Here is a 56,259-nt window from a genome sequence, read left to right as displayed (position 1 = left end):
TGGCGCGTACTTCTTCCGGGCCCTCTCGACGCGGGTCGGGCTCGGCGACACCGAGCTGAACGACGCGCTGTGGTCGCTGCTGTGGTCGGGGCGCATCACCAACGACACCATCGCGCCGCTGCGTGCCCTCCTCGCCGGTGGCCGCACCGCCCACAAGCGCACGACGTCCGGACCCCGGTCGACGAGGTATGCCGGCCGGCGCGGTTCGCTCGGCCGCTTCGGCTCCCTGCGCGGTCCCCTCGCCGGCACGAGCCCGTCGCAGATCGAGGCCGCCGAGGAGGCTGCGACGGGCAAGGCGCTGGCCGCAGGTCGCGCGGTCGGGTCCGGGCCCTCGACCGGCGTCGGTCGCTGGACGTCGCTGCCGCCCGCCGAGTCCGACCCGACGGTCCGGGCCGTCACCAACGCCGAGCTGCTCCTCGACCGCTACGGCGTGCTGACCCGTGGGTCGGTCGTCACCGAGGACGTCCCTGGTGGCTTCGCGGCGGTCTACCGCGTGCTCGCCGCGGCCGAGGAGGCCGGCAAGGTCCGGCGCGGCTACTTCGTCGAGGGCCTCGGCGCTTCGCAGTTCGCCTCGACGGGGGCCGTCGACCGGCTCAGGTCGATGTCACGGCTGCCCGGTGCGGGGGCCCAGGACTCTGCGGCCGGGCGTGAGCGCACCGGGCCGCCGGCCCTCGTCCTCGCCGCGAGCGACCCCGCCAACCCCTACGGTGCCGCCATCGGCTGGCCCGAGCGCGGGCTCACCGACGCCGCTGATGAGCCAGCGGAGTCCCCGCAGGCGCCTCGCCGCAAGGGCCACCAGCCCGGCCGCAAGGCCGGGGCGCTCGTCGTCCTCGTCGACGGCGAGCTCGTCCTCTACGTCGAGCGCGGCGGCAAGACGATGCTCTGCTGGTCCGACGACCCCGAGCGACTTCAGGCTGCGGCCGACGCCCTCGCGCTCGCCGTCCGCGAGGGAGCCCTCGGCCGACTCACCGTCGAGAAGGCCGACGGCGCCTCGGTGCTCGGCTCCGACCACCCGCTCGTGCAGGCCCTGTCGCAGGCCGGCTTCCACATGACACCGCGGGGACTGCGCCTGCGCCGTTGACGCGCCGCAGCGTCTGTCGCTGATCGTGAAATGTCACGATCGTGCTGGTACGACAGGGAATCCGCCCTGAGGGGTGTCACATGGATCTCACAGCATTGTTCCTGATTCCCCGGTCCTGGGGTTGTCGCGGTGCGACTCTGGCAGGGAGGGGGCAAGGCGCCCCAGGCGGCCACCGAGCGCAGGCGGGGACACCCCACCCGCGGGAGCTGTCGCCGAGCTGGACGGTGAGAACGATGCAGGACCCAGGCGACACACGGCCCCGGCAGCTGAGCCGGCGCAGCTTCATCAGGGCAGCGGGCGTCGCGGGCGCGGGGTTCGTGCTCTACGCCTACGCACCGGACGGCACGAGACAGGCCGTCGCCGCTGTCCTCGGTGGCACGCTCGATCCCTCGACGGTGTCGAAGTTCGTGACACCGCTGCTCGTACCGCCGGTGATGCCGCGCGCGGGGTCCATCAAGCGCAAGGGCGGCAAACCTGCCGACTACTACGAGATCTCGGTGAAGCAGTTCTCCCAGCAGATCCTTCCCGCCGGCCTGCCCGCGACGACGGTGTGGGGCTACGGCGCCGTGACCTCTGACAGCAAGAAGGGACTGTTGCTGCATCACGCCCCGTCGCTGACGATCGAGTCGCGCTGGGACCGCCCGGTGCGGGTCAAGTGGATCAACGGTCTCGTGGACACCGCCGGGAAGTACCTGCCGCACCTGCTGCCGGTCGACCCGACGTTGCACTGGGCCAACCCGCCCGGTGGGGTTGTCGGGCGTGACACCCGGCCGACCTTCCGGCAGACGCCCGGGCGCTACACCGGCCCCGTGCCCATGGTGACCCACCTCCACGGAGCGGTTGGAGTCGGCGACGAGAGCGACGGCTACCCGGAGGCCTGGTTCCTGCCGGCCGCTGCCAACCTACCGACCGGATACGCGACCGAGGGCACCTGGTACGCCTTCTTCAAGGACAAGGCGGCCCGGACACTCGGCCCCCAGTGGGGCCCGGGCTACGCCGTCTTCCAGTACCCGAACGACCAACGTGCGTCGACGCTCTGGTACCACGACCACGCACTCGGCATGACCCGCCTCAACGTGTACGCCGGGCCTGCCGGGTTCTTCCTCATCAGGGGTGGACCGCAGGGTGACGAGGCCGTCCTCGACGTCCGCTCCGGTGCGACTGCCGTGCTGCCGGGACCCGCGCCGAAGAGGGGAGACGCCTCTCCTCCGAAGAAGGCCTACTACGAGATCCCGGTCGCGATCCAGGACCGGGCGTTCAACGAGGATGGCTCCCTCTTCTACCCCGACAGCCGCGAGTTCTTCGACGGCGCCACGGCGGCGAACCCGGGCTTCGTCCCGGACACGGACCTCTCACCGATCTGGAATCCCGAGTTCTTCGGCAACACGATCATGGTCAACGGCAACACCTGGCCCTTCCAGGTCGTCGAGCAGCGTCGCTACCGGTTCCGCTTCCTCAACGGTTGCCAGTCCCGCTTCCTCATCCTCGACTTCGCCCACATCCCCGGCGTGGAGGTCTGGGCCATCGGCAACGAGGGCGGCTTCCTGGCTGCGCCGGTGAACCTCACTGCCCACCACGACAACCGGCTCCTGATGGGCCTCGCCGAGCGCGCCGACATCGTCGTCGACTTCACGCACGTGCCTCTCGGGAAGCACGTCCTGGCCAACGTCGGCCCCGACGAGCCCTTCGGCGGTGGCAAGCCGGACGACGACTTCGACGCGGCAGACCCCGACACGACCGGCCAGGTCCTGCAGTTCCGGGTCGTGCCCGCCACCGGGCCCGACCCGACGACACCGCCCCGGTTCCTGCGCCTGCCGGCCCTCGTGCCGCTGCCGGCCGAGACGCGCACCCGACGACTCGGCCTGCTCGAGATGATGTCGAGCGCCTGGGACGGACCCGCCGAGGCGATGCTGGGCACCGTGGACCGCGGGGGAAATCCGGAGCACCTCATGTGGGCGGACCCGGTCACCGAGAGCCCTCGCGTCGGAGACACCGAGATCTGGGAGTTCCACAACTTCACGGCTGACGCCCACCCCATGCACGTCCACGAGACGACGTTCGAAGTGGTCGACCGACAGGCCCTGGTGACCAACGAGGCCGGTGAGACCGAACCACCGTCCCGGCCGGCAGGCGATCCCCGCCCACCCGAGGCCTGGGAGAGCGGCGTCAAGGACACCGTCATCGCCTACCCGGGCGAGGTGACGCGCATCCGGGCCAGGTTCAGCAACCCGGGCCAGTTCGTCTGGCACTGCCACATCGTCGAGCACGAGGACAACGAGATGATGCGGCCCTACCGGATCGGACCCAGGCAGCACCGCCAACCGAGCGGCTGACCTCGGGTCACGAGAAGGTGTCGCCGTCGGCCATCGTCACGGCACTCGGCGCCGTCGGCCGCCACGCGAGGGACTCCTGCGTGCCGAGGCGTGCTCGCAGAGCCGGCTGGGCGGCATACCACCCGATGAGCTCGGAGAGCTCGTCCGCCCGCAGCCACAGGTAGGCGACCGGGACGGCGACGCGACCGGCGAACGGCTGGTCGGTGACGTCGAGGGGCACGTCGACCGGGAAGGCCCGGTCACCTGTCGCGTCGGTCGCCCCGGCCAGGCCGTGCGCGAGGTCGTCGGGGGTGCCACGCACCGTCTCCCAGGGCACGCTCGCCGACCGCACGCCCCAGCGCAGCTCGACCGCGGTCGGCGTCAGGTAGACCCCGCCCGCCGAGGCGCGACCCAGGGCGAAGGGCGCCAGCCGGGCACAGGAGGCGAGCGTGGCGAGGCCGAAGACCACGGCTGCCCAGGGCACGGGCGCGGTGAGCACGACCATGAAGGCGCACCACGCCGTCACGAGGATCGCGTTGGTGAGCGGCGTCGCAAACGACGCGCGTGAGCGGAGGACGGCGGTCGAAGCGGCACCGGACGGCGCTGCCGCGAGGACGAGCCGTTCCGGGCGACGCACGCTCCACGACCAACGCGCGGCCGCCTCGACGACCCACACGACCGCGCCGCACGTGGCCATCGCGACGGTGCCGACGCCGAGTGCGCGCAGCCACAGCGGATCGTCCCGGGTCACGATGAGCAGTGCCACGAGCACGCCCGCGAAAGCGGCGACGAGGGCGAGCTCGGCGAGCACGAGCACCACGTAGGTGCCGGAACGCTCGCGGTCGAGCATCCGCCGGATGAGCACGGGACCGTAGCGGGCACCCCAGGCTCCGGCGGACGCGTACGACCCGATCACGTCGCGATGCTAGCCGCGAACGGGCCGTCGGTGCCCCGTCGCGTCCGGGTACGTCCAACTCGTCGAGCACCACGACCGAGAGGACCCGAGATGGACACCGCTGCCAAGGCCCAGGAGCTCCAGCGCCTGCACCGCGACCCCGAGCTGCTGCTCGTCGTCAACGTCTGGGACGTCATCACGGCCCGCGTCGTCGCCGACACCCCCGGCACGAAGGCGCTCGCCACGGCGAGCCACTCGATCGCAGCGTCGTACGGCTACCCCGACGGCGAGCAGATCCCGCGCGATCTAATGATCGAGGCCGTCGGCCGCATCGCCGCCGCCGTCGACCTGCCGGTCACGGCCGACCTCGAGGCCGGCTACGGCGACGCGGGCGAGACGGTGGCCCGCGCCATCGACGTCGGCATCGTCGGCGCCAACCTCGAGGACCAGATGAAGGCGCTGCCGGACGCCGTCCGGGCCGTCGAGGCTGCCGTCGCCGCCGGTGAGCGGGCCGGCATCCCCTTCGTCCTCAACGCCCGCACCGACGCCTACGTCAAGGCCGGCGACCGCGACCCGGCCGACGTGCTCACCGACGCCGTGGAGCGGGGCCGCGCCTTTCTCGACGCCGGCGCCTCGACGTTCTTCGTCCCCGGCAAGCTCGACGAACCGACCGTGAGCCGGCTCGTCGAGGAGCTGGGGCCGCAGAAGCTCACCGTCATCGCCGTCCCGGGCTCCCTCGACCTCGCGGCCCTGCAGCGCCTGGGCGTCGCCCGGGTGTCCTATGGCCCGTGGAGCCAGAACGTCGCCCTGACCGCTCTGGCCCGTCTCGCCGAGGACGTCTATGCCGGTGGCGCGCTGCCCGAGGGCACCCGCACGCTCAACTGAGCCTGCTCAGCACCTCTCCCAGTAGCCGGGGGAGGACTGCTTGAGCGTGGCTGTGTAGAAGGTGTTGTAGAGCCCGAGCTTCTGGTTCGAGCCGAGGGCGTACGCGTAACCACCCGACTGGTAGGCCCGCCCGGCCACGACGTGGTCGTAGTTGCTCGAGGTGATGCAGGTCGGCGGCAGCGTCGAGGTGGGCGAGGAGGCGTCAGAGACGCTCAGCGTGCTCGCTGGGTGTGACGACGCCGCGGGTGTCGAGGAAGCGGCGCGACGCTCGCGCGAGCGCGTCCACGTCGTAGTCCCGGTGGCGCTGCAGCAGCACGACGAGGTCGGCGTCGACGACGGCGGCCTCGAGGTGCGGCACCGAGATGGCGGCGTCCCCGAGCTCGGCCTCCAGCTCGTCCCAGTGGTCGATGAGCGGGTCGTGGAACGACAGGCGTGCGCCCTGCTCGAGGAGGCGGCGGGCGACGGGGACGGCGGGCGACTCGCGCTGGTCGGCGATGTCGGCCTTGTACGTGACGCCGAGCAGGAGCACTCGCGCCCCGCGCAGCGCCTTGCCGTCCTCGTTGAGCGCGTCCTGCACCCGGCGCGCCACGTAGGCCGGCATCGAGGCGTTGATCTCCTGGGCGAGCTCGACGAAGCGGAAGGGGTAGCCGAGCCGCGTGCGCACGTTGTGCGAGAGGTAGTTCGGGTCGATCGGGATGCAGTGGCCGCCGACGCCCGGGCCCGGGTAGAACGCCTGGAAACCGAAGGGTTTCGTCCGCGCTGCCGCGATGACCTCCCACAGGTCGATGTCGAGGTCGTGGCAGAAGCGCGCCATCTCGTTGACGAGCGCGATGTTGATGTGGCGGTAGGTGTTCTCGAGCAGCTTGGCCGTCTCGGCCTCGCGGGTGCCCCGTGTCGGCACGACGGTGTCGACGAAGCGTGAGTAGAAGGCGCAGGCCGCCTCCGTGCACGCGGGCGTGTGCCCGCCGACGACCTTCGGGGTGTTGCCGATGCCGTATGCCGTGTTGCCCGGGTCGACGCGCTCCGGCGAGAAGGCGAGGGCGAAGTCCACCCCGGCGCGCAGCCCGGTCGTCTCGAGGATCGGGCGCACCACCTCGTCGGTGGTGCCCGGGTAGGTCGTCGACTCGAGGACGACGAGGGTGTCGCGGGTCAGGTGCCGGGACAGCTCGGTCATGGCCGCCCGGACGGCGGCGAGGTCGGGGCCGCCCTCGTCGCCCAGCGGCGTCGGCACGCAGACGACGACCGCGGCGGCCTCGGCGAGGCAGGTCGGGTCGGTCGTCGGCTCGAAGCCGGCGCCCAGCATCTTCGTCACGTCCTCGTCGGTCAGGTCGTCGACGTGCGACCGGCCGTTCGCGAGGGAGGCCACGACGACGGCGCTGGCGTCGAGACCGACGACGGACAGGCCCGCGCCGACCGCGGCCTGCGCGAGCGGGAGGCCGACGTAGCCAAGCCCCACGACGACGACGTCGTGGCGTCGCCGGTCAGACACGGACCAGTCGGGAGTCGCTGGCGGACGCAGCCTCCCGCGTGGACTCGCTCGGGTCGAAGTCCGGGGCCCGGTGGCCCAGGCCGAGCAGCTCGGCGATGGCGGCGACCGACCGCTCGGCGGCCCGACCGTCGCCGTAGGGGTTCACGGCGTTCGCCATCGCGGCGTAGGCATCGGCGTCGTCGAGCAGCTCCTCGACGGCGGCGCGGATCGTGCCGCCGTCGGTGCCGACGAGGCGGACCGTCCCGGCCTCGACGGCCTCGGGGCGCTCGGTCGTGTCGCGCATGACGAGCACCGGCTTGCCGAGGCTCGGGGCCTCCTCCTGCACGCCGCCCGAGTCGGTGAGGACGACGGTGGCGCCGGCGAGGGCGTGCGCGAACTGGTGGTAGTCGAGCGGCTCGGTGAGCAGCACGTTGTCGAGCGACCCGAGCAGCGGCTCGATGACGTCGCGGACGATCGGGTTGCGGTGCATCGGCAGGAGGACCTGCAGGTCGGGCCGGTCGAGCGCGAGGTCGCGGATCGCCGTCATCGTCTCGACCATCCGGGGACCCCACGACTCACGCCGGTGGGAGGTGACGAGGAGCAGGTCGCGCCCATCCGCCGCGTGGTCGACGGCCTCGGCCACGCGCGGGTCGTCGAACTCGACGGGCTGGGCGGTCGTCCACTGGAGCGCGTCGATGACGGTGTTGCCGGTGACGGGCACGCGGCTCGGGTCGATCGACTCGCGCACGAGATTCGCCTTGGACGTCGCCGTCGGGGCGAGGTGCAGGTCGGCGAGCGGCGCGGTGAGGCGCCGGTTGGCCTCCTCGGGGAAGGGCGAGCGCACGTCACCCGTGCGCAGGCCCGCCTCGAGGTGCACGACGGGGATGTGCTCGTAGAAGGCGGCCAGCCCCGTCGCGAGCACCGTCGTCGTGTCGCCCTGGACGACGACGACGTCGGGGCGGGTCTCCCGCAGCAGGGCCGAGGTGGCGAGCACCGTGCGGGCCGTGATCTCGGCGAGCGTCGCCCCCGGGGCCATGAGGTCGAGGTCGTGGGCCGGACGGATCCCGAAGAGCGCGTTGACCTGGTCGAGCATCTCGCGGTGCTGACCGGTCACGGCCACGACCGGCTCGATGCGCTCGTCGGCCTCGAGGGCCGCCACGAGCGGGGCCATCTTGATCGCCTCGGGTCGTGTCCCGTAGACCGTCATGACGCGGTGTCGGGCCGTGGGCAGTGCAGTGCTCATGTCCGGATCTCCTTCAGCGCCAGAGGCCGCGGGTGTCGACGAGCTCGCGACCGCGGAGGTCGCCGAGGCTGATGGACCGGAAGGCGGCGTGGTCGACGAGGAGGACGACGACGTCCGCCTCGTCGATGGCCTGTCCGGTCGCGGCGAGCTCGACGTTCGGCAGGGCGGCCAGGGCCGGGGGCAACGCGCCGACGTGCGGCTCGACGGCGAGGACCCGGGTGCCGGGGAGCTCGGCGGCGAGCGTCTCGGTGATGAGCAGGGCCGGCGACTCGCGCAGGTCGTCGATGTCGGCCTTGAACGCGAGACCGAGGCAGGCCACCGTCGCGCCCTGCCCGTCCCCGCGGCCCGCGGCCACGAGGGCGTCGGACACCTTCCGGATGACGGTGCCCGGGCGGGCGTCGTTGGTCTCCCGGGCGGCCCGGATGATCCGCGCCTGCTCGGGGGCCGCCGAGACGATGAACCACGGGTCGACGGCGATGCAGTGCCCGCCGACGCCGGGGCCGGGCTGGAGGATGTTGACCCGCGGGTGGTGGTTGGCCATCGAGATGACCTCCCAGACGTCGAGGCCGATGTGCTCGCAGATCTCGGCGAGCTCGTTGGCGAAGGCGATGTTGACGTCGCGGAACGCGTTCTCGGTCAGCTTGGACATCTCGGCCGACTTCGCGTCGGTGAGGATGATCTCGCCCGTGACGAAGAGCCGGTAGACCTCCGCGGCGCGCAGCGCGCACTCGGGGGAGAGACCGCCGACGATGCGGTCGTTGGAGAAGATCTCGACCATGATCCGGCCGGGCAGCACCCGCTCCGGACAGTGTGCGACGTGAACGTCCGAGATGCCGCCCAGGTGCGGCAGCTTGAGGTCGGGGCGCAGGTCCGAGATCCACTCGGAGATCAGCTCGGTCGTCCCGGGCGGCGACGTCGACTCGAGGATGACGACCTCCCCGCCACGGAGCATCGGCGCGATCGCCTCGGTGGCCGAGCGCACGTGCCGCAGGTCGGGCTCGTGGTCGCCCATGAACGGGGTCGGCACCGCGATGAGGTAGACGGACGCGTGCGGCATCGTCGTCGTCGCTGTCAGCAGGCCGTCGGCGACGGCCGAGGCGATCGCGACGTCGAGGTTCGGCTCGACGATGGGCACGCGTCCGGCGTTGATCTCCGAGACGGTGCGTTCGTTGACGTCGACGCCCGTGACCCGCAGTCCGTGGCGGGTGAGGGCGGCGCAGGTGGGCAGGCCGATGTAGCCGAGGCCGATGACGGCGATTCCGTCCTCGAACATGGTGGATCTCCCTGTGCTGTCAGTGCTGCTGGTGGGTGGCGGGGTGGGCGTAGGTGCTGGGTCGCTCGGCGACGTCACGGGGCTCGCTCGCGCCGCGGTGGCGTTGGGCGAGGTCGGTGACGTGGCGCACGAAGTCGCGGCCGATGACGTTCCAGTCGTGGTGCTCTCGGGCGTACGCGTGTCCGGCCCGTCCCAGCGCCGCGCGTCGCTCGGGGTCGCGCGCCAGCTCGATGAGGGCGGCGGCCGTGGCCTCGGCGTCGTCGAAGGGCACGACGACGCCGCAGCCCGATCGCTCGACGAGGTCGGCCGCGAGCGGCAGCGGCGTCGTGATGACGGGCAGGCCGTGGGCCATGTACTCGATGACCTTGGTCGGCATCGAGTGGCGGTAGTTCGGGCGGTCCTCGAGCAGCGACAGGCCGGCGAGGGCACCGTCGAGCATCGGGAGGGCCCGCGCGCTCGGCACGAAGCCGTGGTGCACGACGTGGCCGCACTTGACGCCCCAGTCGAGGGTGTCGGCGGTGCGGGTGTCACGGGCGCCGCCGATGATCTCGACCTTGACCTCGCCGCGGGTGGCGACCGTGAGCAGCCGCCCGGTCTGGAGGAGGGTCGCCGCGCCGCGGGCCATCGTCAGCGAGCCGAGGTAGACGGCACGCGACGCGCCGGGCGCCGTCGCCGTGGCCGGGACGCGCACCGTGTTGGGCACGACGACGTGCTCGCGCTCGAAGCGGTCGGCGTAGGCGTACTCGGCGAGGATCAGCTCGTGCCGACGCTCCGCGTGCCGCTCGATGGCGCGGGCCGCACTGGCGAGAGGAGCGCGGGCACGTGCCGGCACCCAGGGCTTCGCCTCGATGGCGGCAGCGGTGTCCTCGTGGACGTCCCAGACGAGGTTGTCCAGGCGCAGACCCGCTGCGGCAGCGACGATCTCGGGGTCGTGGACGATCACGACGTCGTGGTCGCGGGCCTCGTGGGCCAGCAGCCGCCGGGCGGCCCGGAAGGCCTCGCCGCGCGAGCGCCCGGTGGCGTGCGGGAGGTCGACCGAGCGCAGTCCGGCCACGTCGGGGAGGTCGAGGCCATGCGCGACGAAGGGGGCGGCATACGTGACCTGCACGCCGGCGTCGAGGAGGGCGCCGATCTCGCGGTGCCGGATGCGGGCGTCCTCGGGGTGGTGCACGACGGTGACGACGAGCGCGCGCAGGGTCCCGTCGCGTCGCGGTGCGGGGTGAGGGCTCACGCGGGAGCCTTCCGGTGGGACTGCTCGTAGGCCCGGACGACCTCGTCCGTGGGGCCGTCCATGACGAGCCGTCCCTGCTCCATCCACAGCACGCGGTCGCACGACTCGCGGATCGCGGCGTTGCTGTGGCTGACGAGGAAGACGGTGCTCGCGTCGCGGCGGATCTCGGCGATGCGGTCGCGGCTGCGTGCCTGGAACTCGGCGTCACCGGTCGCGAGGGCCTCGTCGATCATGAGGATGTCGGGGGCGGCCGCCGTCGAGATCGCGAAGCGCAGCCGTGCCCCCATGCCCGACGAGTAGGCGCTCATCGGCAGGTTGACGAAGTCCCCGATGCCGCTGAAGTCGACGATGTCGTCGTAGCGCTCACGGACCTGGCGTGGCGTCAGGCCGAGCGCGAGACCGCCGATCATGACGTTCTTGGCGCCGGTCAGGCCCGTGAGCAGCACGGCGTTGACGCCGAGGAGCGACGGGCGTCCAGAGGCCCAGACGCGCCCGTTCGTCGGGGGCATGAGCCCGGCGACGGCGCGCAGCAGCGTGCTCTTGCCCGAGCCGTTGCGACCGATGATGCCGACGGCCTCACCGTGGTTGACGACGAACGAGACGTCCTTGACGGCGTGCACCTTGCGGACCGAGCTGACCGGGTTGCGCTTCGTCAGCAGGCGCTCGACGAGCGGCACTTGGCCGCCAGTGTCGGTGCCCTTCTGCTTGGCGCCGAAGACCGTGTAGACGATGTCGAGCCCCGAGCAGATGACGCTCGGCGTCGTCGTGTCAGCCACGTCAGTTGCTCCCATAGCGACCCTCCCCGCGCCAGAAGAAGACGATTCCCGTCACGCTGAGCGCGACGCCCCAGGCCGCGGCAGCGACCCAGCTGCCCCACGTCAGCGGGTACTGGTCCATCAGGGCCTCGCGCGCCGTCGTCATGCTGACGGCGAGCGGCTGGTAGAGGAGCAGGGCGCTGACCAGCCCGTAGCCGGCGTAGTGCGGGATCGAGAAGAAGACGCCCGAGACGTAGCGGGCGAGCCGCACACCGACGGGCACGAGGTTGGCCGAGTCGCGGGCCGTGTTGACGACGCGGGCGAGGTAGAACGCGAGACCGAGGTTGATGAGGCTCTGGAAGACGAGCGCGACGGGGAACAGCAGCCAATGCGGCGAGAACGGCTCTCCCGTCAGGGGGATCATGACCATGAGCACGGCGAACGCCGGGACGTTGACGAGGAACTGCGTCAGCGTCACCGAGATGGGCAGCACGGCCCGGGGGAAGCGCAATGCGCGCACGAGCCCGATCTGCCCGACGACGGCCCGCGAGCCGGCGATGATCGCGCTCGCGGAGTAGCCGAAGACGAAGATGCCGATGGTGAGGAACGCGATGTAGTTCGACGTGCCGCCGCGGGTCTTGAGCAGCAGCCCGAAGATCAGGTAGTACGACCCGACGAGGAGCAGCGGGTTGAGGACCGCCCACAGCTGGCCGAGGTAGTTGTTCTGGTTCGTCGCCCAGGCCTGCGCCGACGACAGGTGCCAGACGAGGTGGCGGTAGCTCCAGACCTCGCGGGCGTAGCCGAGCAGGCCCGGCCGGACGCCGAGCTCCTCCAGGCCGGCACGGCGCGCCAGGGCGGCCGCCTCCTCGGCGGTGAGCCGGGCCCGCTCGGTCCGTGCCTCCGGCGCCTCGACGCTCTCCACCACGCTGCCGCTCCCGATCGTCATGCCGCCACCGCCTGCACCTGCTCGTAGACCTGTCCGTATGCCGCCGCGGCCACCGACCACGTCCGCTCGCTCGCGACGTGGTCGCGTCCGCTCGCCCCGAGCCGGTGCCGCCGGTCGGGGTCGGCGACGAGCTCACCCAGCGCCTGCGCGAGCAGCTGCGGGTCCGCGCCCTCGACGACGAGTCCGCGGTCGGGGCCGACGAGCTCGCGCAGCGGCGGGAGGTCGGTGACGACGACGGGACGTCCGAGCGCCATCGCCTCGACGGGCTTGAGGGGCGGCACGAGGGTCGTGACCGGGGTGGCCCGGCGGGGGACGCAGAAGACGTCGATGGCCGCGTGGTGCTCGTGGGTGCGGCTGTGCGGCACCCGCCCGGTGAGGACGAAGCGCGTCCGCGTGCCCGACCGGCGCAGCTCGGCAGCGCGACGGGTCAGACGCTCGCGGGCCGGACCGTCCCCGACGACGAGCACGACGAGCCGGGCGTCGTCGAGCAGGCCACCCGCGTCGAGGAGCACGTCGATGCCCTCGTACGCGTTGAGCGTCGACACCGTGCCGATGACGACATCGGTGGGGCGGATGTCGAGGGCCGCGCGCACGGGTCCGCCGTCGACGACGTCGGTGAGCAGGGCGTCGGGGACGCAGTTGCCGACGACGTGGACCCGCTTCGGGTCGACGCCGCGCGCGACGACGTCCTCGCGCATGCTCTGCGACAGCGTGACGACGGCGTCGGCGAGCGAGAGGCAGCGCGTCTCGGTCCGGCGCGTCCAGCGGTAGAAGTCGCTGTCGGCGTCCCCGCCGCGCGTGCGCCACGTGTCCTCGAGGAACCCGCGGGCCTCGTAGACGACGGGCACCCCGAGGCGCCGGCCGGCGAGCAGGGCGGCCTGGGCGTTGACGTGCTTCGAGTGCGCGTGGACGACGTCGGCACCGACGGCGCGGGCGAGCGCGGCGACCGTGACGGCATACGCCTCCAGGTGGCGGTCCGGGAGGTCGAGACGGCGCCCGGCCGCGAGGTCACGGTGGTAGGGCACGCCCGCGAGCGTCGTGGACGGCGCCGCGCCGAGGTGTCCCTGGGCGACGGGGAAGCCCGGCGGGGTGCACACGTGCGCGTCGATCCCAGCGGCGCGCTGGGCGGCGACGAGGCCCTGCGTGCGCACCGTGTAGCCGGCCTGCACCTCGGGCAGCGAGTTCGTGACGACGTGGACGACGGAGGTGCGGGTCGCCGTGGACGGAGCGCGGTGCGGGCCGTCGGTCGTCGTGGGAAGTCCGTCGAGTGCCGCGCCCGTCAGGACGGAGCGCTCGCCGGCCAGCCAGCGACGGTGCACTCGGGCGGCAGGGTTGCGCAGGCCGTCGAGGGCGCGCTGCGCACCGGTGACGTCGCCGGCGGCGTGGGCGAGGTAGGCGGCGGAGGAGCCCGTCGTTGCCTGCGTGAATCCGCTTGTGGCGCCATCGATCCCGTCCAGCTGGCCGGTCGCGGCCGCGGCTGCGAGGAGGTGCTGTGCCCGCCGGGGACCCGCGCCACGCAGCTCGTCCGTGAGACGGCGGCGAGCGAGCTCGCGCTGTCCGGAGGCCGCGGCGGCGATGACCGACAGTGGTCCGCGGCTGCGCCGGCTCAGCTCGCGCTGCGCGCCGGCGGGGAGCACCCGGGCGCCGACCCACACCGCCTGCCACGGGTTGCGGGCGAGGTGGGAGCGGGCCACGCACGCGGCGACGGGGAGGTTGGCGACGATCAGTGCCGTCGTGGTCGGGACGTCACCAACTGTTCGACTCCCCGTTGCATCGCGTGGACCGGGGGCGCCGAGCGCGGATGCCACACTGGCGCCGAGTCTGGAGGTCACGCACCGAACGTTGCAGTCCCACCCCCAACGGCGGACCGGCCCGGGCGGAACGTCAGTCGAACAGAGAGAGAAGTTTGTGGTGAACACGCGGCAGCGAGTGCTGTCCGACCTCGACCGGGCCCGCAGTGCCGCAGTGCGGGCGGCGCGGGATCCCCAAGCGCGACAGGCTCTTCCGCGCAAGGTGCGCAAGGAGGTCGAACGCCGCCTGCCCCGGGTGAGGTCGGCCCGGCTGCGTGTCGACGTGCCGCGCCCGGAGATCCCGAGCGGTCCCGTGGCGCGTCCGGAGGTCGTCGCCGCGGTGGTCCTCGACGACTTCTCGCAGCTCGCGCTGGGCTACGAGTGGACGCAGGTCTGCGTGACGCCGCAGGACTGGCGCGACCAGCTCGCGGCCCGGCCGGTCGACCTCCTCTTCGTCGAGTCGGCGTGGGCGGGCAACGGGGGCACGTGGCGCCTCGCCATGACGACCGAGGCCGGCCCGTCACCGGAGCTGCGCGCGCTCGTCGAGCACTGCCGCTCGACGGGCGTCCCGACGGTCTTCTGGAACAAGGAGGACCCGCCCAACTACGACCTCTTCGTCGAGACGGCCCGCCTCTTCGACCACGTCTTCACCGTCGACGCGGGCCGCATCCCGGACTATGAGCGCGACCTCGGCCACACCCGGATCGGCCTGCTGCCCTTCGGTGCCCAGCCCCGCATCCACACGCCGGTGCGGCACGGCGCCGGCCGCACCCGCGAGGTCGCCTTCGCCGGGAGCTACTTCGCCGACAAGCACGACGAGCGCCGGGCACAGATGGCCTACGTCCTCGAGCCCGCCCTGCCGCTCGGGCTCGAGGTCTTCTCCCGCCTTGCCGGCCGCGACCAGCGCTACCAGTTCCCGAGGGCGTATGCCGGAGCGCTCGTCGGGAGCCTGCCGTACCGTCGCATGCTCGGCGCCTACACGGCCTACAAGGTCTTCCTCAACGTCAACTCCGTCACCGAGTCGCCGACGATGTGCGCCCGGCGGCTCTTCGAGCTGTCCGCCGCGCAGACGCCGGTGCTGTCCGGTCCGGCCGCCTCGGTCGAGCCCTTCTTCGGCGACACGGTCCGCGTCACCCGCGGCGCCGAGGAGACGACGCGCGAGCTGCGCGCCCTCCTCCAGCACGAGGACTACCGCGACCGGCTCGGGCTGCGCGCCCACCGCCGGGTGCTCGACGCCCACACCTACGGTCACCGCATCGACACCGTGCTGGCCGCCGTCGGTCTCGAGACGCCGTCCCGCGACCTCGGCATCTCTGCGGTCGTCCCGACGATGCGTCCCGGCCAGGTCGATCACGTTCTGGGCTTCGTCGCGGCGCAGGCCCACGCGGAGACCGAGCTCGTCCTCGTGACGCACGGCTTCGAGGTGGGTGGCGACGAGCTGCGTCGTCGGGCCGAGGCCGCCGGGCTCGACCCGACCCGCGTCGTCGTCGTCGCGCGTCCGTCCACCGACACCCTCGGCGCGTGCATGAACGCCGGCGTCGACGCGGCGTCCGGGCGCTTCGTCGCCAAGATGGACGACGACAACGTCTACGCCGCGCACTACCTCCGCGACCTCGTCCGCGCCTTCGACTACACCGACGCGGCCGTCGTCGGGAAGTGGGCGCACTACGCGCACCTGACCGCGACGGGGGCGACCCTGCTGCGCTTCCCGGACGCCGAGCATCGCTACGTCGACCTCGTCCAGGGCGGCACCCTGCTCCTCGAGCGCGACCTCGCGGCGCGGCTGCGGTTCGAGGACCTGCCGCGGCGGGTCGACACGACGTTCCTCGACAAGGTGCGCGCCGAGGGCGGCCGCGTCTACTCGACGGACCGCTTCAACTTCGTGTCGGTGCGCGCGTCGACGCCGGACGGTCACACGTGGCCGATCTCGGACGTCGAGCTGCTCTCCCGCCGTGGGGTGCTCGCCTTCCACGGCGACCCCACCGTCCACGTCACCGTCTGAGGACCCCACCATGAACGCACCCGCCCGTCGCCTCGTCGCGTCGTACTGCTTCCCGCCCTACAGCGACACCGCTGCGGTCGTCGCGGCCAAGCGCGTCCACGACCGCGGCGAGCCCGTCGACGTCATCTGCAACGCGATGGACTCGATCCGCCACCAGGACCCTGACCTCGTCCAGCTCTGCGGCGGCCTCGTCCGGCGGTTCGCCGCCGTGCCCTCACGCACGGCCTTCAGCTCGTGGGTCTCCATCGTCGACTACCAGCAGCTCGGTCTCGAGACCTTCGTCCGCTGGGAGTCGCTGCAGGGTGAGTACGAGTCCGTCTACAGCAGAGCGCAGTTCGCGGCATCCCACTTCCTTGCGGTCGCACTCAAGTCGGCGCGGCCCGGGCTGCACTGGGACGCCGAGTTCTCCGACCCGCTGTCGCACGACGTCCTCGGACAGGTGCGTGCCGCCCCGGCGCACGACGACCGCACCCTCGCCCGACTGCGCTCGGCCGTGCAGGGGGCCGGGTTCCGGCCACCTGACGGCCTCAACGCCTTCGAGTGGTGCGAGGTCGCGGCGTTCGCCCTCGCGGACTCGGTGATGTTCACAAACACGCGCCAGCGCGACGTCATGCTCGAGAGCTGCCACGACCGCGAGCTCGCTGCCCGCGTCGAGCAGGTCGCCGTCGTGTCACCGCACCCCACGCCGCCGGCCGCGCTCTACGACGCGAAACCGTCGACGCACCAGCTGGACCCGGGCCGGCGGCACATCGGCTACTTCGGCAACTTCTACGCCAACCGTGGCGTCTCCGGGGTGCTCGACGCCCTGGCTCTGCTCCCTCGCGAGTCCCGCGACCGCCTCATGCTCCACGTCTTCACCTCGAAGCCCGAGGAGCTGCACGACGTCGTCGTCGCACGCGGGCTCGCCGACTGCGTCCGCGTCGGGCCCTTCGTCGGCTACCTCGAGTTCCTCGCGCTGTCGCGCCGGATGGACTGCCTGCTCGTCAACGACGCGGTGAGCCCACCGGGGGCGCCGAACCCCTTCCTGCCGTCGAAGTGGAGCGACTACCGAGGCAGCGGCACCCAGGTGTGGGGAGTCGTCGAGGAGGGCAGCGCCCTCGACGAGCAGCCCCTCGACCACCGCTCGCCGATCGAGCACGTCAGCGCGGCGGTGCAGGTGCTCCGCCGGATCAGCGCTCTCCCAGCACGATCCGGCGCAGCCGCTCTGCCGAGTCCGTCCCGCTGAAGCGCTCGCGCACCGTGTCGACGGTGCGCCCGCTCGCGTCGTCCCACGTCCCGGAGCCGCTGAACCTGAGGATCCGCTCGGCGGCCTCGGCCGGGGTGGTCGACACCCAGTCGGCCGGGAAGAGGCTCGTGGCACCGCCGATGCCGGCATACACCGGCCAGTCGCGCACGACGGGGACGGCGCCGCTCGCGGCCATCTCGACGAGGCCGATGTGGAAGCCCTCGCGTCGGCTCGAGCTCACGGCCCAGCCGACCTCACGGAGGTGCTCGGGCAACCGGGTCGTGTAGCCGACGAAGTCGACGCCGTCGGCGACGAGGGGGTCGCCCATCCGGGCGTGGAAGGCGCGAGCGGCCTCCCGCTCGACGGGGTTGGGGTCGTCGACGGTGAAGTCGGCGCCGATGAGCCGAAGCCGCCAGCGGGGGTCGTGCCGACGCAGCGCGGCGAGGACGTCGAGGGTCCACAGCGGGTCCTTGACCTGCTGCGCCCAGCCGACCATCCCGAGCGTCGTGCGAGCGGACTCGGTCTTGGGCAGGACGTAGCGCTCGACGTCGACGGGGTTGGCGACGACGTGCTGGCGTATGCCGTCCAGACGTCCTCCCAGCGCCGCCGCGGCTGCGCGCCGCAGGTGGTCGCTCGGGAAGATGACGTCGTCGACCTTGTCCCACTCGGCGGTGTGCAGCCAGGCACTCAAGGTGTCGACGCCGTGCAGCCGCACGACGACGCGCGTTCCCTCGGGGACGACCTGCGTCAGCCAGGTCAGGCCCTTGTCGGCCCAGTCGACGAAGACGACGTCGGCCGAGAGCGCCTCCGCGGTGGCGAGGTCGAGTGTCGGGGGTTGCCCGGTTGCGGCGAGCAGCCGCTCGCGCACCGTCACGGGGTCGACCCCGGTGTTGGCGAAGCGCTTCTGCCGGGCCGAGAGGTCGAGCAGCTCGACGTCGGCGTGGTCGTCGAGGCCGGCGACGACGGCAGCCGCGAACTTCGGGTAGGCGCCGGGCAGCACGGTGACGCGAGGGCGGTCGGTCTCCCTCGGCTGCTGCCGCGACAGCCGCGGCGTCGGGCTGGCCGTGCGCCGGCCGAGCAGGCGTCCGACCTCGGTCTCCCTCACGGGAGCGAGGAAGGCGTCGGGCTCGGACACGATGGCCGAGCGCGTCTCGGCCGTGTGCAGGCGCCGCGTGAAGAGCAGGTCGAGAGCAACCGTCGTGAGGAAGGCGGCGCGGTCGAGGTCGCCGTCGGCCAGGGCGTCGTCGGTGTGACGCAGCGTCACACGGGCGGCGTCGACGACGTCGACGGTCGACGGGTCGACGCCGGTGAGGACGGCGTGAAGTGCCTGGAGAGCGGGGTGGGGGAGCGCGCCGAAGAGGGCCTCCCGGTCGTCGAGGAGAGCGGTGGCGGCCTCGAGCCGGCCGGCGCGGAGCAGCCGGTAGGCCACCATCGTCCACAGCTCCGGGTCGAGCTCGCCGCGGGTCCGTGCGGTCTGGCCGCGCAGCAGCCGCGAGGCCGCACGGGCGGCGTGAGCGTCGGCGAGCGACCCGCGCAGCTGGCTGGCGGCCGTGCGCAGCACGAGGTCGGCGAGCTCGGGCGCGCCGACGGTGGGGCTGTCGTCGCCCCACGCGCGCAGCAGGGTCGATCCGGCGCGGTCGAGGACGACCCGCGTCCCCGGCTCGGCGAGCAGCGTGGCCGCGCGGGTGTCGACCCGGCCGAAGGCGGGTGCGGCCAGCCGGGCGGGCACGAGCTCGGGGAGCGCGCGGCGACCGAGGCGCAGGCCCTCCCGCGAGGCCCGCAGCGCGATCCGGCGGCGGCGGGGCGCACCGGCGGTGACCCGGGTCTCGATCCAGCCGAGGGAGGCGGGAAGCACCTCGACCCGATGCGTCTCGGGGAGCTTGCGCAGGCTGTGCTCGAGCCGCCCGCGATAGTGCAGGACGCGGATGCCGTGCCCGCTGCGGGCGAGGAAGCCGAGCATCCGCGCGTGCTCGTTGACGGACCCGGCGCTGCCCGCGACGACGACGAGGGACCGGGCGCCGGACGGAGGCGTGTGGAAGAGGCCGAAGTCGTCGGCGGTCCCGTCGACGTGGGCCGGCCCGAGCGAGGTGATGCCCCGGATGCCGGCCTCCCGGAGAGCGGCCTCGACGTGGGCGTGCCCGCCGGGGTGGAGGTCGCTGATCTGCCGCAGGTCGGCGACCTCGGCGGCGGCCAGGGCGTTGGTGACCGCGGTGCGGTCGGCCGGGTCGGCCTGCGTGCCGGTGGTCAGGGCGGTGAGGACGGACAGGTGCGCCCGGACGGCGGCGTCCTGGTCGACGTCGACGGCGTCGTCGGGCCGGTCCGGCTGCGCGTCAGGAGGACCGGGCGTCAGGTCGAGCTCGGCGAACTGGCGGTCGAACCGGCTGAGCAGCTGTCCGTGGAGCACCGTGTCCTCGCTGCCGCACAGCCCCTCGACGAACGGGGTGTCGACGAGCCACCGGGTCGGGTAGAGCCTCCCGCCCTGCCCGCGCAACGCCCCGGGGGCGAGGTGCGGCGCGACGTGTCGCGGGGAGTCGTCGGCCGCCGACGTCGTGCTGACGACGATGCGCTCGGGGTGGCGGACGGCATACAACGCCTCGAGGTGCGTCGGCGCGACGGCGTCGGTCCCGTCGACGAAGGTCGTCCACGGTGCTCGCGCGAGCCCGACACCGACGTTGCGGGCGGCGCCGGGTGAGTCGGCCACGGCGTCGACGAGCTCGACCTCGTGGCCCGCGAGCGGTCCCCGGGTCACGCGCTCGACGGCGTCCCGGGCGCGCGACCCGGACCCGTGGATCACGACGACGACCTCGAACCGGTCGGCCGGGAGGGTCTGGGCTGCCAGCGCACCGAGGCACGCGGCCATCCGGTCGCAGGAGCCGTGGGCGGACACCACGACGGAGAGGTCACGCACCCGGCGAAGGTAGTCGCGCGATGTGAATAGGCTGGACGGGCGCGCGACCGCGCAGGTGAACGACCGGTGATCAGGAGGTGGCATGCCCGAGGGAGACACCGTGTGGCGCACCGCCACCCGCCTCGACCAGGCCCTCGCCGGCCGCGAGATCGTCGAGTCCGATTTGCGCTGGCCGGGGGAGATCGCCACGGCTGACCTCACGGGTCGCACGACCCTCGAGGTCGTCAGCCGCGGCAAGCACGTGCTGCACCGCGTCGAGGGTGGCCTGACCCTGCACTCGCACCTGCGGATGGAGGGGCAGTGGCGCGTCGAGGCGACGGCCGGTCTGCCCGCCCGTTGGCGACGCAACCCGCAGCTGCGGGCCCTCGTCGCGGCGCCCGACTGGACCGCGCTCGGGCTGCGGCTCGGCATGCTCGACCTCGTGCCGACCGCGCACGAGGGCGACCTCGTCGGCCACCTCGGGCCCGACGTGCTCGGCCCGGACTGGGACCTCGCCCGTGCCGTCGACAACGTCGCGGGCGCGCGGGTGCCCGTCGGTCAGGCCCTGCTCGACCAGCGCAACCTCGCGGGCGTCGGCACCATGTGGTGCGCCGAGACGCTCTTCCTCGAGCGCGTGCCGCCGTGGAGCCGCGCCGACGAGCTCGGGCGCGAGACGGTCGAGCGGGTCGTCGCCCGCGCGCACCGCCTCATCGACAACGGCCGGCGCCATGCGGTGCAGTCGAGCACGGGCAGCCAGCGCCTCGACGAGGCGCACTACGTCCACGCGCGCAGCGGCAGGCCCTGCCGGCGCTGCGGTGCAACCGTGCGAGTCGCGATGATCGGCGAGCCCACCCGCGAACGCACGATGTTCTACTGCCCCGGCTGCCAGGGCGGCCTGGGACCGACCGACGACGGCCGGCCCCAGGCACCCCTCGGCTCGAACCGGGGAGCGGCCCGGTCGCGACGCTCGTACTGAGCGTCACCAGCCCTTGGCGGCCCCGGGGTAGTCGGTGATGATGACGTTGGCGTGCAGGTCGTCGCGGAAGCGCGTGAAGGTCGAGGCGCTGTTGACGGTCCAGACCGCGACCTGCATGCCCTTGCCGTGGATCGTCGCGTTGAGCCCGTCGCGCCAGTTCGCGTAGTTGTAGGACAGGTCGTAGCAGCCCTTGGAGTCTGCGGTCGCGACCTCGGCGTCGGTGACGGACGACTCGAGGCACGAGACCCGCATCGTCGACCGGGCGGCGTGGATCGTCGCGGCCGTCGTGCGCCAGTCGAAGTCCTGGATGATGCTCCGGCTGGCGATCCCGCGGTCGACGAGCCGCGAGACGAGCAGCCGTGCGTCGGCCTGCGCGGCGGCGGCCGTCTGCGATGCCGGGTGCTTGAGCTCGACGCGCAGGACCGCGTTCGTGTTGGGCGAGGCGCGGAACGCCGCGGCGACGTCGGTGAGCCGGGCGAGGGGCTCGCCGCTGCAGCGCACCTGGTCGATCTGCGCCCACGACGAGCCGGTGATCGTCCGGTTCAGGCCGCACGCCGACAGCGAGTTGTCGTGCCGGAAGACCGCGACGTCGTCGGTGGTGAAGTAGACGTCGCCCTCGATGTCGTCGATGTTGGCCGCGAGCGCGCCCTTGAACGCCTTGAGCGAGTTGTCGGGACCCCAGCCGCCTCCGCGGTGGGCCGAGATCGTGCCGTACGTCGCGGCTTCGGCCGGCGCGGCGGTCGTCGTCGCGACGGTCGCCGCGGTGGCTGCCGCCACGGCGAGAGTGGCGCCGACGGCGAGGGCGCGTCGCCGCAACCTCGGCGATCGGGTGCGGACGTGCTGCTGCTGGGTCATGAAGACCATCCCCTGACGGTGTGTGCGGGCGGACCCGCTCCTTCGTGGTGGGCGTCGGTGCCCACCGAAACGCAACCTACGTGTCGGCGCACGGTCCTAGGGTGTTTGGGACCGCAGCAATCGAGAGGAGCACGGCCATGGCATCACGCCTCAACCCGTACATCGGTTTCAAGGACGACGCCCGAGCGGCGATGGAGTTCTACAGGTCCGTCTTCGGCGGCGAGCTGACGGTGTCGACGTTCGGCGAGTTCGGCGACAGCGGACCCAACGCCGACAACGTCATGCACGCCCAGCTGGAGACGCCGAGCGGCTACACGATCATGGCGTCCGACACCCCCGAGCAGATGCCCTACCAGCCGGGCACCAACATCTCGGTGAGCCTGAGCGGCGATGACAGCGACGAGCTGCACGGCTACTGGGACAAGCTGGCCGACGGCGGCACCGTCATGATGCCCCTCGAGAAGCAGGCGTGGGGCGACGAGTTCGGCATGGTGACCGACCGGTTCGGCATCGGCTGGATGGTCAACATCGGCAGCGGCATGACGGACGACGCGCCGAAGGGGTGAGCGTCGAGGCGGTCCGGTCGGGCCTCAGTCCCGACCGGCGCCGCCGTAGTGGCGCGCCAGCTGACGGGTGAGCTCGTCCGGGCCGATGAGGCTCGAGTGCGTGCCCGCGGTGCCGCACGCCCACGACCCCGCGACGGTCCCGGCCCGGGCGGCCGCGCGGGCGTCACCGCCGGCGAGCCACGCGTGGAGGAAGGCCGAGACGTAGGCGTCGCCGGCGCCGTTCGAGTCCACGGCCGGGCGACCGTCGATGTCGACGGCGGCCACCGCGAACGAGCCGCCCTCGCGCACCGTCACCCGGCTGCCCCGGGCGCCGTCCATGACGACGACGAGCCGCGCACGGCCGCGGTCGAGCACGTCGGCGACGACATCGTCCTCGACCCCGTCCAGACGCGAGCCCGACACGAAGACGAGGTCGGCGGCATACGCGAACGGGCGGTGGTGGGGGTTGCGCCCGTCCCAGTCGTGCAGGTCGGTCGACGTCGTGGCCCGGGCGGCCGTGGCGTCCTCGAGGGCGCCGACGGCCCACGGCATGATCGAGGCGTGCACGTGACGTGACTGCTCGAGCGGACTGCGCCAGAGCGTCGGGTCGGGGGCGAGGTCGTAGCGGTGGCGCGGGTCGTAGAAGGACATCCGACGGCCCGTGGCGTCGACGAGGTTGACGGCGCGACGGGTGCCGCTCGCGTCGACGACATGGTCGAAGGCGAGCCCCTCGGCCGCGAACCGGTCGAGGAGCATCCGGCCCTCGTGGTCGTCGCCGATGACGTCGACGAAGCGCGTGGCGAGGCCGAGGCGGTGGCAGCCGAGCGCGACGCCGCTGCCCGTGTGCCCGACGACGGTGTCGATGGGCGGGACGACGTGGGAGTCGGCGAAGGGAACGGGCAGGGCCTCGACGCGCACGATGGTGTCGACGCCGGCACCGCCGACGACGAGGACGTCAGTCTTCACGGCCTCATTGTGCATGGCCGGACGCGGTCAGGGACGCGTGACGCTGAGCAGACCGAGGCACATCTCGTCGGTCGTGCCCTCGCCCCAGACGACGTAGCGCTCGGGCAGCCCCTGGAGGTCGGGCAGCTTGTCGCGCCAGGCCTGGTCGTGGGTGCAGCTGACCCGGATCGAGTCGCCGGGGCGGATCGCCGTCGCCGGGATCGGGACCGAGCCCTGGTTGTCGAAGTCCCAGACCTTGATGTCGAGCAGCGTCTTCGCGCGCGCCGTGCCGGGGTTGAGGTCGATGCGCAGGGACGAGCCGAGCAGGTGCATGTGGCCGGCTACAGCGCGGATGGTCGCGGCCTGCTCGACGCTGCGCGTGCAGGACTGGGTGGCGCCCGGGGTCGGGATGAGCGTGCCGTTGCAGACGAGCAGCAGGCCGTTGACGATGCGCGACGACATGGCGCCGAAGCGTTCGGTCACGTCGGCGACTGCCGCGTTGCGATCGCACAGCGGGCCCGACGTGCCTGCGCGACAAGGCAGCTCGACGGGTGCGGGGTAGAGCATCGTCTCGAGTGGCTTGAGCTTCGACGAGGACGAGAGACGCAGCTTCACCGAGGTGCGGTCGGGCGTCACGCCGTGCCGGAGGTTGTAGTGCACCTGCATGACGAGCAGGGAGCCGCGCTGCAGGGGGATGCCGACGTCGGCCGGTAGGACGTTCTCGCGACCACCCGGTGCCCAGGCTCCGACCCACGGGGCGTCGTCGAGGCTCGCGCCGCGCGACCCGAGCCCGGTGCCGCCGAAGCAGGTCCAGCCGTTGCCGCCGGACTCGGCGTCGCGGGCGCGGGCCGCAGCGGCCGCCGACGGTGGCACGCGGAAGAGGATGACGTGGTGCACCTCCTGCGGCTGGCCGGGGGCGATGTCGAAGCCGGTGACGAACGCGTCGCGGGTGACCTGGGGGTCGAGGACGAAGCACCGGTAGTCGTCGGTGCCGGTCGTCGGCGCCTTCGGCGTGTAGGAGACCGGCGACGTCACCGTCCGCATCGACTCACCGGCCCGCAGCGCGGCCGGCTTGGCGGGAGCGACGGGCTTCGCCGCGTGACCCGTGGCAGCCGTCGCCGGGTGGTCGGTGGCGCCCGCCGTGTGCCCGGTCGCGTGCCCCTCGAGCCGGGCCTGGGCGGTCGGGTTGGGCGTGCCGCAGCCCGCGACGAGCAGGACGACGGCCGCGACCGCCGCGACGGTAGCCCCTACCGCGGTCCGGCCGCGTCGAGTCCTCATCCCGTCAGTCTAGGAACGAGGCCGTCCTGCGGAGCGGTTGTCGAGCGTTTGGTCCTCAGGACTGCTCCGGCGCGCGGCTCACCGGGATGCGGCGCACGTCCGGGGCGCTGAGGCGCTCGGCGTTGGCCTCGGAGTCGGCGAGCTCCTTCTGCGACTCGAGCTCGGCCTCGACCCGGGCGATGTAGCCGGACACCTCGGCCTCGACCCGCTCGGGATCCCATCCGAGCACCGGCGCGACGATCTCGGCCACGGCGCGGGCGCTGTCGGCGCCGCGGCTCGAGGTCTCGATGGAGATGCGCGTGCGCCGGGCCAGCACGTCGTCGAGGTGGAGCGCGCCCTCGTGCGTGGCGGCATACAGCGCCTCGACCCGGAGGTACTCCTCCGCCCCGGGGAGCGGCTCGTAGAGCGAGCGGTCGTCCTCGGCGAGGGCGAAGAGCTCGTGGACGAGCGAGCCGTAGCGCTCGAGCAGGTGCGTGATGCGCCAGACCGGGAGGTCCTGGTGGCGCGCGAGGCGGTCGATCTGGTTGACGAGAGCGACGTAGCCCTCGGCGCCCGAGAGGGGGATGAACTCGGTGACGCTGTAGGACACGTCGCCGCCGATGTCCTCGCGTGCGGCGTCGACGGCGTCTGCGGCCATGACGCGGTAGGTGGTGTACTTGCCGCCGGCGATGGAGATGAGCCCGGGCTGCGGGCGGGCCACGGCGTGCTCGCGGGAGAGCTGGCTCGTGTCCTCGCTCTCACCGGAGAGAAGGGGGCGCAGGCCGGCGTAGACGCCCTGGATGTCCTCGTGGGTCAACGGCACCTTGAGCACGGTGTTGATGTGCTCGAGGATGTAGTCGATGTCGGCGCGCGTCGCTGCCGGGTGGGCGAGGTCGAGCTCCCAGTCGGTGTCGGTCGTGCCGATGATCCAGTGCGTGCCCCACGGGATGACGAAGAGGACCGACTTCTCGGTGCGCAGGATGAGGCCGGTCTCGGAGTTGATCCGGTCGCGGGCGACGACGATGTGCACCCCCTTGCTCGCGCGGACGTGGAAGCGGCCGCGGCCACCCGCCATGGTCTGGATGTCGTCGGTCCACACGCCGGTGCAGTTGATGACCACGGAGGCCCGGACCTCGGTGCGCTCGCCCGTCTCGACGTCCTCGACGAGGGCGCCGACGACCCGCTCGCCCGCACGCAGCAGCTCGACGACGCGGGCCGAGGCGACGACGGTGGCGCCGTAGGCGGCCGCGGTGCGGACCGTCGTCAGCGTGTGGCGGGCGTCGTCGGCCTGGGCGTCGTAGTAGAGCAGCCCACCGGTGAGGGCGTCGCGCTTGAGGGCCGGGGCCAGCTTGAGCGCTCCCGTGCGGGTCAGCTGCTTGTGGCGCGGGACCGAGCGCGCGCCGCCCATCGAGTCGTAGAGGGTCAGGCCCGCGGTGACGTAGGGGCGCTCCCAGCCGCGGCTGGTCAGCGGGTAGAGGAAGGAGACCGGCTTGACGAGGTGCGGTGCGATGCGGCTCAGCATGAGCTCGCGCTCCTTGAGCGCCTCGCGGACGAGGTCGAAGTTCATCTGCTCGAGGTAGCGCAGGCCGCCGTGGAAGAGCTTGGACGACCGCGACGAGGTGCCGGAGGCGAAGTCGCGCTGCTCGACGAGTGCCGTCGAGAGACCGCGGGTGGCCGCGTCGAGGGCCACGCCGCCGCCGGTCACGCCGCCACCGACGACGAGCACGTCGAACTGCTTCGTGGCGAGGCGCTTCCACGCCCGCGCCCGGTAGTCCGTGTCCAGCCGCACTGGGCTCGTCATCGGTTCCCCTTCACGTCGGTGCCGAGAACGACACTCTAACGACCGGCCCCGTGTCGACTCCGGGCTGTTCACCGGGCGGTCAGCCCGTACCCTCAGCGCCATGGGCATGACGGTGGTGGCACGGGAACTGGACTCCGAGCAGCTCGCGAGTCTCCTCGCGGACCCCTCGATCGCGAACGACCTGATCCTCGACGAGGACGAGGACGAGGACGAGGACGAGGACGGCAGCGACGGCTGGCTCGATCTCGACAAGGCGTGGCACGGCGTCCACTTCCTGTTGACGGGTGCGGCGTGGGGCACGGACAACCCTCTCGGCGGAGCCGTCCTCGGCGGCCGTGAGGTCGGTGAGGACGACGGCTACGGGCCGCCGCGCCTGCTCGAGCCCGACCTCGTCCGTGAGGTGGCCGAGGCGCTGGGCGTCGTCACCGACGCGGAGCTCCGCGCGCGCTTCGACCCCGAGGAGATGCAGCGCCTCGACATCTATCCCCAGATCTGGGAGGAGAGCGACATCCTCGACGAGTACCTCCTGCCGAACGTCCAGCAGCTGCGCGCCTTCTACGTCCGCGCGGCGGCTCATGACGCTGCGGTTCTCATCGTGGTGCAGTAGACGCCGAGGGGGGACGACACTGGGTCGGTGAGACTCATGTGGATCATCTGCCTGTTCGCCGGTCACCGGTGGCGCCGTGAGAGCCGCGACGACGGGTCGGTCATCGTGTGCGGACGGTGCGACGCGATCAGCGCCGTGGCCGAGGCCCGGGAGCGCCACCGCCAGCTCGGACGCGACGAGATGTAGGCGCGCGACGGTACGGTCTGGTCATGCCGACGGAGCAGCGCAGCCATGTCGTGTCGATCGACCAGGGGACGACGAGCACCCGGGCCATGGTCTTCGACCGGAGGGGCCGCGTCGTGGCCGTCGACCAGATGGAGCACCGGCAGATCTTCCCGCGCGCCGGGTGGGTCGAGCACGACCCGATGGAGATCTGGCAGAACACCCGCGTCGTCGTCGGTGGGGTGCTCGGCAAGGCCAACCTCAACGCCACCCACGTCGCCGCGGTCGGCATCACGAACCAGCGCGAGACGACCGTCGTCTGGGAGCGTGCGACCGGCCGGCCGATCCACAACGCCATCGTCTGGCAGGACACCCGCACCCAGGCGATCTGCGACGAGCTGGCCCGCGACGGCGGCATCGAGCGCTTCAAGGACGTCACCGGTCTGCCGCTCGCGACGTACTTCGCGGGGCCCAAGGCGCGCTGGATCCTCGACCACGTCGACGGCGCCCGCGAACGGGCCGAGGCGGGGGAGCTGCTCTTCGGCACCATCGACACGTGGCTGCTCTGGAACCTCACGGGAGGCGCCGACGACGGTGGCGTGCACGTCACCGACGTCACGAACGCCTCGCGCACCCTCCTGATGGACCTGCGCACCCTCGACTGGGACGCGTCGGCCGCCGAGGTGATCGGTGTCCCGCTCGCGATGCTCCCCGAGATCCGCTCGTCGTCCGAGGTCTACGGCTCGTGCAAGCCGGGCATCCTCATCGACGTGCCGGTCGCCGGCATCCTCGGCGACCAGCAGGCGGCGACGTTCGGCCAGGCCTGCCTCGACGTCGGCACGGCCAAGAACACCTACGGCACGGGCAACTTCATGCTCCTCAACACGGGTGAGGAGATCGTCGCGTCGAAGAACGGGCTGCTGACGACGGTCTGCTACCAGCTCGGTGACGGCAGGCCCGTCTATGCCCTCGAGGGCTCCATCGCCGTCACCGGGTCGCTCGTGCAGTGGCTGCGCGACAACCTCGGCCTCATCAAGGACGCCAAGGAGGTCGAGACGCTCGCGGCGAGCGTCGACGACAACGGCGGCGCCTACTTCGTCCCGGCCTTCTCGGGCCTCTTCGCGCCGCACTGGCGTCCCGACGCCCGCGGTGCGCTCGTCGGTCTGACCCGCTTCGTCAACAAGGCCCACATCGCCCGAGCCGCGTTGGAGGCCACGGCCTTTCAGACGCGCGAGGTGCTCGAGGCGATGAACGCCGACTCGGGAGTGCCGCTCACCGAGCTGCGGGTCGACGGCGGCATGGTCGTCAACGAGACGCTGATGCAGTTCCAGGCCGACCTGCTCGGGGTCGACGTCGTGCGACCCGTCGTGGCCGAGACCACCGCTCTCGGCGCCGCGTATGCCGCCGGGCTGGCTGTCGGCTACTGGCAGAGCACCGACGAGATCCGTGAGAACTGGGGCGAGGACCGCCGGTGGACCCCCGCGATGGACGAGTCCGAGAGGGAGCGCCTCTTCCGCACGTGGAAGAAGGCCGTCGAGCGCACCCTCGACTGGGTCGACGACGACACTCCCTGACGGCTCAGGCCTCGCCCTCGAGGTGGAGGACGACCTTGCGCAGCAGGCCGTTGAGGGCGACGAGCTCCTTGGCGGTCAGGCCCGAGAAGGCCTCCTGCTCACGAGCCATGCCGGCCTCGATCCCCTTCTCCCACATGGCCCGTCCCGATGGCGTCGGACGGATGAGGATGCGGCGCCGGTCGATGGGGTCGACCTCGCGGGTCGCGTGGCCCCGCTGGACGAGCCGGTCGACGCGTGACGTCATCGCGGCCCGGGTCACGCCGCACGCGTCGGCGAGCTGTGCGGGTGTCGCCTCCTCGGGGAACGGCTGGATCATCAGCGCGTGGAGCGTGTGGTAGTCCTCGATCGTGTCTTCCGTGCCGGCGTAGCTCGCGTGGTCGGCGGCCTTGAGCCGCTTGGTGATCGCCTGCATGCGCGTGACGGCACCCTCGACCTCGGGGTCCATGTCCTCGAGGAGTCCGCTCCAGCGTGCGACGTGCCGGTCGACCGAGTCCTGCCGTGCTCTCGCCATGGCGTCAGTCTCGCAGAGGTGCAGCACGGGGAGCGCAGATCCCTGACTATTCATTGACAGATAGTCAGACGTCTAACTAATGTCAGGTCATGACCATGAGCGACCTGCTCCACCTCCGCGACGTCCGACTCCTGCTGGCCGGTCAGGGACTCTCGTGGGTCGGCGACGCCTTCAACCCCATCGCCCTGTCCGTGGCCGTCGTCCTGGGTGGCGGGGGTGCAGGCGAGCTCGGTGTCGTCCTCGCGAGCGCCGTGGTGGCCCGCCTCCTGTGCACCCTCGTCGGCGGCGTCTGGGCCGACCGCGTCACGCCGCACCGGATCATGGTCGGCGCCGACCTCACCCGAGCCGGCTCCGTCGCCGCCATGGCCGTCGCCTTCGCGCTCGGCGACCCGCCGGTGGCCGTGCTCGCCGGTCTGGCCGCGGTCACAGCGGGTGCGGGCGCGTTCTTCCACCCGGCCTTCGTCTCGCTGAGGCCCCTCATCGTCCCGGCTGCGGCTCTGCAGACCGCCAACGGCGCGATCAGCTTCCTCCAGTCGAGCGCCCAGGTGGGCGGCCCGGTCCTCGCCGGCCTCGTCGTCGCCCGGTTCGGCCCGGTCGCCGGCTTCACGGTCAACGCGCTGACCTTCGCCTGGTCGGCGGTCTGCGTCGCGCGGCTCCGGGCTCGCGCCGACCACGTCGCGGAGCGCACCGGCATGCTGACCGAGATCCGCGAGGGCCTCGCGGAGATCCGGAGTCGGGACTGGCTGTGGTCGAGCCTCCTCGCGGCGGCGATGTTCCACGTCGCCAGTGGGGTCTTCATCGTCCTCGTCGAGGTGACGGCCGTGCGCGACCTCGGCGGCGCCCACGCCCTCGGCCTCGTCACGGCAGCGCTCGGCGTGGGCGGGCTCGTCGGAGGGCTCGTCGCCATGCGGCTCCAGCCGCGCCGGATGCTCCTCTGGGCCTTCGCCGCCCTCGGCCTCTTCCCGCTCTTCCCGCTCGCGTTCGCCTGGCCCGGCGGGCTCGTCGCGATCATGGCGCTCGCCCTCGTCGGCCAGGCCGGACTGCTCTACTTCGACGTCGGGTGGCAGACCGCCGTCCAGCAGGGCGTGCCCCACGACCGGCTGGCCCGCGTCGTCTCGTGGGACGTGCTCATCTCGTTCGTCGCGCTGCCACTCGGCAACGTCATCGCCGGCCCGCTCAGCGCCTCCGTCGAGACGCCCGACCTCATGGTCGGCATCGCCGTCTGGATGTTCGTCGCCGGCTGCTGGCCGCTGCTGGTGCGCAGCGTCCGCGGCTTCACCCGCGCGTCAGCCCAGGGCGGCGATGGCGGCGTCGTAGTCGGGCTCCTGGCCGATGGCGGGGACGAGCTCCGTGTGCGCGACGGTGCCGTCCGCGTCGATGACGACGACCGCACGGGCGAGGAGGCCGGCGAAGCCGCCGTTCTCCATCCGTACGCCGTAGTCGTAGCCGAAGCCGGAGCGGAACGACGACGCCACGACGACGTTCTCGATGCCCTCGGCGCCGCAGAAGCGGTTCAGCGCGAACGGTAGGTCGGCCGACACGCAGACGACCGCCGCGTTGTCGAGCCCGGCGGCGATCTCGTTGAAGCGGCGCACGCTCGCCGCGCAGACGCCGGTGTCGACGCTCGGGAAGATGTTGAGGACCACGCGGCTGCCGTCGGGCAGCGTCACGTCGTCGCGCAGGTTGGTGCCGGTCAGCGTGTACGCGGGAGCGGGGGTGCCCACGGCCGGCAGGTCGCCGACGGTGTGGACGGTGGTGTCTCCGAGGGAGGTGGTGGCCATGGACGTATCTAACACGGGTCGCCTGGGGCTACCGTCGCGGCATGCCCGCTGACGGCGCGACGTGCCTCGCGACCCGCTGCTTCTGCGAGCTCGCCCGCCCCGACGGCATCGCCCAGCCGGCCGACGCGTGGTCGTCCCTGGCCTTCGTCGTGGCCGGGGTCGCCGCAGCCGTGCTCCTGGGTCCTGCCGCGCGTCCCGAGCGCGTCCTCGTCCCGCTCCTCGCGGTCTCGCTCGTCGCCGTCGGGATCGGCAGCTTCGCCTTCCACGCGACCCTGACGCTGTGGGGCCAGTTCGTCGACGTCCTCCCGATGTATGCCGTCGGCTGCGTCCTGCTCGCCGGTGCCCTCGTGCGCCTGCGCCGGGTCACGCCGCGCGTGGCCGTCCTCGGCGGGGTCTCCCTCCTCGTGGCCCTCGGCGTCCTGCTCCCGGTCTGGCCCGAGTCCCGGCGGGTGCTCTTCGCCGCCGTCCTGCTGCCCGGCATCGTCCTCGAGCTGGTGGCCGCCCGGGGCCGTGCCGGCGGCGCGCGCTGGCTGCACGTCGGGCTGGGACTGCTCGTGACCGCATACGTCCTCTGGCTGCTCGACCAGTGGGGCGTCCTCTGCGACCCGACGAGCCCGCTGCAGGGGCATGCGGCCTGGCACGTCCTCGGCGCCGTCGCCGGGTGGTGCCTCGCCCGCCACTGGGCGACCCGTAGGTTGGTGGCATGACGGAGTCGCCGCTCACGCCGGAGCAGCAGGAGCAGATCGTGGCGGTCGCGATGGACATGGCGCGCGACGGGCGCACGGCCGACCTCGTCGAGTTCCTCGACCACGGCTTCCCGCTCGACCAGCAGGACCCCGCCGGCAACACGCTCGTCATGCTCGCGGCCTACCACGGTCACCTCGACACGGTCACGAGCCTCGTGGACCGCGGCGCCGACGTCGACCGCCGCAACGACCGCGACCAGTCCCCGGTGGCCGGGGCGATGTTCAAGGGCGAGGACGAGGTCGTCCGAGTCCTCGTCGCCGCGGGCGCCGACCTCGACACCGGGTCGCCGACCGCGCGCGCCACGGCCCAGCTGTTCGGGCAGCAGCACCTCATCGACGGAGAGGACCGAGGGTGACCGACCCGCAGGACACCGGAGCACGCTCGCGCTTCGTCATCAACCTCGTCGGCGTCATCGGCATCGTCTTCGGGGTGCTCCCGATCGTGCGCTACCTGCTCGACCTGTCGCTCTTCGAGTTCACCGTCGCGCCGTACGCGTGGCTCCAGCTCGAGGGGGCCGCGCGGTTCCTCCCGCCCGGGATGGTCCTCGTCGCGTGCATCGTCGTCGCCTACGTCCTCGAGCAGCGGCTCTCCCGCGACTGACCCGGGTCCAACCCTCGACGGTCGGTGACCGTTCAACGACGAGCCCGTGATGTGATGTGGGCATGTCGGTCCGGGCCTCCCTCCTCGCCGCGCTCGTCCTCGGGTCGAGCCTGGCGATGGCGCCCGCCCCGGCCGCTCTGGCCGCCGACCCGGTCTCGCCCGAGGTCACGACGGTGCCCGTCGGTGCCGAGCCCGACGGCACGGCCGTGCGCCTCGACGTCTCCGTGTGGCCGCAGTCGAGCGGCAAGCACCCGGTCGTCCTGCTCGCCCACGGCTTCGGCGGCAGCAAGGACTCGGTGACGAGCCAGGCGAACGACCTGCACGACCGCGGCTACGTCGTCATCGCGTGGAGCGCCCGTGGGCACGGCGCGTCCGGCGGTCGCATCCACCTCAACGACCCGGCCTACGAGATCGCTGACGCGAGAACGCTGCTCGACCTCGCGGCCAAGCGCTCCGACGTCGAGCTCGACGGTCCGGGAGACCCGCGCGCCGGGGTCATGGGTGCCTCCTACGGCGGCGCCCTCGCCCTCATGCTGGCCGGCTCCGACCGGCGGGTCGACGGCGTCGTCTCGGCCATCACGTGGAACGACCTCGCCGACGCCTTCTTCCCGCAGGCCGCCGTGACGAAGCCGGCGACGACCGCTGCCGGGCGCTCGCCGATCGACGTCGTCGGACCCTTCAAGCAGGTCTGGGCGACGAACTTCTTCCTCTCGGCGCTCCGTGGCGGCCAGGGGGCGGGCACCGGAGCCGCCGACTGCGGCCGCTTCGACCCGACGATCTGCCGCCTCTTCGTCCAGGCCTCCGAGACCGGCACCGCCTCACCACAGCTGACGACGCTGCTGCGCGCGCACAGCCCGAAGCCGACGATGAACGCCGTCACCGCGCCGACCTTCCTCGTCCAGGGGGTCGGCGACTCGCTCTTCGGGCTCGACCAGGCCGACGCCAACGCGTCGGCGCTCGCCGCCTCCGGCACGCCGTATGCCGTCCGGTGGAGCGACGGCGGCCACGACGCCCCGAGCACCCACGAGGCGGAGGAGGTCGAGGCCTCCTACACGTGGCTCGACCACTACGTGCGCGACAAGGGCGCGCGCGGATCGGCCCTGCCCACAGCGGCCTTCACCTACGGCACCCCCGCCGGTCGGGCGGGTCAGCCGACGACGCTCCACACCCTCACGGCATACCCGGGGCTGTCCGGCGCGGCGCTCCGGACGCGCGAGCTGCCCCTGACGACGACCTCCGGGGCGCTGCTGCACCCGCCCGGCGGACAGCCGGCCTCGCTCATCGCCGTGCCCGGCCTCGCCGCCTTGGGCGTCAGCCTCTCGACGTACCAGATCGCGGCGCTGCCCGGTCAGTCGACGGCCCTCGACACCCAGCCCGTCGCCGAGGCCGAGACGGTGGTCGGGTCGCCGACGATGCGACTCACCGTCACGTCCGACGCGCCGGACGTCACGCTCTTCGCGTCGGTGTGGCGCGTCACCGGTGGCTCGGTGACGCTGACCAACCCGCTCGTCGCGCCGGTGCGCCTCACCGTGACGCCGGGCCGGCCCACCCCCGTGACGATCTCGCTCCCGGCAGCGACCTACGACCTGCCGGCCGGCACCCGGTGGCGCGTCCTGCTGACGAGCACCGAGTCGACGTACTCCAACTCGCGGACCCCGAGCGGCATCCGCATCTCGGGGGCCTCGGCGCTCACCCTCCCGGTCGCGACCGGTGCCGCGGTCGACGGGGCCGTGGCCGGCGGCGTCGACACCGAGACCGTCCTCGCCTCCGGCGCCCTCGCGGTGCTGCTCCTCGCGGCGCTCTCCGGTTGGTTCGTGCGCCGGCGCCGCCGGATGCACCTGCCCGCGCGGCCTGACCTCGCCGACGTCCCGCTCGTCATCGAGGGACTCGTCAAGACGTACGCCGACGGCCACCGCGCCGTGGACGACGTGTCGTGGCGGGCCGAGAAGGGTCAGGTCGTCGGGCTGCTCGGCCCCAACGGCGCCGGCAAGACGACGACCATGCGGATGGTCATGGGACTCATCTCCTCCGACGCCGGCAGCGTCCACGTGCTCGGCGAGCCCGTCTCCGCCGGCTCGCGGGTGCTTGGCCGGGTCGGCGCGCTCATCGAGGGACCCGGCTTCCTGCCGCACCTCACCGGGCGCCAGAACCTCGAGGCCTACTGGTCCGCCACGGGCCGGGACCCCGAGGACGCCCACATCGCCGAGGCGCTCGACGTCGCGGCCCTCGGCGGCGCCGTCGACCGGCCGGTCAAGTCCTACAGCCACGGCATGAAGCAGCGACTGGGCATCGCCCAGGCCATGCTCGGGCTGCCCGAGCTGCTCATCCTCGACGAGCCGACCAACGGCCTCGACCCGCCCCAGATCGCGGCGATGCGCCCGATCCTGCGCCGCTACGCCGAGACCGGGCGCACCGTCGTCGTGTCGAGCCACCTGCTCGCCGAGGTCGAGATGACGTGCACCCACGTCGTCGTCATGCACGCCGGCCGGGTCATCACGCAGGGCCCCGTCGCCGAGCTCGTCGACAGCGACGACACGACGATCCTCGACCTGCCCGAGCACGTCGCCCACGACGTCGTCAGCGCCGGCGTGCACGCGCTCGAGGCCGCAGGTGGCGTCACCGAGGTGCGCGTCGACACCCCGACCCGGATCGTCGTCGTCGCCGACCGCGGCCGGGCCGAGGTCGTCGCGGCTGCCGTGTCGGCGGGGCTGCCCGTCGTCGGCGTCAGCAGCCGCCGCCACCTCGAGGAGGTCTTCCTCGGCGTCATCTCGTCGGCGTCCGCACCGGGTGCGGCCGGCGAGCCCGGAGACGAGGGCGCATCCCTCGTCGAGCGACTGAGGCAGGTGAGGGCGCGATGAGCGAGACCCACGCAGAGGGCCCGGACGTGAGCCCCGGGGACGCGCTGCTCGACGTCATCGAGCCGGCTCCGGCAGCAGGGAGCGGCGAGATCCACCAGGTGCGCGACCCGCTGTCGTGGCGGTCCGAGCTGCGCCGGCAGTGGGGCCGGCGACGCACGATCTGGGCCTTCGGACTGCTCCTCGCGCTGCCGCTCGTCCTCGTCGGGTCGTTCGCCTTCGGCCAGCGGTCGAGCAACAGCCGTGGCGGTGCCTCGACCCGGATCTTCGACCTCGCCCAGAGCGGGGCCGCGAACTTCAGCCTCGTGCTCGTCTTCCTCGCCTCGGAGCTGCTCCTCGTGCTGCTCGCCGCCCTCTTCTGCGGCGACGCCGTGCCGTCCGAGGCGTCGTGGTCGTCGCTGCGCTACCTGCTCATCGCGCCGGTGCAGCGGGCCCGCCTGCTCACGAGCAAGCTCGCGATCGGGATCGCCTCGACCCTCGTCGCGACGGTCCTGCTGCCGGCGTGGGGCCTGCTCGTCGGCGGCGTCGCCTACGGATGGGACCCGCTGACCAACCCGCTCGGCGAGAACCTCTCGTGGGGCCAGTTCCTGCCGCGCCTGGCGCTCGCGATGGCCTACATCTTCGTGACACTGCTGCCGATCGCAGCCATCGCCTTCTGGATCGGGACCCGCTCCGACGCGCCGCTCGCCGCGGTCGGCGGCGCCGTGCTCGTCAGCATCCTGCTCAACATCCTCGACCAGCTCGACGCGCTCGACCCCTACCGCAACGCCTTCCCGGGCCACTACTCGCGGGCCTGGCAGGACGCCCTCGCCGTGTCACCGGACTACACCGACATGGTGCACGGCGCCCTGTGGGCGCTCGTGTGGGCCGTCGCCTTCACGATGCTCGCCTACCGCCGCTTCCGGCGCAGCGACATCCTCAGCTAGCCCGACGCGTACGCCCGCGGTCGCGACCGACTGAGCGAGCTCTGCGGCATACCCGCCGTGGGTGGATGGATGCGGCCAATCACCCGACCTCGCCGCAACCATCCAGTCACGGCGGGACTGCTGGGTCGGAGCCCGACGAGGCTCAGAGCTTCGCGGCCTCGGGGATGATGCGCTCGCCGATGAGCTCGAGCACGTCGGTCTTCGACCCGTCACCGATGCCCAGCTGTACGTGCGTCACACCCAGTCCGGCGAGGTCACGCAGGTGCTCGAGGGTGGCGTCGACGTTCTCGCCGTTCGGGCCCGGGTCGACCGGTCCCATGACGGTCTTCTCGATCTCGTCGTAGTCGCGGCCGAGAGCCTCGCAGTGGCCGCGGAGGACCTCCAGCTTGTGGGCGAGGTCGGGGCTGTCGAAGAGGTTGCAGGCCTGGGCGTACTGCGCGACCATCCGCAGCGTCTTCTTCTCGCCGCCGCCACCGATGAGGATGGGCGGGTGCGGGCGCTGCACCGACTGCGGGGAGTTGAGGGTGCTGCCGAGCCGGTAGTGCTTGCCGGCATACGGCTCGACGCTGTCGCCCCACATCTGGAGGCAGATCTGCAGCGTCTCCTCGAGGCGCTCGAAGCGCTCGGCGGTGGCGGGGAAGGGCAGGCCGAGACCGACGCACTCCTCCTCGTTCCACGCCGCGCCGATGCCGAGCATGGCGCGGCCCTTCGACAGCACGTCGAGGGTCGTGACCTCCTTGGCGAGCAGCCCGGGCTCGCGGTAGACGGCGGCCGTGACCCAGGCGAGCAGCTGCACCTTCTCGGTGACGGCCGCGAGGAAGCCGAGGGCCGTGTAGGCCTCGAGCATCTCGTGCTCCTTGGGCCCGACCATGCCGATCTGCCAGACGTGGTCCATGACCGAGAGCTTGGTGAAGCCGACGTCCTCGGCGGTCCGCGCCGTGCGGACGAGGTCGTCGACGAAGGTGGAGGAGCCGCCGCTCCACGTGAAGTTGGCGAGGTGCAGTCCGAGATGCATCCTCCGACACTACGTCCGCTCGCTGGGATCGGCGTGGGAGCAGCGCCTCGATCTCGTGCGGGAAGATGGTCGGGTCCGGCGGGCGAGAACGAGGAGGCGGACGATGGCGGTCGACGTGCGGGTCGAGACGGTGATAGCCCGACCGGTGGCCGAGGTCGCGGCGTACGCCGGGGACCCGTCCCACGCTCCCGAGTGGTACGCCAACATCGACTCGGTCGACTGGCAGACGGCGCCGCCGACGGGTGTGGGCAGCAGGCTGGCTTTCGTGGCCCGTTTCCTCGGGCGACGCATCGAGTACGTCTACGAGGTCGTCGAGCTCGTTCCGGGCGAGCGGCTCGTCATGCAGACCGACGGCAAGCCGTTCCCCATGCGCACGACCTACGAGTGGGAGGACGCCGGCGACGGACGCACCCGGATGGTGCTGCGCAACACGGGGCAGCCCACCGGCTTCGCGGCGCTCGGCGCCAAGGCCATGGCCGCTGCGATGCGTGGGGCCATGACGAAGGACCTCGCGAGGATCAGGCGGATCCTGGAGTCGCGGTGACCTGGGAGCCGGAGACGGGCGGCTCGGCCGACCACGGGAAGACGATCCACTGGTCGGTTTGGCGCCAGACGTAGTCGAGCGTCACGACCGATCCGGGCTTGCCGTGGAGCACCGCGCTGCGTGCCTCGGCACCGTGCTCCTGGAGCAGGTCGAGCATCGGTGAGCTTGACTCCGAGCGCGTACGAGAGCCCGCCGCCGGGGATGAGCCCGCCACGCGCCACGGCGATGAGCACCTCCGGGCGGAAGCTCGAGTCGGCGACGAGGGTCGCGAGCTCGCGGATCGCGACGCCGAACTGCTCCCACGTCAGCACCTCCTTGTCGACGAGCGTGGAGGCGTCTGCGTGGTAGGCGATCGTCATGCGAGGAAGGCTGGTCACGTCACGTGAACGGCGTGTTTCGGGTGTCGAGGCTTCGGGCAGACTGGCCGGGTGACCCTCGACCCGAGCCGCGCCAGCCGCCCGACCCGACCGCTCCGGCCCTCCCGGCGCTCGCAGGTGCCCCCGTTCGAGGTCATGGACGTGCTCGACCGGGTGGCCGTGCTCCGGGCCGAGGGGCGCGACGTCGTGTCCCTCTGTGCCGGTGAGCCGTCGGGAGGTGCGCCGAGCCTCGTCTCGGAGGCCGCGGCACGCATCCACGGCTCGGGCCGCGCCCTGACCTACACCTCGGCGCTCGGCATCCGAGAGCTGCGCTCCGAGATCGCCGCGCACTACGGCCGGTGGTACGGCCTCGACGTCGACCCCGCCCGCGTCGCGATCACGACGGGCTCGTCGGGCGGCTTCGTGCTCGCCTTCCTCGCAGCCTTCGAGGCGGGGGACCGTGTCGCGCTCGCGCGGCCCGGCTACCCGGCCTACCGCAACATCCTCACCTCGCTCGGGTGCGAGGTCGCCCTGATCGACTGCGGCCCCGAGACCCGCTACCAGCCGACGCCCGAGCTGCTCGACGCCGCGCAGGCCGACGGGGAGCTCGCGGGGCTCATCGTCGCCTCGCCCGCCAACCCGACCGGCACGATGGTCGACCGCGCCGAGCTCGCGGCGATCACCGACTGGTGCGCGGCCCACGGCGTGCGCCTGGTCAGCGACGAGATCTACCATGGCGTCACCTATCCGGACCCCGGCGCCGCCGACCCCCGCGGTGTCTGCGCCTGGGAGACCGACGACACGTCCCTCGTCATCTCCTCCTTCAGCAAGTACTGGGGGATGACGGGCTGGCGTCTGGGCTGGATGCTGCTCCCCGACGACCTCGTGCGCCCCGTCGACGCGCTGGCCGGAAACGTCGCGCTGTGCCCACCCGCACCGGCGCAGTATGCCGCCGTCTCGGCCTTCGCGGAGGAGTCCTACCGCGAGTGCGACGACGCGGTCGCCGAGTTCGCGCGGACGCGAAAGCTCTTGCTGGACAACGCGTCCCGCCTCGGCTGGGGTGAGTCAGCGCCGCCGGACGGCGCGTTCTACTACTGGGCCGACCTCGGGCCGCAACGGGGCCGGTGGGGCGGCTCGGCGGCATACGCCAGCGCCCTGCTCGAGGAGGTCGGCGTCGCGATCACGCCGGGCGGCGACTTCGACGACCGGGCAGGCGGCCACTCGGTGCGCCTCAGCTTCGCCGCCGGAGCGACCGCGGTCAGCGAGGCGATCGAGCGGATCGAGGCGTTCAACGCCCGCTGACCCGGATGCGTCGCCGGTCGCGTCGAAGCCCCCAACCTCTTGGGGGCTTCGATCTGGCCTCACCCCTTCCGGGTGGTCAGAGGATGAGCACTACCGCAGCGATGATCGCTCCGGCCAGGCTCAGCGTGCCGAGCACGAAGCTCATCATGGCGCCCGCGGTCCAGTAGCCGGACCGGTCGCGGACACTCGCACCCAACAGGCCGAAGCCTGCCGTGAGCAGCACGCCGCCGGCGATCCAGCTGCCGAGGTACCAGGCCTCGCTCAGGCCCGCCAGGATCCAGCCGGCCGGCACGAGGTATGCATACGCGCCGAAGGCTGCAACCAGAAGACCCAGGGTCAAGAGCGTGTAGTCCAACGTGCGGTTGCGGAACAACCTCGGGAGACGTTCGGTCCCCACACGTTCCTTCTCAAGGAGCTGTGACATCGTCCTCACCTCCTTTCCTCGTCTCCTTCCAGCGTGGCTCACCCGGAGCGCGCGCGTCAGAGGCCTTGGTCCCGCGTCTTGCCCACCCGGGACGCGCTGAGCCGCTAGCGTCGGCCCATGGGGTGGTTCTCCGGCGCGGTGGCGTGGGTCCGCTCGCGGATCGGGGGCCAGCCGCGGCCCGAGCCGCCGGCGCCCGGCCAGCCGGCGACGGTCGACGCGCTCGTCGAGCGGATGCACGAGATCGACCGCGCGCTGCCCGGGAGCGACGGTGTCGTGGCCTTCAACCGGATGTACCTCCGCGTCACCGAGCTCGTCCGTGACCGGCTCGTCGAGGGGTGGTTCGGCAACCCGGCCTTCGTGACGCGGCTCGACCTCGTCTTCGCCGGGCTCTACCTCGACGCGGTCGGCGCGGGCACTCCCGACCCGTCGTGGGCGCCGCTCTTCACGTGCCGGCTCGAGCAGGGCCGGGTGCCGATCCAGTTCGCGCTCGCCGGGATGAACGCCCACATCAACCACGACCTGCCGCTGGCCGTCGTCACGACGTGCCGCCAGCTGGGCCTGTCGCCGGACAGCCCCGGGGTCGAGGACGACTACCACCGGGTCAACGACCTGCTCGCCGCCGTCCAGGAGGACGTGCGCCGATCGTTCCTCGACGGCATCGCGCTCACCGTCGACGAGCAGTACGCCGGCCCGGTCGCCAACCTCGTCAGCGGCTGGAGCATCGCGCGCGCCCGCGACGCCGCGTGGACGAACGCCCGCGTGCTGTGGTCGCTGGAGGGCGTCGAGCCGTTGCGCACCGACTTCCTCGCCACCCTGTCGCGCACCGTGGGGATGGCCGGGCGCTACCTGCTGACGCCGGTCGCCGACCTCGCCCCGTGAGGGAGCGAGGCCGGCGAGGTCAGGCGGCGACCGGCGCCGGGTCCGGTTCGAGCGACGGCTCGGCGGCGGCTCGGTGTGCAGCCTCCCGACGCTCCTCGACGCGGCGGTCCCGGAGCGCGGCGCGCAGGCGCCACGCGCCGTAGACGGCGACGAGGCTGATGACGAGGTGCAGACCGAGGAAGCCGTTGGCGAGCCCCATCCCGAGCAGGGCGCCGGCGACGAGCGGCCCGACGGCCGAGAAGGTCGTCTGGATCGCCGTGAACGTGCCCAGCGTCGTGCCGACGAGCCCGCGGGGAGCGAGGCTCGCGGTGAGCGGGTTGAGCACGGGTGCGTACATCGTCTCGCCGACGGCGAAGATGCCGAACGTCGTGACGAAGAGGGCCGAGGCGACCTGCGGCGTGAGCTGCGCGACCGAGAGGACGACCCACGACAGGGTCCAGATGGCGCCGACGACCATGAGCAGGCTGGCCGCGTTGCGGCGCGCGGTGACCCGCACGACGACGACCTGCAGGGCCACGATGACGACGCAGTTGACGGCGGCCGCGAGACCGATGGCGGACTCGTCGACGTCGAGGACGGTGAGGGCGTATGCCGGCAGGCCGGACTCGAACTGCGCGTAGAAGCCGAGGGCCAGGGCCACCGCGACGACCGCGGTCCAGCGCAGGGCCGGCACGGCGAAGATGCGGCGCAGGGCCTCCATCGTGCCGAGCTGCGTCTCCGCCTCGCCGGCGGCGAGGTCGGGGGCCACCTCGCTCGGGGCGCCGATGCCGGCGACGTGGATGAGGACGGCCGAGATCGCGAAGCCCGCACCCGCCGCGATGAACGCGAACGTCATGCCGTCGGCGCGCGAGAGGTCGACGAACTGGCCGGCGACGAAGGCGCCGAGGGCCATGCCGATGGCCTCGGCCGTGAACTTGTAGGCGAAGACCTTGCGACGGTCGTCGCTCCCGGCCCAGCGCAGCACGAGCACCGACGCGGCGGGGCCGGCTGCGGTCAGGCCGAAGCCGAAGACGAACATGCCGACGAGGAAGGCCGGCGCCGACCCGGCCCAGACGAGGCTGCCGACGCCGACGGCGGCGAGCAGCTTGGCCACGACGGCGACGGTGACCGGGTTGAAGCGGTCGCTGAGGCGCCCGGCGAACGGTGCAGCGACGAGCGCGCCGACCGAGAAGAGCGTGCTGGCCAGGGCGGCGGCGAGCGCGCCCCATCCGCGGGTGTTGGCCGCATACGCGTACTGGTAGGGCAGCACGGTGCCCCATCCGAGCATGCCGATGGACGACGCGAGGATGAGCAGCTTGGTGCGCATGGGTTTCACACCCTTTCCGGGATGGGGAGGCGGACTCCGGGAGTCAACGCAGCTTCGGTATCGAATATTTCGTCATCGAAGTTCGATTTCGAAAGACTAGCACCAGCCCCCACGGGTGCGACAATGCCTTTCCATGGCAGCGAAGCGACGACGGACCGCCCAGCAGGAGCACGCGGCCGACGTCTCCACCTACGTCGCCGCCGGTGGTGAGGAGTCGGTCCAGCGCGTCATCACCGCCGTGTACGCCGTGACGAAGAAGCTCGACCAGTGGTACGTCCGCCAGTTCGCCGACCTCGACCTGACCCAGGGGGAGTGGTCGGTGCTCGCCTCCCTGGCCCGCGCGGGCGACACCTGCCTCACCCCGAGCCAGCTCGCCGACCTGTCCAACGTGGCGCCCTCGTCGATGACCCACCGTCTCGACAAGATGGCCGGGCGCGGACTGCTGCAGCGGCGGCCCGACGAGTCGAACCGCACCCGCACGCTCGTCTCGCTGACGAAGGACGGGTGGGCCCTCTTCAGCGCGGCCGTCCGCGAGTCCAACGTCGTCGAGAGCGACACGCTGCGCGACCTGTCCGACGCCGAGCGCCACGAGCTCGCGCGGCTCCTCGAGATCGTCATCGCCGGCCTCGACGAGATCGACGCCTGACCGACGAGTGGCTGGAGGCGTAGCGTCGCCGGCATGAACCAGAACGGGCAGCCGGTCGCCCTCGTCACCGGAACCTCCTCGGGCATGGGCCTGCACACCGCGGTCGAGCTGGCCCGTCGTGGCCTCGTCGTCGTCGCGACGATGCGTGACACCTCCCGCGCGGCCGCCCTCACCGACGCCGCGGTCGAGGCTGGGGTCGAGCTCGACGTGCGCGCCCTCGACGTCACCGACCACGACGCCGCGCGGACCTGCGTCGAGGGGGTGCTCGCCGACCACGGCCGCATCGACGTGCTCGTCAACAACGCCGGCCGGGGCGCCGTCGCGACCGCCGAGCAGCTGAGCCTCGACGAGATTCGCGCGCAGCTCGAGGTCAACTACCTCGGCCCGGTCGCCCTGACCAAGCTCGTCCTGCCGCCCATGCGCGCGGCGGGCCGCGGCACCGTGCTCACCGTGACGAGCGTCGGCGGCGCCGTCGGGCAGCCCTTCGCCGACGCCTACTGCGGTGCGAAGTTCGCCGTCGAGGGCTTCATGCAGTCGCTCGCCGTCGTCATGCTCGCCCACGGCGTGCACGTGTCGGTCATCGAGCCGGCCGCCGTGGCGAGCGACTTCGTCGGCAACGTGGCCCGCCCCGAGGTCGCCGGGGCCGCCGGGGGCGCCGACACCGCCGACCCGTATGCCGCCCAGCTCGACGCCTACCTCGCGCGCTCCGCCGGGGCCTTCGCGAACGCGCAGTCCTCGCAGGACGCCGCCGTGGCGATCGCCGACGCCGCGACGTCGGCCGAGCACCGCTTCCGCTGGCAGACCTCGGAGGGCGCGACCGCCTTCGTCGGCATGTCGCTCGCCGACACGGACGGCAGCCGCGTGCTCGGCGTGACCCGGTCCTGGATCGAGTGAGCTCCTCGTTAGAGTCGGCCCCGTGAGCTACCGCAGGCCCGTCCCGACGATCGGTGACCCGTCGTCGGCCGCCGAGCGGGCCCAGGCGCCCGACGCGTGGGCGCTGCGCGACGACCTCGCCTCGCTCGAGCGGGTCGTCGGCGCTCGCCGCGACATCCGCCGCTTCAGACCCGACCCCGTGCCCGACGACGTGCTCACCGCGGTGCTCACGGCCGGTCACCTCGGTCCGTCGGTCGGGCACAGCCAGCCGTGGCGCTTCGTCGTCGTCACCGAGGCCGCGATCCGTGACACCGCCGCCCTCATGGCCGACCGGAGCCGCCTGCGCCAGGCCGCCGGGATGACGGAGGAGTCGGCGCGCGGCCTGCTCGACCTGCGCCTCGAGGGCATCCGGGAGGCGCCCGTCGGCGTCGTCGTCGCGTGCGACCGCCGCACCCCGGCCGCCGGGGTGCTCGGTCGGGCCACCTTCCCCGACGCCGACCTCTGGTCGTGCGCGGCGGCCATCGAGAACATCTGGCTGACGGCCCGGGCCCACGGCCTCGGTCTCGGCTGGGTCACCCTCTTCGAGCCGGCCGAGCTCGCCGACCTGCTCGGCCTGCCCGACGGCGTCGAGACCCTCGGTTGGCTCTGCCTCGGCTGGCCCGACGAGCGGCCGCCCGAGCCCGGCCTCGAGCGGGCCGGCTGGAGCAGGCGCCTCCCGCTCGAGCAGGTCGTCATGCGCGAACGCTGGACCGAGCGCGACGCCCCGCCCTCCCACCTGCGTGCGCCGGAGCCGGCCGACGTCGTCGCCGCCCGCGACCGCTCCGACGACCTCCTCACGGTGCCGGGCTCGCTCGGGGTCCTCGACACCGTCCTCGACCGCGTCACCGCGCTCGCGGCCGTGGACGGTCGGGGCACCCTCGTCGTCGCGGCCGCCGACCATGCCGTGACGGCATACGGCATCTCCGCCTTCGACCCGACGGTCACTGCCGACGTCGCTCGCGCGACCCGTGAGGGCACGTCGATGGGGGCTGTCGCGGCTCGCGCTGCGGGCCTCGACGTTGAGTTCATCGACGCCGGGATCGGTTGCAGCAGAGGCGATCTCGTCACCTCCGATGCACTCGATGAGGTGGCGTATGCCGCCCTGCTCGCCCTCGGTCGCGACCGCGGTCGCGCGCTGGCGGGCGCCGGACCCGTGGCGCTCGGCGAGGTCGGTGTCGGCAACACGACCGTGGCGGCCGCACTCGCCGCAGCCCTGCTCGACGTGCCGGCCGACGACGTCGTCGGCCGCGGGTCGTCCGCCGACGCCGCGATGCTCGACCGCAAGCGCGACGTCGTGACGCAGGCGCTCGCCCGGGTCGGGCGGGTCGGCCCCGACGAGGCCGTCCGTCGCCTCGGCGGGGGAGAGCTCGCCGTCCTCACCGGGATCGTGCTCGGGGTGGCCGAGTCCGGAGGGGTCGTGGTGCTCGACGGCCTCGCCACGTCGGTGTGTGCGCTCGCCGCCGTGCGCCTCGAGCCGGCGGTCGCGGCGCACCTCGTCGCCGGCCAGCGGTCACGTGAGAAGGCCCACGCCCTCGTGCTCCGCGAGCTGGGTCTCGAGCCCCTCCTCGACCTGCGGATCCGTGCGGGCGAGGGCGTCGGTGCGGCCCTCGCGACCGGCCTCGTCAAGGACGCGCTGGCGCTGCGGACCGGCGTCGCGCGCACCTCCACGGTTTGAGTCCGACGGCGGGACCCCTCTAGTTTTGTGTGGTTGTCCAACCATCGAACTGCCCCCACGAGGGGCTGGGAGACTCGCATGACCACACAGACCCAGGACCGACCACCGACTCCCGACTCGGGCGCCAGCGCCGACGACCGGGCCTTCCTCGGGCACCCCAAGGGACTGTCGACCCTCTTCTTCGTCGAGCTGTGGGAGCGCTTCTCCTACTACGGGATGCGCGCCATCCTGCTCTACTTCCTCATCGACACCGTGGCCAACGGCGGCCTCGGCATCGACGAGACCACCGGCACCGCCGTCGTCGCGATCTACGGCGCGTCCGTCTACCTCCTGTCGATCATCGGCGGCTTCACCGCCGACCGGCTCTTCGGCGCCCGCCGCTCGACGCTCTACGGCGCGGTCGTCATCATGGCCGGCCACGTCTGCCTCGCCGTCCCGGCCGCGGCGACCGCCTGGCTCGGCATCGCGCTCGTGGCCCTCGGCACCGGTCTGCTCAAGCCCAACGTCTCCGCCATGGTGGGCACGCTCTACAAGCCCGAGGACGCACGTCGCGACGGCGGCTTCTCGATCTTCTACATGTCGATCAACATCGGCTCGTTCTTCTCGCCGCTCGTCGTCGGGTGGCTGCGTGAGCACTACGGCTACCACGCCGGCTTCTCGGCCGCGGCCGTCGGCATGGCCATCGCCATCGTGTGGTTCGTCCTCGGTCGCAAGGCCCTCGGCCCCGCTGTCGACGACGTGCCCAACCCGCTCTCGCCCGAGGAGCGCGGCCGCGTGTCGGCCCTCGCCGTCGGCGCCGTCGTCGCCTTCGCGGTCATCGTCGTGCTCGCCGGCCTGTGGCGCGACACCGTCCTCGACCAGGTCATCGACGCGATCTCGATCGTCGCCGTGCTGACGCCCATCGCGTACTTCACGATGATGTTCCGCAGCCCCAAGGTCGAGCGCGAGGAGAAGTCGCACCTCGCCGCCTACCTCCCGCTGTGGATCGGCGCGATGCTCTTCTGGATGATCTTCGAGCAGGCCGCCGGCAAGATGGCGATCTTCGCCGCCGAGAACACCGTCAAGGAGACGGCGGGCATCACCATCAACCCCGAGTGGTTCCAGTCGATCAACCCGCTCGCCATCGTCCTGCTCGCGCCGGTCTTCGGCTGGATCTGGACCAAGCGCGCCGGACGCTCGCCCTCGACGCCGATGAAGTTCGTCCTCGGTGTCACGATCATCGGCCTCTCGGCCCTCGCCATGTCGTGGGCCTTCGCGACGTTCCAGGACAACACGGCGCCCGTCTACATCCTCGGCGGCGTCTTCGTCATGCAGACCGTCGCCGAGCTGTGCCTCTCGCCGGTGGGACTCTCGGCCACGACCCGTCTCGCGCCGCGCGCCTTCGCGAGCCAGGCCATGGCGCTGTGGTTCCTCGGCAGCGCCGCGGGCCAGGCCATCGCCGCGCAGCTCATCCAGGCGATGGGCGGCCTCAGCGACGCGGTGTACTACCTCGTCAACGGCGTCATCACCCTCGTCGTCGCCGGCGTGCTCCTGGCGCTCGTGCCGTGGATCCGTCGCAAGATGTCGACGGCCGAGCTGCACGCCACCGACCGCGTCGCCAGCAGCGACCGCGCCGACAGCGTCTCGGTGCACTGACGTGATCGTCAGCCTCGCCGGCGTCACCCCGGTGGTCCACGAGACCGCCTGGGTGGCGCCGAGCGCCGACCTCGTCGGGGCCGTCGACCTCCGCGCGGGCTCGAGCGTCTGGTACACCGCCGTGCTCCGTGCGGACTTCGACCCGATCGTGCTCGGCGAGGGCAGCAACCTGCAGGACGGTGTCGTCGTGCACACCGATGCCGGACACCCGACGAGCATCGGCGCCGGCGTGTCGGTCGGCCACCGTGCCATCCTCCACGGCTGCACCGTCGAGGACGACTGCCTCGTCGGGATGGGTGCCATCGTGCTCAACGGAGCACGCATCGGCGCGGGCAGCCTCATCGCCGCGGGCGCCGTCGTGCCCGAGGGTGCCGTCATCCCGCCCCGGTCGCTCGTCGCCGGCGTGCCGGGGAAGATCCGCCGCGAGATCGACGAGCCGGGGCTCGCGCGCATCCGCGCCAACGCCGAGGTCTACGTCGAGCTCGCCCGCCGCCACCGCGACGCCACCAGCGCCTGAGCGCGCGCACGCGCGGCGGCGGGCCACCCGGCATACCCTCCGCTGGATGGAGGTGATGTCGCGAGCGATGTCGGTGCCGGCATCACCTCGAACGGCGGTTCAGCGGAGGAGCAGGACCGCGGCGACGACGCCTGCGACGACGACGAGCACCCGGAAGAGGGTCGGCGGCAGGCGGCGTCCGACGCGGGCGCCGACGTAGCCGCCGACGACCGAGCCGGCCGCGAGCAGCCCGATGGCCTGCCAGTCGAGGTCGGCGACGGCGATGAAGATGAGCCCGGCGACGACGTTGCCGGCGAAGATCGCGAGGGTCTTGAGGGCGTTGACGACCCGCAGGTCGATGTCGAGCCCGAGCCCGAGGACGGCGACCATCATGACGCCGGAGCCCGCCCCGAAGTAGCCGCCGTAGACGCCGGTCAGCAGGGCGAAGAAGGTCGTCACCGGTCCCATCCGGGTGCGTGGCCCGACGTCCTTGCCGCCGCGCGACCGGAGCCAGCGGGCGACCCACGGCTGCACGCCGACGAGCAGGCAGGTGAAGAGGATGAGCCACGGCGCGACGGCCTCGAAGACGCTGGACGGCAGGGCCAGCAGCAGCACCGCGCCGCCGACGGCACCCAGCGCGCACGTGACGACGACGGTCCACGTGATGCGCGGGTGCTCGCGCAGCTCGGCCCGGTAGCCGAACGACCCGCTGAGGCCCGCGGGCACGAGGCCGACGGTGTTGGAGGCGTTGGCCACGACGGGTGGCAGCCCGACGGCGAGCAGGACGGGGAAGCTGAGCAGCGAGGCCACCCCGACGGTCGTGGTGAGGATGCCGGCGCCGAGACCTGCGCCGAGGACGGCGAGCATCTCGAGGGGCGTCACGACCCGTCTCGCAGCACCGCCACGTCACTGACCATGACGACGTGGGCGTGCATCGCCGCGGCGGCCGCCTCCGGGTCGCCGGAGCGGATGGCGTCGGCGATGGCGCGGTGCCCGACGAGCGAGTCGGCAGGGCGGCCGGGCTGGCTCAGCGACTCGATGCGGGTCTCGCGCACGAGGTCGCGGATCTCGTCCATGAGCCGGGCGAGCAGCAGCGAGTGGGCGGCGGCGGTGACGGCGCCGTGGAAGCGCTCGTCGCCCTCGACCCCGCGCCCGCCGGCCTCGACGTCGCGGGCCATCTCCTCGATGGCCTCGTCGATGCGGGCGAGGTCGTCGGCCGTGCGTCTGGCTGCGGCGAGGGCGGCGATCTTCGTCTCGAGGGCGTCACGCGTGTCGATGATCTCGGGCAGCCGGTGGGCGTGCGCGCGGATGGCCTCGACGATCCGCCGCGGTCCGGGGGCGTCCGACAGGACCGTGCCGTCGCCGTGCCGGACCGTGACGACACCGATGACCTCGAGCGCGACGAGGGCCTGGCTGAGTGTGGCGCGGCTGACGCCGAGGCGCTGGGCGAGCTCGCGCTCGGGAGGCAGCCGGTCGCCCGTCGTGAGACCGTTCGACTCGATCCACGCGGTGATCTGCTCGGCCACCTGCTCGTAGAGCCGGGTGCGCGTGAGGCGGGACATGCCCGATGTCGACATGGGGTCACTCTATTGACAGTCGGCCCATTGACCTATTGGCTAGGCCACTGAGCCAGCCATGAGCCTCGTCACAAGGGCGTGGAACCAGGCGCGCTGGCCGCGACCGACGGAGGACACGCATGGGACCGGAATGGGTCTCGATCATCGCGCTCGTCGCACTCTTCGTGATCGGCACGCTGCTGCCGATCAACATGGGAGCCCTCGCCTACGTGGCGGCCTGGCTCGTCGGGGTCTACTCGCTCGGCCTCAGCGAGAAGGAGATCCTCGGCGGCGTCAGCGGTGACCTCATCCTCACCCTGATCGGGGTCACGTACCTCTTCGCCATCGCCAAGAACAACGGCACCGTCGACCTCATCGTCAGATCCGCGGTCAAGGCGGTCGGCGGGCGCGTGGCGCTCATCCCGTGGGTGATGTTCTTCGTGACGGCGCTGCTCACCGCCATCGGCGCTGCGAGCCCTGCGGCCTGCGCCATCATCGGCCCGATCGCCCTCGGCTTCGCCGGGCGCTACAAGATCAACCCGCTCCTCATGGGCATGTTCGTCGTGCACGGCGCCCAGGGCGGCGGCTTCTCGCCGATCAGCATCTACGGCACGATCACGAACTCCGTCATGAAGGACAACGGCCTCCCGTCGAGCGAGATGACCGTCTTCCTCGCGAGCCTGGCGGTCAACGTCCTCATGGCCGTCATCCTCTTCCTCGTCCTCGGTGGCCGGCGCCTCATGAACCAGCGCGCCGACGACCTCGACGACGTCGACGGCCCGATGGGCGGCGACTCGATCTCCGAGGACCTCCACCGCGGCGGCGTCGGCGTCGCCACGCGCGGTACCGGCACGATGACCGCGACCCGCACCCAGGCGCTCGGCGTCAAGCGCGACCAGGTGCTGACGCTCGTCGCCTTCACGCTCGTGGCCCTCATCGCGCTGGCCTTCGACAAGAACATCGGCTTCGTCTCGATCACGGCCGCCGTCATCCTCGCGATGTTCGCGCCGACCCAGCACAAGGACGCCATCAAGCAGGTCGCGTGGCCGACCGTCCTCCTCGTCGCGGGCGTGAGCACGTATGCCGCCGTGCTGACCGAGGCGAAGGCGCCCGAGTTCGTCGGCAACTGGGCTGCAGGCCTCGGCGCCGCCGTGATCGGGGCGCTCGTGCTCTGCTACGTCGGCGGCGTCGTCTCGGCGTTCGCGTCGTCGACGGCCCTGCTGCCCGTCATCATCCCGATCGCCGTGCCGCTCATCGCCAACGGCGGCATCGGCGCTGCGGCGTTCGTCGCCGCGCTCGCGATCAGCTCGACGATCGTCGACGTGAGCCCGTTCTCGACGAACGGCGCCCTGATGCTGGCCAACCGGCCCGACAGCATCAGCGAACCGGTGTACTACAAGCAGATCCTCACCTACAGCGTCATCGTGGTCGTCGCCGGCCCGTTGCTCGTGTGGGCCGCCCTGATCCTCCCCGGATGGTGACCGAATGACCGCTCATGGACCCCTCTCCGACATCGTCGTCGTCGACCTCTCGCGTGCCCTCGCCGGACCGCACGCGACGATGATGCTGGCCGACCAGGGCGCGCGCGTCATCAAGGTCGAGGCCCCCGGCCGCGGGGACGACACCCGCGGCTGGGGCCCGCCCTTCGTCGGCGAGGAGGGCGCGCGTGAGTCGACGTACTTCCTGTCGGCCAACCGCAACAAGGAGTCGATCACCCTCGACCTCAAGGACGAGGCGGACCGCGACGTGCTGCTCGCGCTCGTCGACCGGGCCGACGTGCTCGTCGAGAACTTCCGCACCGGTGTGCTCGAGCGGCTCGGCCTCGGCATCGACTCGCTCATGGAGCGCAACCCGCGGCTCGTCGTGCTGTCGATCACCGGTTTCGGCCACGACGGGCCCGAGGGCGGCCGCGCCGGCTACGACCAGATCGCCCAGGGCGAGGCTGGCGTCATGTCGCTGACCGGCTCCGGGCCCGACGACCCGCAGCGCGTCGGCGTGCCGATCGCCGACCTGCTCTCCGGGATGTACGGGGCCTACGGCGTCGTCGCGGCCCTCAACGAGCGGCACCGCACCGGGACGGGCTCCGTCGTGCGCACCTCCCTGCTCGCAGCGGTCGTCGGCGTGCACGCGTTCCAGGGCACGCGCTGGACCGTGGCCGGAGAGGTCGGCCGATCGGCCGGGAACCACCACCCGTCGATCAGCCCGTACGGCCTCTTCCACTGCCGCGACGGCTTCGTCCAGATCGCCGTCGGCAGCGAGGGCCTCTGGCAGCGGCTCTGCGCGGCGTTCGGCCTCGACCCGGCCGCCGAGGGACTCGCGACGAACGCCGAGCGCGTCGCCGAGCGCGAGCGGGTCATCGAGGTCGTCGAGGCGGCCTTCGCCGACTGGGACGCCGAGCCGCTGCTCGCCCGGCTCGCCGAGGTCGGCGTGCCCGCCGGCAAGGTGCGCAGCCTCGACGAGGTGTATGCGTGGGACCAGACCGCGAGCCAGGGCCTGCTCGTCGAGGTCGAGCACCCGACCCTCGGGCCGCTGACCCTGCCGGGTCCGCCACTGCGGTTCTTCGACGGAGACGGCACCGAGGTGACGCGCGGCGACCATGACGCACCACCGACTCTCGACGAGGACGGTGCGGCCATCCGCGCCTGGCTCAAGGAGGAGTGATGGCGCGCCGACCGTGGACCGCGCACGAGCTGCTCGACCTCGTGCTCGACTCCGGCTCCTTCGAGTCGTGGGACGAGCCGATCGACATCAGCGGCCAGCCCGAGGACTACCGCCGCCAGCTCGAGGCGGCGGCGGCCAGGGCCGGGACCGACGAGTCCGTGCTCACCGGGCGCGGCCTCGTCCGCGGCCGGCCCGTGGCCGTCGTCGTCAACGAGTTCCGCTTCCTCGCCGGCTCGATCGGTCGGGCCGCGGCCCAGCGGATCACCGCCGCCGTGCGGCGCGCGACCGCCGAGGGTCTGCCCGTGCTCGCCTCGACGGCCTCCGGTGGCACCCGCATGCAGGAGGGGACCCCGGCGTTCATCGAGATGGTCGAGATCTCGCGGGCGCTCATGGCGCACCGCGCCGCCCGGCTGCCCTACCTCGTACACCTGCGGCACCCGACGACCGGAGGGGTGTACGCGTCGTGGGGGTCCCTCGGGCACGTGACCGTCACCGAGCCCGGAGCGCTCGTCGGCTTCCTCGGGCCGAAGGTCTACGAGGCGCTCAACGGCGTGCCCTTCCCGGCCGGCGTGCAGACCGCCGAGAACCTCGCCGCCAAGGGGGTGCTCGACGCCGTCGTGGCCGCCGAGGACCTGCCGATGCTCGTCGACCGGGCCCTGGGCGTCCTCGTCGACGGCCCGACCCTGCCGCGTCTCGACCACCGTGCCGGCGAGCCGAGCCGGCACCTGTCCGCCTGGGAGTCCATCGAGGTCACTCGCCGTCCGGACCGCGCCGGCGTTCGTGAGCTGCTGCGCTACGGCGCGACCGGCACCCTGCGGCTGCGGGGCACCGACGAGGGCGAGCGGGACTCCACGATGCTCGTCGCGCTGACGCGCCTCGACGGACAGCCCTGCGTCCTCGTCGGACAGGACCGGGCGCGGCAGTCGCCGACGTCGCCGATGGGGCCGGGCGCGCTGCGTGAGGCCCGGCGCGCCATGCGCCTCGCCGAAGAGCTGGGTATGCCGCTCGTCACCGTCATCGACACCCCTGGCGCCGAGCTGTCGGCGCACGCCGAGGAGGGCGCGATCGCGGGCGAGATCGCCCGGTGCATCGCGACCCTGACGACGATGACCGTGCCGACGGTGTCGGTCGTCCTCGGGCAGGGTTGCGGGGGAGGGGCACTCGCGCTGCTGCCGGCCCGCGAGGTCATCGCCGCCGAGCACGCCTGGCTCTCGCCACTCCCGCCCGAGGGCGCGAGCGCCATCGTCCACGGCGACGTGTCGCACGCCGCCGAGATGGCCGAGCTCCAGCAGGTGGGCGTCCTCGATCTCGCCGCGCGGGGGATCGTCAGCCGCATCGTGCCCGAGCCTGCCGACGACACGGCCGCCTCGCTGGCGCTCGCGGTCGTCGCCGAGTGCGCGGCCGCGCTGCGTCGCCAGACCCATGGCGAGGCCCACGTCCTCGCCGGCTAGGGCACCCGGAGCGAGGTCGGGGAGAGGAACGGGCGAAGGGGGCTGTCGACGCCCAGGTCGGGCCACCGCCGGGCGACGCCGGCCAGCAGGTCGGCGACCTGGACGCGCGCGTCGTCGCGGGAGTCGACCGTGACGAGCCCGGCGAGCGGTGACACGCCGCCGTGGCCGCCGCCGTGGCCGCCGTCGTCGGTGCCGTCCGACAGGGCCTGCTGGAGGCGGCGGAGCCGGTCGGCGGTCAGGGCGCTCTGCTCGTCATGGACTACGAGCACCTGCCGTCGACCGTCGCTCCACGTGAGGACGGTGTCGGCGAGGGCTGTCAGCAGGGGCTCGAGCGGTGGTGGGATCGTGCGGTCGTCGTGGACGAGCCGCGTCACGACGCCACGCACCCTGGTCCGGGTCAACGCCGCGAGAACGGCCCGGGCCTCGGGGTCCACCCCGGGCGCGAGCGCGTCCCTGGCCTGGAAGAAGGTCTCGAGCACCCTGCGGTCGACGTGGTGTCGGCGCTTGGTGCGGACGAGGTCGACGAAGGCCGCGAGGAAGGCCAGCCACTCCGGTGCGCGTGACCGGCCGCACCGGTGGAGCGCGATGGCGGCGGGTCGCTGGTGCGCCGTCAGGCGGGTGCCGGCCGCCCACGACGGCTCCGAGAGGAAGAGGTCGACGACGCGGGTCGCGAGGAAGTACTCCTTGTCGACGACCTCGACGTGGGCACGGCCCTCGAGGCGCGAGAGCAGCCACACCAGGGCCTCGTCCGCGTGGCGGCCGCGGAGCAGCTGTCCGGACTTGAGCTCGTCGAGGGACCAGCGTGAGTCGCTCCTGAGCGCCTCGACGAGCTCGGTCGCCTCGGTGCGGCTGAGGTCGGTGCTGGCGTGCGTGAACACCGGCGTCGCGGGGTCGAGCAGGTTGCTGCCCGAGAAGCCCGACTCGTCGCAGGCGATCTCGACGACGGCGCCGGCGAGATCGCGTGCGGGCGGCAGGCCGCCCTGCAGGGGAGGTCTCGATGCGCCGGCCACGCGGCCCATGCTCGTCCGGAAGGGGCGGGAGCACCAGTGAATAGAAGCGGTGCCCACGGACGGGCCCCGGCTCGGCTCCCTTACGGTTGGAGGGCCCGTCCGACCGACGGGTCCGTGGGCGGGCGTGACACCTCGCCGGGACCGGAGAAGCCGGGAGAGGCCCGGAGAAGACCAAGAGAGACCAGGAGGTGCCGGTGCGCGGCGACAGGGAGCGGCACCTGACCGCAGGCGCCGGGCTCGACCTCTACGCGGCGGCTGCCGATCTCACCCGGCTCGTGAGCGACCACGTCGTCGGGCTGCTCGCCGGTCGACCGACGCCTGGCTTCCGCCGGCTCGGCGTGGGCATCGACCAGATCGACAAGGGGCTCACGGCCCTCGAGCCCACCGCTCAGCGCAGCGTCTGGACGATGCACCCGATCCTCAGCTACGACCCCGCGAACGAGATGACGCTGCTCGACGACCACACCCGACGCCGAGGCGTCGACATGCGGTGCATCACGACCGAACGCAGCCTGAACCTCTACCCCCTGCTCACCTCGGAGATCCCGCACGTCCGCTTCGGCCCGGCCCGCTCACAGTTCATCCTCGTCGACGAGGCGGTCGCCGTCGTCGGTGGGCCGCACAGCGAAGAGGGCTATCCGACGGCGTGGCTCACGACCCGCGCCGATGTGCTGACGCTCGTCCGAGGCATCTGGGACCTGACCTGGCAGCTGTCGCACCCCGGTGTGCCCGCGGGCCAGAAGCCGCCCTTCACCGCCCGCCAGTGCGAGGTCGCCCGGAGGCTCGTCCTCGGGGCCAAGGACTCGGCCATCGCCCGCGATCTCGCCGTCTCGCTGCGGACCGTCGCCGCCGACGTCTCGGTGCTCATGCACACGCTCGGTGCGGTGTCCCGAGCCGAGACGGCGCACCTGCTCGCGGGTGGGAGCCATCGGCTCGACGCGGCCCGGCTCCGACCGGAGGCGGAGTAGCCGAGCGGCACGCGCTGGAGGGCCTCAGGTCGGGGTGAAGTCGACGAGGTGCAGGTGCAGGTGGCCGCCAGTCGGGGCCGGGTAGCGCCGGCCGAGTCGGGCTGGGGGTCTGCGTCGATGTGGTGCGCCCGGGGCAGAGCTGTGGTCGCCGTGGTCTTCAGCGTCCGGGTCGGGCGCCACATCGGGCGCCAGGGCGAGGCTGGGAGGTTGTCGGGGCGGTTTCTGGGGTGGGCCGATGAGCAGGCCGGTGTCGGTGTGGAAGGTGAGCCCGTCGGGGTGGGTGGGGTCGCCGGTGAGGGTGAACTCGCTGCGGTGGTGTCCGTCGTGGTGGAAGGTGCACAGGGCCAGGAGGTTGCTGGTGTCGGTGGGTCCGCCGTCGCGCCAGTGTCGGAGGTGGTGGATCTCGAGGTGGTGGGTGGAGGCGCAGCCGGGGAAGCGGCAGCCGCGGTCGCGGTCCAGGACCAGGACGCGGGTGCGGTGGGGGACGACGCGGTGGGCGCGGCCGACGTTGACGGGGTGCCCGTCGGTCTCCCAGACCGGGGTGAGCTGTCCGTCGCAGGTCAGCTGGTTGGTGATGTGTTGGGGCAGGCGGGGCCGGCCGGTGAGCCAGCCACCGTCGGTGTCGAGGTGGACCTGCACCCGGTAGCGAGCCCGGCGGGCAGCACCACCTGCCCCGTCACTGCCTGCGGCGTCGAGGGAGCGGGTGGCGAGCACGAGCAGGGCGTCGGCCCACGTGACGCGGGGCCGGCCTCCGTCGGTGCAGTACCGGTCCGGGTGCAGCACGTCCCCGTTGAGGGCCTGCTTCTGCTCGTCGCTCACACCTCGCATCGTCGGCTGNGCGTCGAGGGAGCGGGTGGCGAGCACGAGCAGGGCGTCGGCCCACGTGACGCGGGGCCGGCCTCCGTCGGTGCAGTACCGGTCCGGGTGCAGCACGTCCCCGTTGAGGGCCTGCTTCTGCTCGTCGCTCACACCGCCGTCAGCGTCGCGGGCGCTCTCGGGGGTGACGGTGTGGAAGAGGTGGTCCTTGGCCTCGGCGAGTGCGGCTTCGACGAGGGCGCCGACCTCGGCCGGGGCGTCGTAGCGCAGCCGGAACCGCCCGTCGACGTCGAGGCCCATGCTCAGGTGCGCCGGCTCGACCGGCACCGCTTTCACCTCCGCGTCGCTGTTGGTGACCTCGCCGGGCAGGCCTCGGCCGCGGTCGTCGACGCTGTCGGGTTGGAGGGTGAAGTCGTAGCGGGTGACGGTGCGCTGCAGCTGGGTCACCGTCGCGTGCTGGGCGAACTCCGCG

51 protein-coding genes and 1 pseudogene (1 of these 52 only partly in view) are annotated in these 56,259 nt (G+C 72.6%); 28 read left to right on the top strand and 24 right to left on the bottom strand.

Annotation, left to right across the window (positions count from 1 at the left end; translation table 11 throughout):
• Both ASH01_RS11065 and ASH01_RS11060 read left to right on the top strand, forming a co-directional pair.
• Positions 1–1,081 carry the final stretch of an ATP-dependent helicase gene (locus tag ASH01_RS11065; RefSeq protein WP_056775672.1) on the top strand. 3,731 nt of this gene lie to the left of the window's left edge, so the window shows 1,081 of its 4,812 coding nt (coding positions 3,732–4,812); its start codon lies off the left edge, out of view; the stop codon is at positions 1,079–1,081.
• A 233-nt stretch (positions 1,082–1,314) separates the two neighbouring features.
• Complete coding sequence (locus tag ASH01_RS11060; protein WP_082619706.1) at positions 1,315–3,414, top strand: multicopper oxidase family protein; 2,100 nt, start codon at positions 1,315–1,317, stop codon at positions 3,412–3,414.
• 7 nt (positions 3,415–3,421) lie between these two features.
• On the opposite strand, the gene ASH01_RS11055 is transcribed toward ASH01_RS11060, so the two are convergent.
• Complete coding sequence (locus ASH01_RS11055; RefSeq protein WP_056775670.1) at positions 3,422–4,309, bottom strand: hypothetical protein; 888 nt, start codon at positions 4,307–4,309, stop codon at positions 3,422–3,424.
• A 90-nt stretch (positions 4,310–4,399) separates the two neighbouring features.
• Here ASH01_RS11055 and ASH01_RS11050 point away from each other — a divergent pair, with 90 nt between their 5' ends.
• Positions 4,400–5,173: an isocitrate lyase/PEP mutase family protein gene (locus ASH01_RS11050; RefSeq protein WP_056775669.1), complete on the top strand. Its 774-nt coding sequence runs from the start codon at positions 4,400–4,402 to the stop codon at positions 5,171–5,173.
• Between the two features lie 6 nt (positions 5,174–5,179).
• Here ASH01_RS11050 and ASH01_RS23850 read toward each other — a convergent pair whose 3' ends face one another.
• From ASH01_RS23850 to ASH01_RS11015, 8 genes are all read right to left on the bottom strand, one after another.
• Positions 5,180–5,311, bottom strand: a complete 132-nt coding sequence (locus tag ASH01_RS23850) for a hypothetical protein (protein WP_268807398.1) — start codon at positions 5,309–5,311, stop codon at positions 5,180–5,182.
• A gap of 64 nt (positions 5,312–5,375) precedes the next feature.
• Positions 5,376–6,662, bottom strand: a complete 1,287-nt coding sequence (locus ASH01_RS11045; protein ID WP_056775667.1) for a nucleotide sugar dehydrogenase — start codon at positions 6,660–6,662, stop codon at positions 5,376–5,378.
• Positions 6,655–7,884 (bottom strand): non-hydrolyzing UDP-N-acetylglucosamine 2-epimerase, encoded by a 1,230-nt coding sequence (gene wecB, locus ASH01_RS11040; RefSeq protein ID WP_056775665.1) that lies wholly within the window; start codon positions 7,882–7,884, stop codon positions 6,655–6,657. Before wecB ends, ASH01_RS11045 begins: the two co-directional genes overlap by 8 nt.
• Before the next feature lie 13 nt (positions 7,885–7,897).
• Entirely contained in the window at positions 7,898–9,157 is a 1,260-nt protein-coding gene (gene wecC / locus ASH01_RS11035; RefSeq protein WP_056775663.1) for a UDP-N-acetyl-D-mannosamine dehydrogenase, read from the bottom strand.
• A 19-nt stretch (positions 9,158–9,176) separates the two neighbouring features.
• Positions 9,177–10,388, bottom strand: a complete 1,212-nt coding sequence (locus ASH01_RS11030; protein ID WP_082619700.1) for a glycosyltransferase — start codon at positions 10,386–10,388, stop codon at positions 9,177–9,179.
• Positions 10,385–11,164 carry an ABC transporter ATP-binding protein gene (locus ASH01_RS11025; RefSeq protein WP_235509597.1) on the bottom strand — a complete coding sequence of 260 codons (780 nt, stop codon included), beginning with the start codon at positions 11,162–11,164 and terminating at the stop codon, positions 10,385–10,387. The genes ASH01_RS11030 and ASH01_RS11025 overlap by 4 nt, the downstream gene beginning before the upstream one ends.
• A 1-nt stretch (position 11,165) precedes the next feature.
• Positions 11,166–12,089: an ABC transporter permease gene (locus tag ASH01_RS11020; RefSeq protein ID WP_056775659.1), complete on the bottom strand. Its 924-nt coding sequence runs from the start codon at positions 12,087–12,089 to the stop codon at positions 11,166–11,168.
• Positions 12,086–13,921 (bottom strand): glycosyltransferase family 4 protein, encoded by a 1,836-nt coding sequence (locus ASH01_RS11015; RefSeq protein ID WP_156415546.1) that lies wholly within the window; start codon positions 13,919–13,921, stop codon positions 12,086–12,088. Before ASH01_RS11015 ends, ASH01_RS11020 begins: the two co-directional genes overlap by 4 nt.
• Before the next feature lie 79 nt (positions 13,922–14,000).
• On the opposite strand from ASH01_RS11015, the gene ASH01_RS11010 reads away from it, so the two are divergent.
• The gene (locus ASH01_RS11010; RefSeq protein WP_056777572.1) at positions 14,001–15,881 is read left to right on the top strand and encodes a glycosyltransferase family protein; all 1,881 of its coding nucleotides are present in this window, start codon (positions 14,001–14,003) and stop codon (positions 15,879–15,881) included.
• A gap of 10 nt (positions 15,882–15,891) precedes the next feature.
• Positions 15,892–17,106 (top strand): hypothetical protein, encoded by a 1,215-nt coding sequence (locus ASH01_RS11005; protein WP_056775656.1) that lies wholly within the window; start codon positions 15,892–15,894, stop codon positions 17,104–17,106.
• Here the strand turns inward: ASH01_RS11005 and ASH01_RS11000 are convergent.
• Positions 17,051–20,014, bottom strand: coding sequence for a glycosyltransferase (locus ASH01_RS11000; protein ID WP_056775655.1), 2,964 nt, complete (start codon positions 20,012–20,014; stop codon positions 17,051–17,053). The genes ASH01_RS11005 and ASH01_RS11000 overlap by 56 nt on opposite strands.
• A gap of 82 nt (positions 20,015–20,096) precedes the next feature.
• Between ASH01_RS11000 and ASH01_RS10995 the strand changes: the two genes are divergently transcribed.
• A complete protein-coding gene (locus ASH01_RS10995; RefSeq protein WP_056775654.1) occupies positions 20,097–20,969 on the top strand; it encodes a DNA-formamidopyrimidine glycosylase family protein in 873 nt (290 codons plus the stop codon).
• Positions 20,970–20,972: 3 nt separating this feature from the next.
• Here ASH01_RS10995 and ASH01_RS10990 read toward each other — a convergent pair whose 3' ends face one another.
• Positions 20,973–21,824, bottom strand: a complete 852-nt coding sequence (locus tag ASH01_RS10990) for a glycerophosphodiester phosphodiesterase (RefSeq protein WP_162263877.1) — start codon at positions 21,822–21,824, stop codon at positions 20,973–20,975.
• A 137-nt stretch (positions 21,825–21,961) separates the two neighbouring features.
• Between ASH01_RS10990 and ASH01_RS10985 the strand changes: the two genes are divergently transcribed.
• Positions 21,962–22,390 carry a VOC family protein gene (locus tag ASH01_RS10985; protein WP_056775652.1) on the top strand — a complete coding sequence of 143 codons (429 nt, stop codon included), beginning with the start codon at positions 21,962–21,964 and terminating at the stop codon, positions 22,388–22,390.
• 24 nt (positions 22,391–22,414) lie between these two features.
• On the opposite strand, the gene ASH01_RS10980 is transcribed toward ASH01_RS10985, so the two are convergent.
• Genes ASH01_RS10980 through ASH01_RS10970 form a run of 3 tightly spaced genes read right to left on the bottom strand, consistent with a single transcriptional unit; the run spans position 22,415 to position 26,372 of the window.
• Positions 22,415–23,335, bottom strand: coding sequence for a carbohydrate kinase family protein (locus tag ASH01_RS10980; protein ID WP_082619693.1), 921 nt, complete (start codon positions 23,333–23,335; stop codon positions 22,415–22,417).
• Between the two features lie 27 nt (positions 23,336–23,362).
• A complete protein-coding gene (locus ASH01_RS10975) occupies positions 23,363–24,592 on the bottom strand; it encodes a hypothetical protein (RefSeq protein WP_056775645.1) in 1,230 nt (409 codons plus the stop codon).
• A gap of 55 nt (positions 24,593–24,647) precedes the next feature.
• Positions 24,648–26,372 carry a glycerol-3-phosphate dehydrogenase/oxidase gene (locus ASH01_RS10970; protein WP_056775641.1) on the bottom strand — a complete coding sequence of 575 codons (1,725 nt, stop codon included), beginning with the start codon at positions 26,370–26,372 and terminating at the stop codon, positions 24,648–24,650.
• A 100-nt stretch (positions 26,373–26,472) separates the two neighbouring features.
• On the opposite strand from ASH01_RS10970, the gene ASH01_RS10965 reads away from it, so the two are divergent.
• The 3 genes from ASH01_RS10965 to glpK are packed head-to-tail and all read left to right on the top strand — an operon-like array spanning position 26,473 to position 28,715.
• On the top strand, positions 26,473–26,979 hold the full coding sequence (locus tag ASH01_RS10965) for a YfbM family protein (RefSeq protein ID WP_056775638.1): 507 nt from the start codon (positions 26,473–26,475) through the stop codon (positions 26,977–26,979).
• A 27-nt stretch (positions 26,980–27,006) separates the two neighbouring features.
• A complete protein-coding gene (locus ASH01_RS22990) occupies positions 27,007–27,165 on the top strand; it encodes a hypothetical protein (protein ID WP_156415545.1) in 159 nt (52 codons plus the stop codon).
• Positions 27,166–27,188: 23 nt separating this feature from the next.
• A complete protein-coding gene (glpK, locus tag ASH01_RS10960) occupies positions 27,189–28,715 on the top strand; it encodes a glycerol kinase GlpK (RefSeq protein ID WP_056775637.1) in 1,527 nt (508 codons plus the stop codon).
• Positions 28,716–28,719: 4 nt separating this feature from the next.
• Here the strand turns inward: glpK and ASH01_RS10955 are convergent, their stop codons facing one another.
• Positions 28,720–29,226, bottom strand: coding sequence for a MarR family winged helix-turn-helix transcriptional regulator (locus ASH01_RS10955; RefSeq protein ID WP_056777569.1), 507 nt, complete (start codon positions 29,224–29,226; stop codon positions 28,720–28,722).
• Between the two features lie 89 nt (positions 29,227–29,315).
• Between ASH01_RS10955 and ASH01_RS23645 the strand changes: the two are divergent.
• Positions 29,316–30,458, top strand: a pseudogene (locus tag ASH01_RS23645) (MFS transporter); the annotation flags it as partial.
• A 54-nt stretch (positions 30,459–30,512) separates the two neighbouring features.
• On the opposite strand, the gene tpx reads toward ASH01_RS23645, so the two are convergent.
• Positions 30,513–31,007, bottom strand: a complete 495-nt coding sequence (gene tpx / locus ASH01_RS22490) for a thiol peroxidase (protein ID WP_082619691.1) — start codon at positions 31,005–31,007, stop codon at positions 30,513–30,515.
• 41 nt (positions 31,008–31,048) lie between these two features.
• On the opposite strand from tpx, the gene ASH01_RS10940 reads away from it, so the two are divergent.
• From ASH01_RS10940 to ASH01_RS10920, 5 genes are all read left to right on the top strand, one after another.
• Positions 31,049–31,714, top strand: coding sequence for a ceramidase domain-containing protein (locus ASH01_RS10940; RefSeq protein ID WP_056775628.1), 666 nt, complete (start codon positions 31,049–31,051; stop codon positions 31,712–31,714).
• Positions 31,711–32,109 carry an ankyrin repeat domain-containing protein gene (locus ASH01_RS10935; protein WP_056775627.1) on the top strand — a complete coding sequence of 133 codons (399 nt, stop codon included), beginning with the start codon at positions 31,711–31,713 and terminating at the stop codon, positions 32,107–32,109. Before ASH01_RS10940 ends, ASH01_RS10935 begins: the two co-directional genes overlap by 4 nt.
• Complete coding sequence (locus ASH01_RS10930; RefSeq protein ID WP_056775623.1) at positions 32,106–32,354, top strand: hypothetical protein; 249 nt, start codon at positions 32,106–32,108, stop codon at positions 32,352–32,354. The genes ASH01_RS10935 and ASH01_RS10930 overlap by 4 nt, the downstream gene beginning before the upstream one ends.
• A 62-nt stretch (positions 32,355–32,416) precedes the next feature.
• A complete protein-coding gene (locus ASH01_RS10925; protein ID WP_235509596.1) occupies positions 32,417–35,212 on the top strand; it encodes an alpha/beta fold hydrolase in 2,796 nt (931 codons plus the stop codon).
• Positions 35,209–36,135, top strand: coding sequence for an ABC transporter permease (locus ASH01_RS10920; RefSeq protein ID WP_056775616.1), 927 nt, complete (start codon positions 35,209–35,211; stop codon positions 36,133–36,135). The genes ASH01_RS10925 and ASH01_RS10920 overlap by 4 nt, the downstream gene beginning before the upstream one ends.
• A gap of 142 nt (positions 36,136–36,277) precedes the next feature.
• On the opposite strand, the gene ASH01_RS10915 is transcribed toward ASH01_RS10920, so the two are convergent.
• Positions 36,278–37,150, bottom strand: a complete 873-nt coding sequence (locus tag ASH01_RS10915; RefSeq protein WP_056775613.1) for an LLM class F420-dependent oxidoreductase — start codon at positions 37,148–37,150, stop codon at positions 36,278–36,280.
• Between the two features lie 103 nt (positions 37,151–37,253).
• Here ASH01_RS10915 and ASH01_RS10910 point away from each other — a divergent pair, with 103 nt between their 5' ends.
• Positions 37,254–37,694 (top strand): SRPBCC family protein, encoded by a 441-nt coding sequence (locus ASH01_RS10910; protein ID WP_056775611.1) that lies wholly within the window; start codon positions 37,254–37,256, stop codon positions 37,692–37,694.
• Here ASH01_RS10910 and ASH01_RS24010 read toward each other — a convergent pair.
• Positions 37,669–37,851, bottom strand: a complete 183-nt coding sequence (locus ASH01_RS24010) for a hypothetical protein (RefSeq protein ID WP_443081121.1) — start codon at positions 37,849–37,851, stop codon at positions 37,669–37,671. The two genes, ASH01_RS10910 and ASH01_RS24010, sit on opposite strands and share 26 nt — an antisense overlap.
• 355 nt (positions 37,852–38,206) lie before the next feature.
• On the opposite strand from ASH01_RS24010, the gene ASH01_RS10900 reads away from it, so the two are divergent.
• Positions 38,207–39,352 carry an aminotransferase class I/II-fold pyridoxal phosphate-dependent enzyme gene (locus tag ASH01_RS10900; protein WP_235509627.1) on the top strand — a complete coding sequence of 382 codons (1,146 nt, stop codon included), beginning with the start codon at positions 38,207–38,209 and terminating at the stop codon, positions 39,350–39,352.
• Between the two features lie 76 nt (positions 39,353–39,428).
• Here the strand turns inward: ASH01_RS10900 and ASH01_RS10895 are convergent, their stop codons facing one another.
• Positions 39,429–39,776, bottom strand: a complete 348-nt coding sequence (locus ASH01_RS10895; RefSeq protein ID WP_156415544.1) for a hypothetical protein — start codon at positions 39,774–39,776, stop codon at positions 39,429–39,431.
• 117 nt (positions 39,777–39,893) lie between these two features.
• Between ASH01_RS10895 and ASH01_RS10890 the strand changes: the two genes are divergently transcribed.
• On the top strand, positions 39,894–40,655 hold the full coding sequence (locus ASH01_RS10890) for a DUF5995 family protein (protein ID WP_056775601.1): 762 nt from the start codon (positions 39,894–39,896) through the stop codon (positions 40,653–40,655).
• Positions 40,656–40,674: 19 nt separating this feature from the next.
• Here ASH01_RS10890 and ASH01_RS10885 read toward each other — a convergent pair whose 3' ends face one another.
• Complete coding sequence (locus ASH01_RS10885) at positions 40,675–41,961, bottom strand: MFS transporter (protein WP_056775597.1); 1,287 nt, start codon at positions 41,959–41,961, stop codon at positions 40,675–40,677.
• A gap of 133 nt (positions 41,962–42,094) precedes the next feature.
• On the opposite strand from ASH01_RS10885, the gene ASH01_RS10880 reads away from it, so the two are divergent.
• From ASH01_RS10880 to ASH01_RS10860, 5 genes are all read left to right on the top strand, one after another.
• Positions 42,095–42,607, top strand: coding sequence for a MarR family winged helix-turn-helix transcriptional regulator (locus ASH01_RS10880; RefSeq protein ID WP_056775595.1), 513 nt, complete (start codon positions 42,095–42,097; stop codon positions 42,605–42,607).
• A 33-nt stretch (positions 42,608–42,640) separates the two neighbouring features.
• A complete protein-coding gene (locus tag ASH01_RS10875; protein ID WP_056775592.1) occupies positions 42,641–43,501 on the top strand; it encodes an SDR family NAD(P)-dependent oxidoreductase in 861 nt (286 codons plus the stop codon).
• Between the two features lie 22 nt (positions 43,502–43,523).
• On the top strand, positions 43,524–45,194 hold the full coding sequence (gene bluB / locus ASH01_RS10870) for a 5,6-dimethylbenzimidazole synthase (protein ID WP_056775587.1): 1,671 nt from the start codon (positions 43,524–43,526) through the stop codon (positions 45,192–45,194).
• Between the two features lie 78 nt (positions 45,195–45,272).
• On the top strand, positions 45,273–46,829 hold the full coding sequence (locus tag ASH01_RS10865) for a peptide MFS transporter (protein WP_056775584.1): 1,557 nt from the start codon (positions 45,273–45,275) through the stop codon (positions 46,827–46,829).
• Between the two features lies 1 nt (position 46,830).
• On the top strand, positions 46,831–47,346 hold the full coding sequence (locus tag ASH01_RS10860; RefSeq protein ID WP_056775580.1) for a gamma carbonic anhydrase family protein: 516 nt from the start codon (positions 46,831–46,833) through the stop codon (positions 47,344–47,346).
• A gap of 99 nt (positions 47,347–47,445) precedes the next feature.
• Here ASH01_RS10860 and ASH01_RS10855 read toward each other — a convergent pair whose 3' ends face one another.
• Both ASH01_RS10855 and ASH01_RS10850 read right to left on the bottom strand, forming a co-directional pair.
• Positions 47,446–48,207, bottom strand: coding sequence for a sulfite exporter TauE/SafE family protein (locus ASH01_RS10855; RefSeq protein ID WP_056775576.1), 762 nt, complete (start codon positions 48,205–48,207; stop codon positions 47,446–47,448).
• Positions 48,204–48,902 (bottom strand): FadR/GntR family transcriptional regulator, encoded by a 699-nt coding sequence (locus tag ASH01_RS10850; RefSeq protein WP_056775573.1) that lies wholly within the window; start codon positions 48,900–48,902, stop codon positions 48,204–48,206. Before ASH01_RS10850 ends, ASH01_RS10855 begins: the two co-directional genes overlap by 4 nt.
• Positions 48,903–49,021: 119 nt before the next feature.
• Between ASH01_RS10850 and ASH01_RS10845 the strand changes: the two genes are divergently transcribed.
• Genes ASH01_RS10845 through ASH01_RS10835 form a run of 3 tightly spaced genes read left to right on the top strand, consistent with a single transcriptional unit; the run spans position 49,022 to position 52,993 of the window.
• On the top strand, positions 49,022–50,362 hold the full coding sequence (locus ASH01_RS10845; RefSeq protein WP_056775570.1) for an SLC13 family permease: 1,341 nt from the start codon (positions 49,022–49,024) through the stop codon (positions 50,360–50,362).
• Positions 50,363–50,366: 4 nt separating this feature from the next.
• On the top strand, positions 50,367–51,542 hold the full coding sequence (locus tag ASH01_RS10840) for a CaiB/BaiF CoA transferase family protein (RefSeq protein ID WP_056775565.1): 1,176 nt from the start codon (positions 50,367–50,369) through the stop codon (positions 51,540–51,542).
• Positions 51,542–52,993 carry a carboxyl transferase domain-containing protein gene (locus tag ASH01_RS10835; protein WP_056775561.1) on the top strand — a complete coding sequence of 484 codons (1,452 nt, stop codon included), beginning with the start codon at positions 51,542–51,544 and terminating at the stop codon, positions 52,991–52,993. The genes ASH01_RS10840 and ASH01_RS10835 overlap by 1 nt, the downstream gene beginning before the upstream one ends.
• On the opposite strand, the gene ASH01_RS10830 is transcribed toward ASH01_RS10835, so the two are convergent.
• Entirely contained in the window at positions 52,990–54,012 is a 1,023-nt protein-coding gene (locus ASH01_RS10830; protein ID WP_056775559.1) for a DUF3800 domain-containing protein, read from the bottom strand. The two genes, ASH01_RS10835 and ASH01_RS10830, sit on opposite strands and share 4 nt — an antisense overlap.
• Before the next feature lie 185 nt (positions 54,013–54,197).
• Between ASH01_RS10830 and ASH01_RS10825 the strand changes: the two genes are divergently transcribed.
• A complete protein-coding gene (locus ASH01_RS10825) occupies positions 54,198–54,971 on the top strand; it encodes a helix-turn-helix transcriptional regulator (RefSeq protein ID WP_056775556.1) in 774 nt (257 codons plus the stop codon).
• 24 nt (positions 54,972–54,995) lie between these two features.
• Here ASH01_RS10825 and ASH01_RS24005 read toward each other — a convergent pair whose 3' ends face one another.
• A complete protein-coding gene (locus ASH01_RS24005) occupies positions 54,996–55,799 on the bottom strand; it encodes an HNH endonuclease signature motif containing protein (protein WP_443081155.1) in 804 nt (267 codons plus the stop codon).
• Between the last annotated feature and the right edge of the window lie 460 nt (positions 55,800–56,259).

Origin of the sequence: Terrabacter sp. Soil811, assembly GCF_001429655.1 — a bacterium.
GTDB lineage: Bacteria > Actinomycetota > Actinomycetes > Actinomycetales > Dermatophilaceae > Terrabacter.
The sequence above is the reverse complement of the archived record's forward strand: the minus strand, read 5'-3'. Positions and strand labels throughout refer to the sequence as shown.

What these genes read in the sequence shown, in the direction of transcription:
- wecB (WP_056775665.1), bottom strand. Translation starts at nt 7,884, where the DNA reads ATGAGCACTGCACTGCCCACGGCCCGACACCGCGTCATGACGGTCTAC.
- ASH01_RS10935 (WP_056775627.1), top strand. Translation starts at nt 31,711, where the DNA reads ATGACGGAGTCGCCGCTCACGCCGGAGCAGCAGGAGCAGATCGTGGCG.
- tpx (WP_082619691.1), bottom strand. Translation starts at nt 31,007, where the DNA reads ATGGCCACCACCTCCCTCGGAGACACCACCGTCCACACCGTCGGCGAC.
- ASH01_RS10875 (WP_056775592.1), top strand. Translation starts at nt 42,641, where the DNA reads ATGAACCAGAACGGGCAGCCGGTCGCCCTCGTCACCGGAACCTCCTCG.
- ASH01_RS10970 (WP_056775641.1), bottom strand. Translation starts at nt 26,372, where the DNA reads ATGACGAGCCCAGTGCGGCTGGACACGGACTACCGGGCGCGGGCGTGG.
- ASH01_RS10910 (WP_056775611.1), top strand. Translation starts at nt 37,254, where the DNA reads ATGGCGGTCGACGTGCGGGTCGAGACGGTGATAGCCCGACCGGTGGCC.
- ASH01_RS10830 (WP_056775559.1), bottom strand. Translation starts at nt 54,012, where the DNA reads ATGGGCCGCGTGGCCGGCGCATCGAGACCTCCCCTGCAGGGCGGCCTG.
- ASH01_RS11050 (WP_056775669.1), top strand. Translation starts at nt 4,400, where the DNA reads ATGGACACCGCTGCCAAGGCCCAGGAGCTCCAGCGCCTGCACCGCGAC.
- ASH01_RS24010 (WP_443081121.1), bottom strand. Translation starts at nt 37,851, where the DNA reads ATGCTCGACCTGCTCCAGGAGCACGGTGCCGAGGCACGCAGCGCGGTG.
- ASH01_RS10850 (WP_056775573.1), bottom strand. Translation starts at nt 48,902, where the DNA reads ATGTCGACATCGGGCATGTCCCGCCTCACGCGCACCCGGCTCTACGAG.
- ASH01_RS10965 (WP_056775638.1), top strand. Translation starts at nt 26,473, where the DNA reads ATGGGCATGACGGTGGTGGCACGGGAACTGGACTCCGAGCAGCTCGCG.
- ASH01_RS10915 (WP_056775613.1), bottom strand. Translation starts at nt 37,150, where the DNA reads ATGCATCTCGGACTGCACCTCGCCAACTTCACGTGGAGCGGCGGCTCC.
- ASH01_RS10985 (WP_056775652.1), top strand. Translation starts at nt 21,962, where the DNA reads ATGGCATCACGCCTCAACCCGTACATCGGTTTCAAGGACGACGCCCGA.
- ASH01_RS10900 (WP_235509627.1), top strand. Translation starts at nt 38,207, where the DNA reads ATGGACGTGCTCGACCGGGTGGCCGTGCTCCGGGCCGAGGGGCGCGAC.
- ASH01_RS10925 (WP_235509596.1), top strand. Translation starts at nt 32,417, where the DNA reads ATGTCGGTCCGGGCCTCCCTCCTCGCCGCGCTCGTCCTCGGGTCGAGC.
- glpK (WP_056775637.1), top strand. Translation starts at nt 27,189, where the DNA reads ATGCCGACGGAGCAGCGCAGCCATGTCGTGTCGATCGACCAGGGGACG.
- wecC (WP_056775663.1), bottom strand. Translation starts at nt 9,157, where the DNA reads ATGTTCGAGGACGGAATCGCCGTCATCGGCCTCGGCTACATCGGCCTG.
- ASH01_RS10885 (WP_056775597.1), bottom strand. Translation starts at nt 41,961, where the DNA reads ATGCGCACCAAGCTGCTCATCCTCGCGTCGTCCATCGGCATGCTCGGA.
- ASH01_RS10840 (WP_056775565.1), top strand. Translation starts at nt 50,367, where the DNA reads ATGACCGCTCATGGACCCCTCTCCGACATCGTCGTCGTCGACCTCTCG.
- ASH01_RS10955 (WP_056777569.1), bottom strand. Translation starts at nt 29,226, where the DNA reads ATGGCGAGAGCACGGCAGGACTCGGTCGACCGGCACGTCGCACGCTGG.
- ASH01_RS24005 (WP_443081155.1), bottom strand. Translation starts at nt 55,799, where the DNA reads ATGCGAGGTGTGAGCGACGAGCAGAAGCAGGCCCTCAACGGGGACGTG.
- ASH01_RS10995 (WP_056775654.1), top strand. Translation starts at nt 20,097, where the DNA reads ATGCCCGAGGGAGACACCGTGTGGCGCACCGCCACCCGCCTCGACCAG.
- ASH01_RS10940 (WP_056775628.1), top strand. Translation starts at nt 31,049, where the DNA reads ATGCCCGCTGACGGCGCGACGTGCCTCGCGACCCGCTGCTTCTGCGAG.
- ASH01_RS10835 (WP_056775561.1), top strand. Translation starts at nt 51,542, where the DNA reads ATGGCGCGCCGACCGTGGACCGCGCACGAGCTGCTCGACCTCGTGCTC.
- ASH01_RS10880 (WP_056775595.1), top strand. Translation starts at nt 42,095, where the DNA reads ATGGCAGCGAAGCGACGACGGACCGCCCAGCAGGAGCACGCGGCCGAC.
- ASH01_RS10920 (WP_056775616.1), top strand. Translation starts at nt 35,209, where the DNA reads ATGAGCGAGACCCACGCAGAGGGCCCGGACGTGAGCCCCGGGGACGCG.
- ASH01_RS10865 (WP_056775584.1), top strand. Translation starts at nt 45,273, where the DNA reads ATGACCACACAGACCCAGGACCGACCACCGACTCCCGACTCGGGCGCC.
- ASH01_RS10890 (WP_056775601.1), top strand. Translation starts at nt 39,894, where the DNA reads ATGGGGTGGTTCTCCGGCGCGGTGGCGTGGGTCCGCTCGCGGATCGGG.
- ASH01_RS10845 (WP_056775570.1), top strand. Translation starts at nt 49,022, where the DNA reads ATGGGACCGGAATGGGTCTCGATCATCGCGCTCGTCGCACTCTTCGTG.
- ASH01_RS11005 (WP_056775656.1), top strand. Translation starts at nt 15,892, where the DNA reads ATGAACGCACCCGCCCGTCGCCTCGTCGCGTCGTACTGCTTCCCGCCC.
- ASH01_RS11060 (WP_082619706.1), top strand. Translation starts at nt 1,315, where the DNA reads ATGCAGGACCCAGGCGACACACGGCCCCGGCAGCTGAGCCGGCGCAGC.
- ASH01_RS10975 (WP_056775645.1), bottom strand. Translation starts at nt 24,592, where the DNA reads ATGAGGACTCGACGCGGCCGGACCGCGGTAGGGGCTACCGTCGCGGCG.
- ASH01_RS10990 (WP_162263877.1), bottom strand. Translation starts at nt 21,824, where the DNA reads ATGACCCAGCAGCAGCACGTCCGCACCCGATCGCCGAGGTTGCGGCGA.
- ASH01_RS10895 (WP_156415544.1), bottom strand. Translation starts at nt 39,776, where the DNA reads ATGTCACAGCTCCTTGAGAAGGAACGTGTGGGGACCGAACGTCTCCCG.
- ASH01_RS11020 (WP_056775659.1), bottom strand. Translation starts at nt 12,089, where the DNA reads ATGACGATCGGGAGCGGCAGCGTGGTGGAGAGCGTCGAGGCGCCGGAG.